Annotated in this window: 54 protein-coding genes and 2 tRNA genes (2 of these 56 running past the window's edge); 36 read left to right on the top strand and 20 right to left on the bottom strand. The window is 71.4% G+C overall.

The window, feature by feature from the left end:
* From ABD714_RS15990 to ABD714_RS15965, 6 genes are all read right to left on the bottom strand, one after another.
* Positions 1-482, bottom strand: the 5' portion of a protein-coding gene (locus ABD714_RS15990) for a helix-turn-helix domain-containing protein (protein ID WP_344813385.1). 40 nt of this gene lie to the left of the window's left edge; the window shows 482 of its 522 coding nt (coding positions 1-482); it begins with the start codon at positions 480-482; its stop codon lies beyond the left edge, outside the window.
* A gap of 113 nt (positions 483-595) precedes the next feature.
* Positions 596-2,266 (bottom strand): ABC transporter family substrate-binding protein, encoded by a 1,671-nt coding sequence (locus tag ABD714_RS15985; RefSeq protein WP_344813384.1) that lies wholly within the window; start codon positions 2,264-2,266, stop codon positions 596-598.
* Positions 2,267-2,416: 150 nt separating this feature from the next.
* Complete coding sequence (locus ABD714_RS15980; RefSeq protein ID WP_344813383.1) at positions 2,417-4,522, bottom strand: ABC transporter ATP-binding protein; 2,106 nt, start codon at positions 4,520-4,522, stop codon at positions 2,417-2,419.
* A gap of 22 nt (positions 4,523-4,544) precedes the next feature.
* Entirely contained in the window at positions 4,545-5,489 is a 945-nt protein-coding gene (locus ABD714_RS15975) for an ABC transporter permease (protein WP_344813382.1), read from the bottom strand.
* Between the two features lie 106 nt (positions 5,490-5,595).
* The gene (locus ABD714_RS15970; RefSeq protein ID WP_344813381.1) at positions 5,596-6,579 is read right to left on the bottom strand and encodes an ABC transporter permease; all 984 of its coding nucleotides are present in this window, start codon (positions 6,577-6,579) and stop codon (positions 5,596-5,598) included.
* A 133-nt stretch (positions 6,580-6,712) separates the two neighbouring features.
* Positions 6,713-8,227: a dolichyl-phosphate-mannose--protein mannosyltransferase gene (locus ABD714_RS15965; protein ID WP_344813597.1), complete on the bottom strand. Its 1,515-nt coding sequence runs from the start codon at positions 8,225-8,227 to the stop codon at positions 6,713-6,715.
* 142 nt (positions 8,228-8,369) lie between these two features.
* Between ABD714_RS15965 and rsmI the strand changes: the two genes are divergently transcribed.
* The 6 genes from rsmI to ABD714_RS15935 all read left to right on the top strand — a co-directional run bounded on the left by rsmI (position 8,370) and on the right by ABD714_RS15935 (position 13,847).
* Positions 8,370-9,206, top strand: a complete 837-nt coding sequence (rsmI, locus tag ABD714_RS15960) for a 16S rRNA (cytidine(1402)-2'-O)-methyltransferase (protein WP_344813380.1) — start codon at positions 8,370-8,372, stop codon at positions 9,204-9,206.
* Positions 9,207-9,298: 92 nt separating this feature from the next.
* Entirely contained in the window at positions 9,299-10,153 is an 855-nt protein-coding gene (locus tag ABD714_RS15955; protein ID WP_344813379.1) for a TatD family hydrolase, read from the top strand.
* Between the two features lie 3 nt (positions 10,154-10,156).
* Positions 10,157-10,771, top strand: coding sequence for a nitroreductase family protein (locus tag ABD714_RS15950; RefSeq protein WP_344813378.1), 615 nt, complete (start codon positions 10,157-10,159; stop codon positions 10,769-10,771).
* 120 nt (positions 10,772-10,891) lie between these two features.
* Entirely contained in the window at positions 10,892-11,986 is a 1,095-nt protein-coding gene (locus ABD714_RS15945; protein WP_344813377.1) for a resuscitation-promoting factor, read from the top strand.
* Positions 11,987-12,001: 15 nt separating this feature from the next.
* Positions 12,002-12,883 carry a 16S rRNA (adenine(1518)-N(6)/adenine(1519)-N(6))-dimethyltransferase RsmA gene (rsmA, locus tag ABD714_RS15940; protein WP_344813596.1) on the top strand — a complete coding sequence of 294 codons (882 nt, stop codon included), beginning with the start codon at positions 12,002-12,004 and terminating at the stop codon, positions 12,881-12,883.
* Positions 12,884-12,917: 34 nt separating this feature from the next.
* Positions 12,918-13,847: a 4-(cytidine 5'-diphospho)-2-C-methyl-D-erythritol kinase gene (locus ABD714_RS15935; RefSeq protein ID WP_344813376.1), complete on the top strand. Its 930-nt coding sequence runs from the start codon at positions 12,918-12,920 to the stop codon at positions 13,845-13,847.
* Positions 13,848-13,895: 48 nt separating this feature from the next.
* Here the strand turns inward: ABD714_RS15935 and ABD714_RS15930 are convergent, their stop codons facing one another.
* The 3 genes from ABD714_RS15930 to ABD714_RS15920 all read right to left on the bottom strand — a co-directional run bounded on the left by ABD714_RS15930 (position 13,896) and on the right by ABD714_RS15920 (position 16,551).
* A complete protein-coding gene (locus tag ABD714_RS15930; protein ID WP_344813595.1) occupies positions 13,896-14,429 on the bottom strand; it encodes a MarR family winged helix-turn-helix transcriptional regulator in 534 nt (177 codons plus the stop codon).
* A 190-nt stretch (positions 14,430-14,619) separates the two neighbouring features.
* The gene (locus tag ABD714_RS15925; protein ID WP_344813375.1) at positions 14,620-15,828 is read right to left on the bottom strand and encodes an MFS transporter; all 1,209 of its coding nucleotides are present in this window, start codon (positions 15,826-15,828) and stop codon (positions 14,620-14,622) included.
* A gap of 123 nt (positions 15,829-15,951) precedes the next feature.
* Positions 15,952-16,551 carry a TetR/AcrR family transcriptional regulator gene (locus ABD714_RS15920; protein ID WP_425562407.1) on the bottom strand — a complete coding sequence of 200 codons (600 nt, stop codon included), beginning with the start codon at positions 16,549-16,551 and terminating at the stop codon, positions 15,952-15,954.
* Between the two features lie 142 nt (positions 16,552-16,693).
* Between ABD714_RS15920 and ABD714_RS15915 the strand changes: the two genes are divergently transcribed.
* The 19 genes from ABD714_RS15915 to ABD714_RS15825 all read left to right on the top strand — a co-directional run bounded on the left by ABD714_RS15915 (position 16,694) and on the right by ABD714_RS15825 (position 34,679).
* Positions 16,694-16,772, top strand: a tRNA-Gln gene (locus tag ABD714_RS15915).
* Positions 16,773-16,863: 91 nt separating this feature from the next.
* Positions 16,864-18,216: a sensor histidine kinase gene (locus tag ABD714_RS15910; RefSeq protein ID WP_344813373.1), complete on the top strand. Its 1,353-nt coding sequence runs from the start codon at positions 16,864-16,866 to the stop codon at positions 18,214-18,216.
* A 72-nt stretch (positions 18,217-18,288) separates the two neighbouring features.
* Entirely contained in the window at positions 18,289-18,933 is a 645-nt protein-coding gene (locus tag ABD714_RS15905; protein ID WP_344813372.1) for a response regulator, read from the top strand.
* Between the two features lie 82 nt (positions 18,934-19,015).
* Positions 19,016-20,548, top strand: coding sequence for a bifunctional UDP-N-acetylglucosamine diphosphorylase/glucosamine-1-phosphate N-acetyltransferase GlmU (gene glmU / locus ABD714_RS15900; RefSeq protein WP_425562403.1), 1,533 nt, complete (start codon positions 19,016-19,018; stop codon positions 20,546-20,548).
* A gap of 67 nt (positions 20,549-20,615) precedes the next feature.
* Complete coding sequence (locus tag ABD714_RS15895) at positions 20,616-21,593, top strand: ribose-phosphate diphosphokinase (protein ID WP_344813371.1); 978 nt, start codon at positions 20,616-20,618, stop codon at positions 21,591-21,593.
* Between the two features lie 190 nt (positions 21,594-21,783).
* Positions 21,784-22,458, top strand: a complete 675-nt coding sequence (locus ABD714_RS15890; RefSeq protein ID WP_344813370.1) for a 50S ribosomal protein L25/general stress protein Ctc — start codon at positions 21,784-21,786, stop codon at positions 22,456-22,458.
* A 3-nt stretch (positions 22,459-22,461) separates the two neighbouring features.
* A complete protein-coding gene (pth, locus tag ABD714_RS15885) occupies positions 22,462-23,049 on the top strand; it encodes an aminoacyl-tRNA hydrolase (protein ID WP_344813369.1) in 588 nt (195 codons plus the stop codon).
* A gap of 441 nt (positions 23,050-23,490) precedes the next feature.
* On the top strand, positions 23,491-27,081 hold the full coding sequence (gene mfd / locus ABD714_RS15880) for a transcription-repair coupling factor (protein ID WP_344813368.1): 3,591 nt from the start codon (positions 23,491-23,493) through the stop codon (positions 27,079-27,081).
* Between the two features lie 41 nt (positions 27,082-27,122).
* Positions 27,123-27,527 (top strand): (deoxy)nucleoside triphosphate pyrophosphohydrolase, encoded by a 405-nt coding sequence (locus ABD714_RS15875; RefSeq protein WP_344813367.1) that lies wholly within the window; start codon positions 27,123-27,125, stop codon positions 27,525-27,527.
* A 559-nt stretch (positions 27,528-28,086) separates the two neighbouring features.
* Positions 28,087-28,662, top strand: coding sequence for a SurA N-terminal domain-containing protein (locus ABD714_RS15870; RefSeq protein ID WP_344813366.1), 576 nt, complete (start codon positions 28,087-28,089; stop codon positions 28,660-28,662).
* A gap of 49 nt (positions 28,663-28,711) precedes the next feature.
* The gene (locus ABD714_RS15865) at positions 28,712-29,329 is read left to right on the top strand and encodes a nucleoside triphosphate pyrophosphohydrolase (protein WP_344813593.1); all 618 of its coding nucleotides are present in this window, start codon (positions 28,712-28,714) and stop codon (positions 29,327-29,329) included.
* A gap of 10 nt (positions 29,330-29,339) precedes the next feature.
* On the top strand, positions 29,340-29,837 hold the full coding sequence (locus ABD714_RS15860; protein ID WP_344813364.1) for a hypothetical protein: 498 nt from the start codon (positions 29,340-29,342) through the stop codon (positions 29,835-29,837).
* 118 nt (positions 29,838-29,955) lie between these two features.
* Entirely contained in the window at positions 29,956-31,236 is a 1,281-nt protein-coding gene (gene eno, locus ABD714_RS15855) for a phosphopyruvate hydratase (protein ID WP_344813363.1), read from the top strand.
* A complete protein-coding gene (locus ABD714_RS15850) occupies positions 31,236-31,955 on the top strand; it encodes an FtsB family cell division protein (RefSeq protein ID WP_344813362.1) in 720 nt (239 codons plus the stop codon). The genes eno and ABD714_RS15850 overlap by 1 nt, the downstream gene beginning before the upstream one ends.
* A gap of 46 nt (positions 31,956-32,001) precedes the next feature.
* Positions 32,002-32,511: a DUF501 domain-containing protein gene (locus tag ABD714_RS15845; RefSeq protein ID WP_344813361.1), complete on the top strand. Its 510-nt coding sequence runs from the start codon at positions 32,002-32,004 to the stop codon at positions 32,509-32,511.
* Positions 32,512-32,520: 9 nt separating this feature from the next.
* Positions 32,521-33,453, top strand: a complete 933-nt coding sequence (locus ABD714_RS15840) for a Ppx/GppA phosphatase family protein (RefSeq protein ID WP_344813360.1) — start codon at positions 32,521-32,523, stop codon at positions 33,451-33,453.
* Positions 33,454-33,489: 36 nt separating this feature from the next.
* Positions 33,490-34,005 carry a glycine cleavage system transcriptional repressor gene (locus tag ABD714_RS15835; protein WP_344813359.1) on the top strand — a complete coding sequence of 172 codons (516 nt, stop codon included), beginning with the start codon at positions 33,490-33,492 and terminating at the stop codon, positions 34,003-34,005.
* Entirely contained in the window at positions 34,002-34,562 is a 561-nt protein-coding gene (def, locus tag ABD714_RS15830; RefSeq protein WP_344813358.1) for a peptide deformylase, read from the top strand. Before ABD714_RS15835 ends, def begins: the two co-directional genes overlap by 4 nt.
* A 43-nt stretch (positions 34,563-34,605) precedes the next feature.
* Positions 34,606-34,679: transfer RNA gene (locus tag ABD714_RS15825), tRNA-Leu, on the top strand.
* Positions 34,680-34,697: 18 nt separating this feature from the next.
* On the opposite strand, the gene ABD714_RS15820 is transcribed toward ABD714_RS15825, so the two are convergent.
* Positions 34,698-35,957 carry an MFS transporter gene (locus tag ABD714_RS15820; protein ID WP_344813357.1) on the bottom strand — a complete coding sequence of 420 codons (1,260 nt, stop codon included), beginning with the start codon at positions 35,955-35,957 and terminating at the stop codon, positions 34,698-34,700.
* Positions 35,958-36,073: 116 nt separating this feature from the next.
* Here ABD714_RS15820 and ABD714_RS15815 point away from each other — a divergent pair, with 116 nt between their 5' ends.
* The 3 genes from ABD714_RS15815 to ABD714_RS15805 all read left to right on the top strand — a co-directional run bounded on the left by ABD714_RS15815 (position 36,074) and on the right by ABD714_RS15805 (position 39,340).
* Positions 36,074-36,958: a hypothetical protein gene (locus tag ABD714_RS15815; RefSeq protein WP_344813356.1), complete on the top strand. Its 885-nt coding sequence runs from the start codon at positions 36,074-36,076 to the stop codon at positions 36,956-36,958.
* Positions 36,959-37,055: 97 nt separating this feature from the next.
* Complete coding sequence (locus ABD714_RS15810) at positions 37,056-37,874, top strand: Bax inhibitor-1/YccA family protein (protein ID WP_344813355.1); 819 nt, start codon at positions 37,056-37,058, stop codon at positions 37,872-37,874.
* Positions 37,875-37,969: 95 nt separating this feature from the next.
* On the top strand, positions 37,970-39,340 hold the full coding sequence (locus tag ABD714_RS15805) for a cystathionine beta-synthase (RefSeq protein ID WP_344813354.1): 1,371 nt from the start codon (positions 37,970-37,972) through the stop codon (positions 39,338-39,340).
* A gap of 150 nt (positions 39,341-39,490) precedes the next feature.
* Here ABD714_RS15805 and ABD714_RS15800 read toward each other — a convergent pair whose 3' ends face one another.
* Entirely contained in the window at positions 39,491-40,171 is a 681-nt protein-coding gene (locus ABD714_RS15800) for an NUDIX hydrolase (protein ID WP_344813353.1), read from the bottom strand.
* Between the two features lie 63 nt (positions 40,172-40,234).
* Here ABD714_RS15800 and ABD714_RS15795 point away from each other — a divergent pair, with 63 nt between their 5' ends.
* Positions 40,235-41,440 carry an Nramp family divalent metal transporter gene (locus ABD714_RS15795; protein ID WP_344813352.1) on the top strand — a complete coding sequence of 402 codons (1,206 nt, stop codon included), beginning with the start codon at positions 40,235-40,237 and terminating at the stop codon, positions 41,438-41,440.
* A gap of 9 nt (positions 41,441-41,449) precedes the next feature.
* On the opposite strand, the gene ABD714_RS15790 is transcribed toward ABD714_RS15795, so the two are convergent.
* Positions 41,450-42,301: a class I SAM-dependent methyltransferase gene (locus ABD714_RS15790; RefSeq protein ID WP_344813351.1), complete on the bottom strand. Its 852-nt coding sequence runs from the start codon at positions 42,299-42,301 to the stop codon at positions 41,450-41,452.
* A 135-nt stretch (positions 42,302-42,436) separates the two neighbouring features.
* Here ABD714_RS15790 and ABD714_RS15785 point away from each other — a divergent pair, with 135 nt between their 5' ends.
* A complete protein-coding gene (locus ABD714_RS15785; RefSeq protein WP_344813350.1) occupies positions 42,437-42,799 on the top strand; it encodes a hypothetical protein in 363 nt (120 codons plus the stop codon).
* Complete coding sequence (locus tag ABD714_RS15780) at positions 42,796-43,212, top strand: hypothetical protein (protein ID WP_344813348.1); 417 nt, start codon at positions 42,796-42,798, stop codon at positions 43,210-43,212. The genes ABD714_RS15785 and ABD714_RS15780 overlap by 4 nt, the downstream gene beginning before the upstream one ends.
* An 8-nt stretch (positions 43,213-43,220) precedes the next feature.
* Here the strand turns inward: ABD714_RS15780 and ABD714_RS15775 are convergent, their stop codons facing one another.
* From ABD714_RS15775 to ABD714_RS15765, 3 genes are all read right to left on the bottom strand, one after another.
* Entirely contained in the window at positions 43,221-43,511 is a 291-nt protein-coding gene (locus ABD714_RS15775; RefSeq protein ID WP_344813347.1) for a GNAT family N-acetyltransferase, read from the bottom strand.
* Positions 43,512-43,632: 121 nt separating this feature from the next.
* On the bottom strand, positions 43,633-44,265 hold the full coding sequence (locus ABD714_RS15770; RefSeq protein ID WP_344813346.1) for an FMN reductase: 633 nt from the start codon (positions 44,263-44,265) through the stop codon (positions 43,633-43,635).
* Positions 44,262-45,431 (bottom strand): LLM class flavin-dependent oxidoreductase, encoded by a 1,170-nt coding sequence (locus ABD714_RS15765; RefSeq protein ID WP_344813345.1) that lies wholly within the window; start codon positions 45,429-45,431, stop codon positions 44,262-44,264. The genes ABD714_RS15770 and ABD714_RS15765 overlap by 4 nt, the downstream gene beginning before the upstream one ends.
* 250 nt (positions 45,432-45,681) lie before the next feature.
* On the opposite strand from ABD714_RS15765, the gene ypfJ reads away from it, so the two are divergent.
* Complete coding sequence (gene ypfJ, locus ABD714_RS15760; protein WP_344813344.1) at positions 45,682-46,551, top strand: KPN_02809 family neutral zinc metallopeptidase; 870 nt, start codon at positions 45,682-45,684, stop codon at positions 46,549-46,551.
* Between the two features lie 28 nt (positions 46,552-46,579).
* Here the strand turns inward: ypfJ and ABD714_RS15755 are convergent, their stop codons facing one another.
* On the bottom strand, positions 46,580-47,788 hold the full coding sequence (locus tag ABD714_RS15755; RefSeq protein ID WP_344813343.1) for an MFS transporter: 1,209 nt from the start codon (positions 47,786-47,788) through the stop codon (positions 46,580-46,582).
* Positions 47,789-47,977: 189 nt separating this feature from the next.
* Here ABD714_RS15755 and ABD714_RS15750 point away from each other — a divergent pair, with 189 nt between their 5' ends.
* Positions 47,978-48,364, top strand: coding sequence for a DUF6394 family protein (locus tag ABD714_RS15750; RefSeq protein WP_344813342.1), 387 nt, complete (start codon positions 47,978-47,980; stop codon positions 48,362-48,364).
* A gap of 45 nt (positions 48,365-48,409) precedes the next feature.
* Complete coding sequence (locus ABD714_RS15745; protein ID WP_344813341.1) at positions 48,410-50,215, top strand: potassium channel family protein; 1,806 nt, start codon at positions 48,410-48,412, stop codon at positions 50,213-50,215.
* A gap of 32 nt (positions 50,216-50,247) precedes the next feature.
* Here the strand turns inward: ABD714_RS15745 and msrA are convergent, their stop codons facing one another.
* Positions 50,248-50,880 carry a peptide-methionine (S)-S-oxide reductase MsrA gene (gene msrA / locus ABD714_RS15740; RefSeq protein ID WP_344813340.1) on the bottom strand — a complete coding sequence of 211 codons (633 nt, stop codon included), beginning with the start codon at positions 50,878-50,880 and terminating at the stop codon, positions 50,248-50,250.
* A 182-nt stretch (positions 50,881-51,062) separates the two neighbouring features.
* On the opposite strand from msrA, the gene ABD714_RS15735 reads away from it, so the two are divergent.
* The gene (locus ABD714_RS15735) at positions 51,063-52,211 is read left to right on the top strand and encodes a cystathionine gamma-synthase (protein ID WP_344813339.1); all 1,149 of its coding nucleotides are present in this window, start codon (positions 51,063-51,065) and stop codon (positions 52,209-52,211) included.
* Between the two features lie 129 nt (positions 52,212-52,340).
* Here ABD714_RS15735 and ABD714_RS15730 read toward each other — a convergent pair whose 3' ends face one another.
* Positions 52,341-53,066, bottom strand: coding sequence for a uracil-DNA glycosylase (locus tag ABD714_RS15730; protein ID WP_344813338.1), 726 nt, complete (start codon positions 53,064-53,066; stop codon positions 52,341-52,343).
* The gene (locus ABD714_RS15725) at positions 53,063-54,367 is read right to left on the bottom strand and encodes an MFS transporter (protein WP_344813337.1); all 1,305 of its coding nucleotides are present in this window, start codon (positions 54,365-54,367) and stop codon (positions 53,063-53,065) included. The genes ABD714_RS15730 and ABD714_RS15725 overlap by 4 nt, the downstream gene beginning before the upstream one ends.
* 133 nt (positions 54,368-54,500) lie before the next feature.
* Between ABD714_RS15725 and ABD714_RS15720 the strand changes: the two genes are divergently transcribed.
* Positions 54,501-55,832 carry an AI-2E family transporter gene (locus tag ABD714_RS15720; protein WP_344813336.1) on the top strand — a complete coding sequence of 444 codons (1,332 nt, stop codon included), beginning with the start codon at positions 54,501-54,503 and terminating at the stop codon, positions 55,830-55,832.
* A 144-nt stretch (positions 55,833-55,976) separates the two neighbouring features.
* Here the strand turns inward: ABD714_RS15720 and ABD714_RS15715 are convergent, their stop codons facing one another.
* On the bottom strand, positions 55,977-56,630 hold the 3' portion of the coding sequence (locus tag ABD714_RS15715) for a L,D-transpeptidase (RefSeq protein ID WP_344813335.1). Its footprint extends 618 nt past the window's final position; 654 of the gene's 1,272 nt are visible here — the last part of the coding sequence; the start codon falls outside the window, past its right edge — the gene reads right to left on this strand; the stop codon is at positions 55,977-55,979.

Raw genomic sequence — 56,630 nt, 5'->3', positions numbered from 1 at the left:
AGGCGCTCGGCCGGCACCTCGTGGTGGCCCCTGGTGGTGGCGCGCAGCCAGCCGGCGCCGGTCAGCTGGCGCAGGTGGTGGTAGATCTGCCCGGTCGAGCCCAGCCCGGGGGTGTCGGCCAGGTCGGCGGCCGCGGTGGCCTCCCCGCGGGCGACCAGCTGCAGGATGCGCAACCGGGCCGGGTGCCCGAGAGCACTCAGGCCCGGCGCGAGAGCGGTCCAGTCCTGGTCGAGGACCTGGTCGGTGTCGTGGGTGACCTGCCAGCGGACCGGCCCGTGGTCCACCTCCAGCGACCCCGCGTACGCCACCGCCCGCGGACCGTGCCGCTCCTCCAAGCCGGCGAGGATCCAGAACGTCTCCGAGTCGGGCCCCGGGCCGGAACCGGATCCGGACGGCTGCCCGCCGAGTCGCTCCTCCAGCCGCCGTACCCGCTCGGCCAGATCCGCGTACGCGGCGGCGTCGGGCGACTCGGGCGAAGGCATTCTCCGATTTTACGTAATAGTGAGCGGCGGCGCCATGGCCGGGAGAACGACCGAGGGGCCGGTGGAGTGATCCACCGGCCCCTCGGGCTCAGCTCAGGTGCCGCAGGGGCGGACTACTTCTCGTAGCCGACGTTCTCCCACTGCACGTTGCTCAGACCGAACGCGCCGTAGTTGGCGAGCTTGGTCTTGACCGCGATGAGCTCCGGACGCTGGTAGAGCGGCAGCGTCATGACGTTCTCCCAGATCTTCTTCGCCGTCTCGTTGGCCAGGATGATCCGGGCCTGCAGATCCGTCGTCGAGTCCAGCTTCTTGGCGTTCTCGTCGATCGTCGGGTCCGACAGCTGGGAGTAGTTGCTCTCCGAGCCGGTGCCGTAGATCTGGCTGATGCCCTGGAACGGGTACGGGGTGCCGATCCAGCTGAACGCGATGATCTCGAACTCGTGGTTGGAGAGCACCGACCCGTCCTGGAACTTGGCGATCGGCACGTCGACGATGTCGACCTTGACGCCGATCTCCTTGAGCTGGTTCTGCGTCTGCAGCGCCTCGTTCTCCGACACCGAGACACCGCTCAGCTGCGAGAACTTGACCTCGAGCTTCTTGCCGTCCTTCTCGCGGATGCCGTCCGCCCCGACCGTCCAGCCCAGGGCGTCGAGGTCGGCCTTGGCGCCCTCGACGTCGTAGGTGATGCCGGTCTCGGCCGCGACGTCCTTGTAGCCCTCCTGGTTCTGCAACAGGATGTTGTTGTTCAGCGGCTGCACGGGCCAGTCGATGCCCGCCAGGTCGGAGGCGCCGATCGACTCACGATCCAGACCCTTGACGATCGCCTGCCGCACCTTCTGGTCGGTCAGCACGCCGGCCTTGGTGTTGAAGGTGAAGTGCCGGAAGTTCGGTCCGGCGGCGGCGCGGATGCTCGCGTCGGTGACACCCTGCACCCGCTTGTAGGCGTCGGGATCGGGACCGATGTCGAAGCTGTCCAGCTCGTTGTTGGCGAAGGCGGCTGCGGTGGCGTCGGGCGAGATGGCCCGGAAGGTGATCTTGTCCAGCAGCGGCTTGTCACCCCACCACTTGTCGTTGGGGACCTCGGTCAGCACCTTCTGGCTGTTGTCGAAGCTCTCGACCTTGAACGGACCGGCGAGCCAGTCGTTGTTCAGGGTCTTCCAGCCGTTGTTGAAGGTCTCGGGGTCCTTGACGCTCTCCGCCTTGACCGGGTTGACCAGGGGCTGGCTCCAGTCGGGGTAGGCCCCCTTGAAGGTGACGGTGACGTCGAACTTGTCCGCGCCGGCGGTCATGCTGGCGATCTGGTCGTAGCCCTGGGTCGCGGCGCACTCGAACTTCTTGTTCGTGCCGTCGCAGGCCTTCCAGGTGGCCGTCAGGTCGTCGATGTCGATCGGCGAGCCGTCGCCCCAGACGGCCTTCGGGTTCATCTTCAGCTTCACCGTGGTGGGGTCGGCGTTGGTCTGCTCCGCCGACTCCAGCCACACCGGGTTGGGGGTGGGGACGCCCTTGGTGTCGTAGTTGAACAGCGTCGGCATGATCGGGTTGCGGGCTTTGGTCAGGTCGCTGTTGTTGCCGTTCACGTTCATCGGGTTCCAGTTGTTGCCGAAGTCCGAGACGTCCAGCCGGATGGTGCCGCCCTGGGCGAGCTCACCGCGGTCCTTGATGTTGATGTCCTGCGAGGTGATGGGGGCGATCGACTCGGTCGAGCCGCCCTCCCCGCTGCCACCGGTGTCCCCGCCCCCGCCGCACGCGCTCAGGACGAGCAGCCCGGCGATGGCGGGCGCCACCAAGATCTTTCGTGCTTTCACATTGCCTCCAGAGAATCGATGGTGCCGGGCGAACCCGGACCACATGACCTTACGACGGTGCGTGGATCGATTACCACGACCGAGGGGGTTACAGCCTCCTAACGATGTCGTCCGCGGCCCCCGAGGTGCCTAGACGACAGCGCGCTCCTCGTTGTAATGACACGCCGACGTGTGATCCCCGTCGATCACCGGCAGCAGCTGGGGGACCTCGGTGATGCACCGCTGCTGCTGCGCCTCGGTCAGGGTGCCGATCTTGAAGCACCGGGTCCGGAACTTGCAGCCGGACGGGGGGTTGGCCGGACTCGGCAGATCGCCCTTCAGCAGGATCCGGGTCCGGGTGCGTTCCTTCACCGGGTCCGGGATCGGGATGGCCGACAGCAGGGCCTGGGTGTACGGGTGCGTCGGGTGGTCGTAGACGCTGGCCACGTCGCCGATCTCCACGATCTTGCCCAGGTACATCACGGCCACCCGGTCGGCGATGTGCCGGATCACGGCGAGGTCGTGCGCCACGAACAGGTACGACAGGTCGAGCTTGGCCTTGAGCTCGTCCAGCAGGTTGATCACCCCGGCCTGGATGGACACGTCGAGCGCCGACACCGGCTCGTCCAGCACGATCACCTTCGGCTCCAGGGCGAGGGCGCGCGCGATCCCGATCCGCTGCCGCTGGCCGCCGGAGAACTGCTGGGGGTAGCGACTGGCGAACGAGGGTTCCAGCCCCACCAGCCGGAGCAGCTCGTTGACCCTGTCCTCGATCGCCTTGGGGCTGTACTTGAACACCCCGAGTGGCTCGGCGATCAGGTCGAACACGGGCATCCGCGGATCCAGGGACGCCATCGGGTCCTGGAAGACCACCTGCAGGTCGCGGCGCATCTGCTGCCGGTCCCGGCGCTCCAGGCTGCCGACCTCACGCCCGAGCACGGCGATCCGGCCGTCGGTCGGGGGCTTGAGGTTCAAGATCTCCAGCAGGGTGGTGCTCTTGCCGCAGCCCGACTCGCCCACGAGGCCGAGCGTCTCGCCCCGCTTGACCTCCAGGTCGATGCCGTCGACGGCGTAGACGGTGCCGACCCGACGGCGGAACACCGCCCCCTTCATCAGCGGGTAGTGCCGTTTCATGTCCGACAGCTCGAGCACGGTGTCGCGCTGGTCGCGCGGGATCTGCTCCAGCGACGAGGTGGGGATCACCGGGACCGGGAAGATGTCGGCGTAGTCCAGGTGCTCCTGGGCGATCCGGGCCGAGTGGATGCAGGCGGCGCGGTGCCCGGGCTGGTCGGTGGGCGCGAGCGGCGGCTCGTCGGTCCGGCAGGCGTCGGTGACCATCGGGCAGCGGGGGGCGAACGGGCACCCCGGGGGCAGGTTCACCACCGAGGGTGGGTTGCCCTCCAGGGTGGCCAGCGCCTCCTTGTCCTTGGCGTCCAGCCGTGGAACCGCACCCAGCAGCCCGATCGTGTACGGCATCCGCGGCGTGGCGAAGATCTCGTCGACGGTGCCCTGCTCGACCGGCCGGCCGGCGTACATCACCGTCACCCGGTCGGCGATCCCGGCCACCACGCCGAGGTCGTGGGTGATCATGATCACCGCCGCTCCGGTCTCCTGCTGCGCCTTCTTGAGCACCTCCAGCACCTGGGCCTGGATGGTGACGTCGAGGGCCGTGGTCGGCTCGTCGGCGATGATCACATCGGGGTCGTTGGCGATGGCCATGGCGATCATGGCCCGCTGGCGCATGCCGCCGGAGAACTCGTGCGGGAACGACTTCACCCGTACGCCGGGGTTGGGGATGCCGACCAGCTCCAGCAGCTCGACGGCCCGGGTGGTCGCCGCCGCCCGGGAGATGGAGTGGTGGACCTGCATGGTCTCCACGATCTGGTCGCCGATCGTGTAGACCGGCGTCAGGGCCGACAGCGGGTCCTGGAAGATCATCGCCAGCTCTTCGCCGCGCAGCCGGGACATCGCCTCGTCGCTGCGACCCAGCAGCTCGTCCCCGTGCAGCTTGATCGAGCCGGTGATCCTGGCGGACTGGGGGTGCAGCCCCATGATCGCCAGCGAGGTGACCGACTTGCCGGACCCCGACTCGCCGACGATGGCCATCGTCTCGCCGGCCGCCAGTCTGAAGTCGAGACCGCGGACCGCCCGGACGGGGCCGGCTTCGGAGGGGAAGGTGACGTGCAGGTCGGTGACTTCGAGCACGGTGCCGGCGGTGGTGCGCCTGACCTTGCCGGCGGGGGCGGTGATGCTCATACGGATCCTCCGAGCGTGCTCGTCATGCAGAACCACCGGACTGGGAGCTCGGGTCGAGGGCGTCGCGCAGCCCGTCGCCCACGGCGTTGACGCTGAGCACGAGGAGCACCACCACGACGGCGGGTCCGGTGAACAGCCACGGGAAGCTGTTGACCTGGCGGGCGCCCTGGCCGAGCAGGGTGCCCAGCGAGGTGTCGGGTGCCTGCACGCCGAAGCCGAAGAAGGACAAGCCGGTCTCGGCCAGGATGGCGGCGCCCACGTTGAGCGTGGCGTCGATGATCAGCAGCGACGAGATGTTCGGCAGGATGTGGCGGACGATCGTCTTCGGTGCGGACAGACCCATGAAGCGGGCGGCCTGGACGTACTCCCGTTCCTTGATCGACATCGACAGGGATCTGACGACGCGAGCCGACAGCACCCAGGAGAACGCGGCCAGCAGCAGCACCAGCAGCAGCCACGAGTTCGGTCCCTTGGGCCCGCCGGTGCTGATCAGCGCGATGAGCAGGAAGGAGGGCACCACCAGCAGGAGGTCGATCACCCACAGCGCGATCCGCTCGAACCAGCCACCGAAGTAGGCGGCGAACGAGCCCACGACGGCCGCGACGGTGGTGGAGATGATGGCGACCAGGAAGCCGATCAGCAACGACTTCCGCAGCCCGCGCAGGGTCAGGGCCAGCATGTCCCGGCCGCCCTGGGTGGTGCCGAACCAGTGCCGTTCGCTCGGACCCTTCAGGTAGGCGCGCCGGTCGATCTCGTCGTAGGCGTACGGGCTGATCCACGGGCCGATCACGGCGACCACGATCAGCAGCACGATGATCACCGCGCCGACCACAGCCGTCTTGTTGCGCAGGAACCGACGCGCGATCAGGCGGCGGCGGGTGATCCGCTTCTCGCCCGGCCCGGGCTCGACCGGGGTCAGGGTGTCGCCGTCGACCTCGAGGGCCACCTCGGCACGGTTGTCGGTCACGGGCGTAGCCTCCCGGGAGTGCGCGCGAACGAGCGGGACTGCGCGCAGCTCGTGACCACGGAGCACGGAGCGCGACCAAAGGTGTTGTCTGTCACGATCCCGTCTCCTAGCTCAGCCGCACGCGCGGATCGAGGACGGCCACCATGATGTCGGCCAGGATGGCGCCGAACAGCACGCAGACCCCGCTGAAGGCGGCCACCGCGACCGCTCCGTTGACGTCCTGGCGCTGGATGGTGGTCACGGCGTACTCACCCATGCCGTGGAAGGAGAAGATGATCTCCATGAAGGTGGCCCCGGTGAACAGGGTGGCCACGCTGAAGGCGAAGTAGGTGCCGGTCGGGATGAGGGCGGTCCGCAGCGCGTGCTTCATGACCGCCCGGGACCGGCGCAGACCCTTCGCCCGGGCGGTGCGGACGAAGTCCGACCCCAGCGAGTCCAGCATCAGGTTCCGCTGGATCCGGGAGAAGAAGGCCGCGTTCAGCAGGATCAGGACGATGGTGGGCAGCAGCAGGTGCTGCAGTCGGTCGAACAACCAGGCACCCGGATAGGACCCGCTCTCCCCGGTCTCCCCGACGAACTCGAAGATCCGGAGCCCGGTGGCGTTGTTGACGTCGGTCGCCCACACCTGCAGCACGCTGGCCAGGACGAAGGAGGGGATCGATAGGAAGAACAGCGACGACAGGGTGAAGAAGCGGTCGGAGACCCTGTACTGCCGGGTGGCGGTCCAGGCCCCGATGAAGACGCCGGTGACGATGCCGATCAAGGAGCCGAGGGTGATCAACCGCAGGCTCACCCAGACGCGCCGGCTCACCTCGTCGTTGACGCTCGCGCCGACCGGGGACTCACCCCAGTTCCAGTGCAGCACGATGTCGGTCAGCCAGGTCCAGTAACGCTGCAGCAACGGCACCTGGTCGCTGAGGTTCTTGGCCCGCAGGGTCGCCTCCACCGCACCCGGATCCAACGGGGGGTTGCGGAGCAGGAAGAGCGACCGCGGATCGAGCTGGCTGGCCGAGAGGAAGTAGGTGAGGCTGATCGCCACGAACAGGAGGATGGCGTAGTTCAGCAGTCGCCGCGCCACATATGCGCCCATCGGAGAGATGGACCTCCTTCGTGCCGTCGAAGCGGGTGGATCACCACCGCCGGGGGGTCGTGCGGGATCGAGAGGGTGCCTACCTAGCGCAAGACTCTAGCCCCGCATCCCTCATCCACCGTTAATCGGCTCGTCAGATCCAGGACCGGAACCACATCCGCGCCCGCCACCGGGCGTACGTGATCGGCTCCCCGCTGAGGATGGGGTGGAGCCAGGCGAAGTTCGCCGCGACCAGGGCGACGAACGCCCCGGCCAGGACGCCACCGAGCATCCGCCGGTCGCCCGCCCGCGCGTCGCCGATGAGCCGGCCGAGACACAGCGCCACCGCCATCACCGTGAAGGGGATGAGCGCGACCGCGTAGAAGTAGAAGACGGGCCGGGTGTCGTAGGAGAACCAGGGCAGCCAGACGCTGAGGACCCCGACCACCGGGATGCCGAAGCGCCAGTCCCGGACCCCGACCCACAAGATCACGGCCGCCACCAGCGCGATCACCCCGCCCCACCACAGCGCCGGGGTTCCGATCGCCAGCACGGAGCTGACGCAGGTGTCGGCGCCCGAGCAGCTGCCGGCGCCGGCGGGGAGGTCGCCCTGGTAGTGCATGGACAGCGGTCGGACGATGAGCAGCCAGCCGATCGGCTTGGCGTCGTAGGAGTGCGTGGCGTGGTTGATGTAGTCGCCGGTGTGGAAGCCCCAGATGTCGCGGTGGTACTGGATCAGCGACGCCAGCGGCGCTCCCAGGAACCTCGTGGTCCACGCCTCCGGGTGCTGGGTGCCCCAGTTGCGGTCGTAGCCGCCGGTGGTGGACAGCCAGCTGATCCAGGTGCTGACGTAGACGACCGCCGACAGCAGCACCAGGGAGACGAAGGCGGGGAGGCCGTCCCGCAGGATCCCGGTGTACGCCGCGGTCCCGGCGCCGGCCAGCCGACGGGCGCCGACGTCCCAGGCCAGGCCCAGCAGGGCGAAGGCGGCCAGCACGTACAGCGCGTTCCACTTGCTGCCCAGGGCCAGCCCGAAGGACAGGCCGGCGGCGATCCGCCACGGCCGGACGACCAGGGCCGGTCCGAACCGGCCGCCCAGGTCGGTGAGGTCGTGACGCTCCAGGTGCGCGGCCAGCCGGTTGCGGAACCAGTCCCGGTCGGCGGCCAGGCAGGCCACGGCCGTGACCAGGAAGAAGGCCAGGAAGATGTCCAGCAGGGCCACCCGCGACATCACGTACGCCAGCCCGTCGAAGGCCAGGAGCAGACCGGCCAGGCCGCCGATCAGCGTGGAGCGGGAGACCCGGCGGACCAGCCGGGTCAGGACCAGCACGAGCAGGGTGCCGACGATCAGTGGACCGACGCGCCAGCCGACCGACGTCATGCCGAAGACGTGCTCGCCCGCCGCGATCAGCCACTTGCCGACCTGCGGGTGCACGATGAAGGACGCCGCGTTGTTCAGCACGTCGGGGTTCCCGGCGATGATCTTGGTGTTGGCGTCGTCGGGCCAGGACCGCTCGTAGCCGAACCGCAGCAGCGAGTAGGCGTCCTTCGCGTAGTAGGTCTCGTCGAAGATCAACGCGTTCGGCCGACCGAGGTGCACCACCCGCAGCGCGAAGGCGATGGCGGTCACGGCCAGGGTGACCAGCCAGCCGGTCAGGCGATCGGTCAGCGGAGGAACCCGCAGCCGCTCCAGGGTCGTCCGCTGGGGTGGCGGCGGCGCGTCGGCGCCCTCCGGGGACGCGACGTCCGGCGGGGCCAGCACACTCACGGGAGGAAGTGTAGGAGGGCGATCCTGTGCCAGGGTGACCTTCATGGCGACAGGCGGGCGACTCGTACTGGCAGGTACGCCGATCGGCGACTCGTCCGACGGCAGTCCCGGGTTGGTCGCGGCGTTGACCGCCGCCGACGTGATCGCGGCCGAGGACACCCGCCGGCTGCGCACCCTGCTGGCGCGGCTGGGGGTCACCACCACCGCCCGGGTGGTGTCCTACTTCGAGGGCAACGAGGCGGCGCGGACCCCGGAGCTGGTGGCGGCGATGCTGGACGGCGCCACCGTGGTGGTCGCCACCGACGCCGGGATGCCCTCGGTGTCCGACCCCGGCTACCGGATCGTGGTGGCGGCCATCGCGGCCGGGGTGACCGTCACCGCCGTCCCGGGCCCGTCGGCGGTGCTCACCGCCCTGGCCGTCTCCGGGCTGCCGGTCGACCGGTTCTGCTTCGAGGGGTTCCTGCCGCGCAAGGCCGGGGAGCGGGGGAGACGGCTGTCCGAGCTGGTCGCCGAACCGCGGACCATGGTCTTCTTCGAGGCCCCGCACCGGACCGCCGAGATGCTGGCCGCCGCCGCCGAGGTGCTCGGCCCGGCCCGGCCCGGGGCCGTCTGCCGGGAGCTCACCAAGACCTACGAGGAGATCGTCCGCGGACCGCTGGCCGACCTGGCGAGCTGGGCCGCCGACGGTGTCCGGGGCGAGGTGACAGTGGTGATCGGCGGTGCCGTGGTCGACGCGGGGGAGGAGCTGACCCACGCGGTCACCCAGGTGCAGCAGCTGGTGGCCGACGGCGTCCGGCTGAAGGAGGCGGTGGCCGACGTCGCCGCCGCCACCGGCGTACGGAAGAACGCGCTCTACGAGGCCGCTCTCGGGAGTCGGTGAGCCGAACCGGGCGCCGTGGTCGCGTCCGGGCACGGGTCCACGCGACCGGCGAGAGGGGCGGGCGACTCCGGCGGATCTGCCAGAGTGAGGTGGTGAGCCTGCCGCCCCTGCCCGACCCGCTGCCGCACCCGGTGGTGGATTCCCACTGCCACCTGGACACGGCGTCCGAGGTCAGCGGCCTCGATCCCGACGAGGCGATCGGCCGCGCCGCCGCCGTCGGTGTCACCAAGATCGTGCAGATCGGCTGCGACCTGGCCGGGGCCCACTTCGCGGTGGAGGCCGCGGAGCGCTGGGACGCCGTGGTGGCCGGGGTGGCCATCCACCCCAACGACGCCGCCCGGATGGCGGCCGACGAGCTGCCTCTGGCCCTGGCCGAGATCGAGCGGCTGGCCCGTCATCCGCGCGTGCGCGCCGTCGGCGAGACCGGCCTGGATCACTACCGCACCCGGGACGAGGCGGGTCACCGGATCCAGCGGGACGCGTTCGCCTGGCACATCGGGCTGGCCCGCGCCACCGGCAGGACCCTGGTCATCCACGACCGGGACGCCCACGCCGAGGTGCTCGACGTGCTGGACGCCGAGGGGGTGCCGGACCGGGTGGTGATGCACTGCTTCTCCGGCGACGCCGCCTTCGCCCGCGCCTGCCTGGACCGGGGGGCCTGGCTGTCGTACGCCGGCCCGGTGACGTTCAAGCCGAACGAGCACCTGCGTGACGCCCTGCGGCTGACGCCGCTGGACCGGATCCTGACCGAGACCGACGCCCCGTACCTGACGCCGGTGCCCTTCCGGGGCCGCTCGAACGCCTCCTACCTGATCCCGCACACGGCGAGGTTCCTGGCCGCGACGCTCGACCGGGACCTGAGCGAGGTCTGCCGGGCGCTGGAGCAGAACGCGTACGACGCCTTCGGCGGTCGGTGGGGCGCGGAGACCACGCAGACGGACGGCTGAGTCATGGAGCTCTCCGAGATCCGCCGGCGGCGCCGGATGGTCCGTCGCTACGACCCCGACGTGCCGGTCCCGGCCGCCGCGCTCGACCGCGTCCTCGACGCCGGGCTGCGGGTCCCGTCGGCCGGCTTCACCCAGGGGGTGAGCCTGTTGGTCCTGCAGGGCCGCGATGTCGGGCGCTACTGGGCCTCGACGACCGACCCGGACGTGCCGGCGGACCGCTGGCTGACCGGGATGCGCACCGCGCCGGTCCTGGTGCTGGTCTGGACCGACCCGGACGCCTACCTCGACCGCTACGCCGAGGCGGACAAGGGCTGGACCGACCGTGACCCGGGCCGCTGGACGGCTCCGTACTGGCACGTCGACGCCGGCATGGCGGTGCTGGCCATGCTGTACGCGGCCGTCGACGAGGAGCTGGGGTCCTGCTTCTTCGGCGCCCCGCCGGAGCGGATCGCCACGATCCGGTCCACGTACGCGGTCCCGACCGGCCAGCTCCTGGTGGGGGTGGTCAGTCTCGGCGTACCTGCCGGCCCACCCAGCAGGTCACGAAAAGAACGTCGACCGGCGGACGAATTGGTCCACCGCGGCCAGTGGAGACCCACGTCACACCCCGTTTTGTGATGATTTTGGCACGTGTCGGCCGGGCCGTTATGCTTCCGTGACCAGCGGTCGTGATATAGCGCCCGCCGACCACTGACATCGACCGTCCGGGCGTTATCTGTCCCGGACCAGGGAGCTCACGTGCGCAAGATCATCCCCGTCGTCGCGGCTGGGGCCACGGCCCTCGCCGTCGCCGGCTCGACCTTCGCCTATGCGGCCATGAACAACGACGTGCTGCTGGCCGTCGACGGCCAGACCCGCGAGGTCACCACCATGAGCAAGACCGTGGGCGACGTGCTGGCCGGGCAGGGGATCACCGTCGGTGCGCACGACGTGGTCGCGCCCTCCGTCGACGCCGCCGTCGTCGACGGCACCAAGATCGCAGTGCAGTACGGCCGCCAGGTGACCGCGACGGTCGACGGGCAGCCGAAGACCTTCTGGACGACCGCGACCAGCGTCGACCAGGCCCTGCAGAGCCTGCAGGTCGACACCGTCGGCGCCGACCTGTCCACCAGCCGCAGCGCCGGCATCGGCCGGGAGGGTCTTGATCTGACGGTCAACACGGCCAAGACCGTCACGGTGGAGACCGGGGGCAAGAAGCGCACGCTCGAGACCACCGCGCTGACCGTCGCCCAGGCGCTGACCGAGGCCGGGATCGCCGTCGACTCCGACGACAAGGTGAGCGCGAAGGAGTCCGCCAAGCTGAAGGACGGGCTGAGCGTCACCGTCACCGAGGTCGACGTCAAGACGGTGAAGAAGACCAAGAAGGTCGCCTACGACACCGTCTACAAGAACACCAACTCCCTCGACAAGGGCAAGCGGAAGGTCGACACCGAAGGCAGGAGCGGCAAGCGGACCGTCGTCTACACCGAGGTCCGGCACGACGGCAAGGTCGTCAAGCGCACGCAGAAGTCGTCGAAGGTCACGACCAGGGCCACCGACAAGGTCGTCCTGGTGGGCACGAAGCAGGACGAGGTCTCCGGCGGCAGCACGGCCGGCAACTCGGTCTGGGACCGGCTCGCCCAGTGCGAGTCCGGCGGCAACTGGTCGATCAACACCGGCAACGGCTTCTACGGTGGGCTGCAGTTCACCGCCTCGACCTGGCGGGCCATGGGCGGCTCCGGTCTGCCCCACCAGGCCAGCCGCGAGACCCAGATCGCCGTCGCCAAGAAGCTGCAGGCGCGGGCCGGCTGGGGCCAGTGGCCCGGCTGCACCTCCAAGCTCGGCCTGCGCTGAGCCCCGGCGCCGACCCTGAACGACTCCTCGTCCGGCCCGGGTGACTCCCGGGTCGGACTCCTCTCGGCGAGCGCCGTCCGGAAGCTCGCGACGGCCCTCGACCTGCGACCGACCAAGCAGCGCGGGCAGAACTTCGTCACCGACGGCAACACCGTGCGGCGGATCGTGGCCGCTGCCGGTGTCGGTCCGGACGACGTCGTGCTGGAGATCGGGCCCGGGCTCGGCTCGTTGACCCTGGGGCTGCTCGAGGCGGCCGACCACGTGGTGGCCGTCGAGATCGACTCGCTGCTGGCGGGCGCCCTGCCGGGCACCGTGGCCGCGCACGCGCCGGGCCGTGTGGCCGCCCTCACGGTGGTCGAGGCCGACGCCCTCAAGATCACCGCCCTGCCGAGGGTGCCCACCTGCGTGGTGGCCAACCTGCCCTACAACGTGTCGGTGCCGGTGCTGCTGCACCTGCTGGCCACCTTCGGCGAGTGGCAGCGCGGGCTGGTCATGGTCCAGGCCGAGGTGGCCGACCGGCTGGCCGCCGGTCCGGGCTCGAAGACGTACGGGATCCCGTCGGTGAAGATGTCCTGGTACGCCGCCACCGCTCGGGTGGGGACCGTCCCACCGAGCGTGTTCTGGCCGGTGCCCAACGTCGACTCCGGACTGGTGTCCATCGTGCGCCGGCCCGCCCCGCAGACCTCGGCGAGCCGGGCCGAGGTCTTCGCCGTGATCGACGCGGCGTTCGCCCAGCGTCGCAAGATGCTGCGGTCCGCCCTGGCCGGCCTGACCGGCTCGTCGGCCGCCGCGTCGGCAGCCCTGGAGGCGGCCGGGGTCGATCCGCAGGCCCGGGGCGAGGTGCTGGACGTGACCGCCTTCGCCCGCATCGCCGAGCAGCTGCCGTCGCGCGCCTGACGGTCCGCCGGGCGCGTCCACTAGCCTTCCAGCAATGTCCGCCCCCAGCTCACCCGCGCCCGACGGCGTCCGCGTACGGGTGCCGGCCAAGATCAACCTGGCCCTGTGCGTCGGACCGCCGCGCCCGGACGGCTTCCACCCGCTGGCCACCGTCTACCAGGCCGTGTCGCTGTTCGACGAGGTGCACGCCGCTTGGGGCGACCCCCGCCAGATGACGGTCACGATGACCGGGGAGGGCGCCGCCGAGGTGCCCACGGACGACCGCAACCTGGCGGTCCGCGCTGCGCGGCTGCTGGCCGAGCGCTACGGCGAGGGCCAGCCGCTGGGGGTGCACCTGTCGATCCACAAGGCCATCCCGGTGGCCGGTGGTCTGGCCGGGGGCTCCTCCAACGGGGCGGCCGCCCTGCTGGCCTGCGCTGACCTGTGGGCCTTGGACGTCTCCCTCGACCAGATGCTGTCGCTCGCCGCCGAGCTGGGCAGCGACGTCCCCTTCGCCCTGCTCGGAGGCACCGCGCTCGGCAGCGGGCGCGGCGAGCAGGTGGCTCCGGTGCTGGGCCGGGGCTCGTACCACTGGGTGCTCGGCTTCGGGCAGCGGGGCCTGTCCACCCCCGCGGTCTACCGGACCTACGACGAGCTGCGCCCGGACGCCCCGATGCCCGAGGTGCCGGACGAGCTGATGGCCGCGCTGCGTTCCGGTGACGCCGTGCGCCTGGGCCGGGCGCTGGTGAACGACCTGCAGGAGCCGGCTCTGCACCTGCAACCCCAGCTGCGGCGGACCATGGAGACCGGGCTGGAGTACGGCGCGCTCGGCGCCATCGTGTCCGGGTCGGGCCCGACCGTGGCCTTCCTGGCCAAGTCGGAGGCGTCGGCCATCGACCTCTGCGTGGCCCTGGCCGCGGACGGGGTGGTCCGTACGGCCCGACGCGTGACCGGCCCCGTCCCCGGTGCCCGCCTGATCGGCTGACCCGGCTCGGACCGCTGCGCGCCCGCCACCGCCGACGGGGTCCCGCTCCTACAGATCCCGGTACGGTGCCAGCAGCTCCCGCAGAGCGGTGGTGAGGGCGCTGCGGTGAGCAGGGTCCAGGTCGGCCAGGATCTGCTGCTCGGCGGCCATCAGCTCGGCGAACGCCTGGTCCACGGCACTCCGGCCCTGGTCGGTGAGACGGACCAGGACGGCGCGCCGGTCGTCGGGGTGCGGATCCCGGGCCACCAGACCGCGGGCGGCGAGCCGGTCGACCCGGTTGGTCATCGTGCCGGAGGTGACCATGGTCTCCTTGAGCAGCTGACCTGGGGACAGCCGGTGTCCCGGGCCGGCCCGGCGCAGGGCGGCCAGGACGTCGAACTCCCAGGACTCCAGTCCGGAGCCCGCGAACGCCGCACTCCGCTCGCGGTCCAGGTGGCGGGCCAGTCGGGTCACCCGCGACAGCACCTGCATGGGGGAGACGTCGAGGTCGGGCCGCTCCCGCTTCCACGCCTCGGCCAGCCGGTCGACCTCGTCCCGGAGGGACGGACTAGCGACGCCGTCCCGGAGGGACGGACTACCGATGCCGTCCCGGAGGGACGGACTACCGACGCCGTCCCGGAGGGCGGGTTGGTCGTCGCCGTCCCGGAGGGCGGGTTGGTCGTCGCCGTCCGGCAGCGGCGGGCCGTCGACCTGGCGCCGAGCGTCGGCGGAGTCGGGGGTGGGCACGCTCCGCAGTGTAGGAGCCGGCGACCGATGGGTGCCCGGGGCGGGATCAGTGCCCGGCGCGGGCGGCGGCGAGATCGTCGTCCGACGTCGGCATGGTCAGGGCCAGGAAGACGATGCCCACGCACAGCAGGGCGGGGACGGCCATCGCGTGCTGGATGCCGAGGTGGCTGACCAGGAAGCCGACCACCGCCGGACCGGCGAGGAAGGCCGCGTAGCCGAAGGTGACCACCACGGCGAGCACCCGTCCGCCGCCCAGGTGACCGGCCACGGCGTAGACCTGCGGGGCGATCATGCCGACGCCGAAGCCGACCAGGGCCCAGCCGGCGATCAGCAGGGGGAGCGAGCTGACCACGGTGACGGTGCCGTAGCCCAGGGCGGCGCAGATGCCACCGAAGCGGACGACGTTGCGCCGCCCGAAGCGGGCGACCAGGCCGTCGCCGAGCAGCCGGATGACCACCATGAACCCGCTGACCGCGATCAGGCCGAGCGCGCCGACGGTCGGGTCGACACCGGCCACGTCGGTGACGTGCAGCGAGGACCAGTCGACGGCGGTGCCCTCGGACAGCCCGAACGCGAGCGCCATGGCACCCAGCACCCAGGCCATGGTCGGGATCCGGGTCTTGACCCCGTCGGCGGAGTGGCTGACCACCGCCGCCTCAGGAGAGATGCGGAGCAGGACGACGTACACGGCGACCGCGATCACGGCCAGGGTGATCATCAGCGGAGCCACGATGCCGGCCCCGTCGATGCCCAGGGCCAGCGCCATCAGCAGCACGGCACCGGCGCCGACGAAGTTGCCGACGGAGAAGAAGGCGTGGAAGCGGCTCATGATCGGCTTGCCGCGGGCGGCCTCGACCTGGACCCCGAGGGCGTTCATGGCCACGTCCATCGCGCCGTTGCCGAGGCCGAAGAGAGCGGCGGCCACGATGGCGAAGGCGTAGGTCGGGGCGAAGGCGAGCACCAGGGCGGCGGCGATCAGGATCGGCAGCCCGGCGAAGACGATGCGGCGCGCACCGATCGAGTCGGCCAGCCGGCCACCGACCTGCATCGACACGATGCCGGCCACGCCGCCGCTGAACAGCATGATCGCGATCTGGGTGGCATCCAGGTCCAGACGCTCCCGCAGCGACGGCAGGCTGCCGCCGTAGCCGCCCAGGATCATCCCGTTGACCGCGAACATGACGATCACGGCTGCGGCGGCCTTGCCGCCGGCGAGCGGGATGGTGGGACGGACAGGGTTCAGGGTCTGGGTCATGACGCTCGTTCTGCTCTGTAGCTGGTTACTGAATCGTTCTAGAAGAGAGTAGGTCACCCGCCGGGGCGTAAGCAAGCGGTGTCGTCGGCGGCCGCCGGGCTGTCGTCCGCCGTCGGGCTCCGGTCAGGACTCGGTGACGAGCCGGGGCTTGGGATCCAGGTGGGACAGCCCGTTCCAGGCGAGGTTGACCAGGTGCGCGGCGACCTCGGACTTCTTGGGCTTGCGGGCGTCGAGCCACCACTGCCCGGTCAGGGCGATCATGCCGACCAGCATCTGGGAGTACATCGGTGCGGTCCTGACGTCCAGCCCGTGCCGTCTGAACTCCGTCACCAGCAGCCCCTCGACCTGCGAGGCGATGTCGCTCAGCAGACTCGCGAACGAGCCCGAGGAGCTGGCCACCGAGGAGTCGCGGACCAGGATCCGGAAGCCGTCGGTGTGGTTCTCCACGTAGTCGAGCAGCGCCAGGGCGGCCTGCTCGACCAGCTCCCGGGAGCGGACGGCGTCGGCCAGGGCGGACTCGATCCGGGTCAGCAAGTAGCCGACCTCCCGGTCCACCACCACGGCGTACAGACCCTCCTTGCCGCCGAAGTGCTCGTAGACGACCGGTTTGCTGACCTCGGCCCGGGCCGCGATCTCCTCCACGGACGTGCCCTCGAAACCCTTCTCGGCGAACAGCCGGCGGGAGACCTCGATCAGCTGCTCCCGCCGTTCGGTGCCCCTCATCCGCACCCGGCCCGGGCGGCGGGCGCGGGTCGGCTCCGGCTTGCCGGCGTGGCTGGGGTCACGAGAGCTGGCGGGCATCGCCCCAGTCTCGCCGATCGGTACGCTGGTCCCCGCCAGGACGCTGCCAGCCGGCGTCACACGATCCCCGGTTGGTCTGCCGGCAGGGCCCGCCTGACTTTGAATCAGGACCAGCGACGTAGGTTCGACTCCTACCCGGGGAGCGCACGACGGAGGACGGGTGGGGATAGCCCCACCCCCGATCCGCCGGTTAGCCTGATCGTCCGCCGACGCGGATCGGACGACCGTAGAGGCATGAGCAACCTCCTCTCCTCACCCGGTCCTCACGTCTACAGCGAGGACTCCGGCCCGGAGTTCCTGTACGCGTCCACGCCTGGAGCCGATCTCGATCATGGACCCGCGACCGCGTCCGACGGGGCGCCGGCGATGCTGAGGCATGCGGGCCGCAACCTCGCCACGCTGGTCGGGCTGTTCGTCGTCAACCTGGCCGCCTTCGTCGTCGCCACCACCCTGGTCAGCCTCGGCGCCGGGCTGCTCGTCGTCTTCGTCGGGCTGTTCGTGCTGGTCGGTGGTCTGGCCGCTTCGGGGGCCCTGGCCGGGGCCAACAAGAGCCTGCTGGCGTACGCCGGGTTCGAGCTCCCGGCGACGCGCTATCCCCGTACGACCGGCGGCTTCGGCCTGCTGCGGCGGCTGCGCGACCCTCAGTCGTGGCGGGACCTCCTCCACGTCCCGATCGCCTTCGTGCTGAGCACCTTCTCCTTCTCCGTGGCGGTGAGCTGGGTGGTCGGCGGGCTCGGCGGCGTCCTCTACCTGCTCTGGGGCCGGTACCTGCCGGACGACAGCCAGGGCCTGGCCCACCTGCTCGGCTTCCCCAACCGGTTCGCCGAGTCGGCCCTCACCATGGGACTGGGTGTGATCCTGCTGCTCACCGCGCCGGCTGTGCTGCACGGACTGGTCCGGCTGCACGTCGCCGTGGCCCGCGGGCTCCTGGTGGACGAGAGCTCCACGCTGCGGGCCCGGGTCAGCGAGCTGACCACCAGCCGCAGCGCGGCCGGCGACGAGGAGGCGCGGACGCTGCGGCGGCTCGAGCGGGACCTGCACGACGGTCCGCAGCAGCGACTGGTGCGGCTCGGGATGGACATCTCCAGCGCCCGACGGCGGATGGCGACCGACCCGGAGCAGGCGCAGCGGCTGCTGGACGAGGCCTACCAGCAGACCCAGGACGCCCTGGGCGAGATCCGTCAGCTCTCCCGCGGGATCGCCCCGCCGATCCTGACCGAGCTCGGTCTGCCCGCCGCCATCACCGCGCTGGCCGCCCGCAACGCGGTGCCCACCACCGTGGACGTGGGCGACGTACGCCTCAGCGACGCGGCCCAGAACGCCGCCTACTTCACCGTGGCCGAGGCCCTGACCAACATGGAGAAGCACAGCCGGGCGTCGCGCTGCAGCGTGGAGATCCACCCGGTCGGTGGGGTGGTCGTGGTCGCCGTCACCGACGACGGCCGGGGCGGGGCGTCGCTGTCCCGGGGCCACGGGCTGGCCGGCCTGGCCGACCGGCTGGCCGGTGTCGACGGCAGCCTGACCGTCACCTCACCGGTGGGCGGGCCGACCCAGATTACCGCCACCATCCCGGCCGACCTCGGCTAGCCGCCGAACTTTCGGAGCAAAACCCACGTCACACGTGGATGGCGGTGCAGAAGTCGGGGAGGATCGGGCCCCATGCGAGTGCTGGTGGCCGACGACTCGGTGCTGTTGCGCGAGGGGCTGCTGCGGCTGCTGGACGAGGCCGGGCACACGGTGGTGGCGGCGGTCGGTGATGCGCCGTCGCTGCTGACGGCAGTGGCCGAGCACCGCCCGGACGCCGCCCTGGTCGACATCCGAATGCCGCCGACCATGACCGACGACGGGCTGCGGGCCGCCGTGAAGGCCCGCCGGCTGCTGCCGGGGCTGGCCGTGCTGCTCCTCTCGGCGTACGTGGAGTCGAGCTACGCCGAGGCCCTGCTCGCCGACGGTCGGGGCGGAGTGGGCTACCTCCTCAAGGACCGGGTCTCCTCGCTGGAGGTGCTGACCGACGCGCTGACCACGATCCGGGGCGGCGGCACCGTGCTCGACCCCGACGTGGTCGCCCAGCTCCTCGTCCGCCGTCGGGCCGACCCGCTCGAGCGGCTGACCCCTCGCGAGCGCGACGTCCTCGGGCTGATGGCGGAGGGCCGCAGCAACACAGCGATCGCTGCCCGGCTGGTGGTGTCGCCGGGTGCGGTCGAGAAGCACATCGGCAACATCTTCGCCAAGATCGACCTGGCCGACGCCGGCACCGACAACCGCCGGGTGCTGGCGGTGCTGGCCTGGCTGGAACGCCGCTGACCTCGGCGGCGGCCGCGTGCCCGGGCGCCGTGCCCGGTAGCCTGACCCCGCCACAGGTCCGCCCCGCGGAGAAGGAGCGCAGTTGTCCGGTCTGACCAGCGAACCGTCCGAGTCCGTCGACCCCGGCTCCTCGGCTCCCGCCGGAGCCGCACCGCCGGCGGTCATCGTGCTCGCCGCGGGCGGCGGCACCCGGATGAAGTCGGCGAAGTCGAAGCTGCTGCACGAGGTGGCCGGGCACCCGCTGCTCAGCTACGCGCTGGCCGCCGCCACCCAGATCCAGCCGCAGGAGATCGTGGTCGTCGTCGGCCACCAGAGGGACCAGGTCCAGGCCCACCTGGCCGAGATCGCCCCGCACGTGCGGACCGCCGTCCAGGAGGAGCAGCTGGGCACCGGGCACGCCGTCCAGTGCGGGCTGGCTGCGCTGTCCGACCTCGACCGGCTGCCGAACGAGATCGTGGTCACGTACGGCGACGTGCCGATGCTGACCGGGGAGACGCTGCTGGACCTCGTGGAGGACCACCGGTCCCAGCGGGCCGGGGTGACCGTGCTGACCGCTGTGGTGGCCGATCCGACCGGCTACGGCCGGGTGGTCCGCGACGCCGACGGTGGGGTCACCGGGATCGTCGAGCACCGCGACGCCGACGACGAGGTCCGGTCCATCACCGAGATCAACTCCGGCATCTACGTCTTCGACTCCGCCGTCCTGGTGGCGGGTCTCGACGGGCTGACCGCCGACAACGACCAGGGCGAGCTCTACCTGACCGACGTGCTGACGCACGCGCGCTCGGCCGGTCGCACGGTCGCGGGTCACCTCATCGACGACGCGTGGCAGACCGAGGGCATCAACGACCGCGTCCAGCTGTCTGCCATGAGCGCGGAGATGAACCGCCGCATCCTCGTCGGCTGGATGCGGGCCGGCGTCACGGTCCAGGACCCGGCGACGACCTGGGTGCACGCCTCGGTCGACCTCGCTCCCGACGTCACCCTGCTGCCGGGGACCTCGTTGGAGGGCGCCACCTCGGTCGGCGCCGGGGCGACCATCGGTCCGGAGGTCAGCCTCAAGGACGTCGAGGTGGGGGAGGGCGCCACCGTGGTCCGTACCCACGGGGAGCTGAGCGTGATCGGACCGGGCGCCGAGGTCGGCCCGTACGCCCGGCTGCGCCCCGGCACGAGGCTCGGGGTCAAGGGCAAGATCGGCACCTTCGTGGAGACCAAGAACGCCCGGATCGGTGACCGGTCCAAGGTGCCGCACCAGTCCTACGTCGGCGATGCCGAGATCGGGGTGGGCGTCAACGTCGGCGCCGGGGTGATCTTCGCCAACTACGACGGGGTCACCAAGTCCACCACCGTGGTCGGTGACTACAGTTTCGTCGGCAGCAACGCCGTCCTCGCTGCACCCCTCACGGTCGGCGCCGGGGCGTTCGTCGCCGCGGGGTCGACCATCACCGGTGACGTCGACCCCGGTGACCTCGGGGTGGCCCGCGGTCAACAGCGCAACATCCGCGGGTGGGTGCTGCGCAAGCGAGCCGGCACGAAGATCGCGACGGCGGCGCAGGACGCGCTCGACGCCGCGGCGGAGGACCGGTCGGCCCAATCCGGACCGGACGATCGATGACGGCAGCGGGACGTCGACATCGAGTGAACCATCGACACCAGGGCGAACAGCCCCGACGGGAGCACCGGTGAGCGGCGTCAAGAAACCCAATGACAAGCACCTGATGCTCTTCTCGGGTCGCGCCTACCCCGAGCTGGCGGCGGAGATCTCCTCGCTGATGGGGGTGGGACTGGTCCCGACCCGGGCGCTCAACTACGCCAACTCCGAGATCTACGTGCGCTTCGAGGAGTCCGTACGGGGCTCGGACGCGTTCGTCATCCAGAGTCACGCCGCTCCGGTGAACGAGTGGGTGATGGAGCAGCTGATCATGGTCGACGCCCTGAAGCGGGCCTCGGCCAAGCGGATCACCGTCGTCGCGCCGTTCTACCCGTACGCACGCCAGGACAAGAAGCACCGGGGCCGGGAGCCGATCTCGGCGCGGCTGATCGCGGACCTGTTCAAGACCGCCGGCGCCAACCGGCTGATGTCGGTCGACCTGCACGCCGCCCAGATCCAGGGCTTCTTCGACGGTCCCGTCGACCACCTGTGGGCGCTGCCGGTGCTGGCCGACTACGTCACCGCGAAGTACGACACGGCCCAGATGACCGTCGTCTCGCCGGACGCCGGCCGGGTGCGGCTCGCCGACATGTGGACCGACCGGCTGAACAGCTCGCTCGCCATCATCCACAAGCGGCGCGATCCCGACGTGGCCAACCAGGTCGCCGTGCACGAGGTGGTGGGTGACGTCGAGGGCAAGGTCTGCCTGCTGGTCGACGACATGATCGACACCGCGGGCACCATCTGCCAGGCCGGCGAGGCGCTGATGGCCCGCGGGGCGGCCAAGGTGATCGCCGCGGCGACCCACCCGGTGCTGTCGGGACCCGCGATCGAACGGCTGCAGTCCTCGGCCTTCGAGGAGGTCATCGTGACCAACACGCTGCCCCTGCCGCCGGAGCGGCGGTTCCCGAAGCTGACGGTGCTGTCGATCGCGCCGCTGATCTCCCGCGCCATCCACGAGGTGTTCGAGGACGGCTCGGTGACCAGCCTCTTCGGGGGGCAGAGCTAGGGCCGGTGGACAGTTCGGGTCCGCTCCCGTCGCGGCCTCCCGGTCGCGATCTGACAGGCCTCGCCCCCATGGGCTAAGGTTGCGAGGTTGCCTGGGCGAGGGTCGATGTCGACCGTGATCGACGAGGTGGATCTGAGCTCCTGGTCCGGGCCGCGCTGTTCTGCCAGACATCCCATCAAGGAGTTCGTTCGTGCCCGAGGTCAAGCTCACAGCCGAATTGCGCACCGAGTTCGGTAAGGGCGCTGCCCGCCGGATCCGCCGCGCCCACAAGGTCCCCGCCGTTCTCTACGGTCACGGCACCGACCCCATCCACATCACCCTGCCGGGCCACGAGACGCTGCTCGCTCTGCGTCAGGCCAACGCCCTGCTGTCGATCGAGGTCGACGGTGGTTCCCAGCTCGCCCTCCCCAAGCAGGTGCAGCGCGACCCGATCAAGCACACGATCGAGCACGTCGACCTGGTCCTGGTGCGTCGCGGCGAGAAGGTCACCGTCGACATCCCCGTGCTGATCGAGGGCGAGGCCGCTCCGGACACCCTGATCGACGTGATCGCCAACACCGTGTCCGTCGAGGCCGAGGCCACGCACATCCCGCAGCAGATCGTCGTGTCCGTGGAGGGTCTGGAGGCCGGCACGCAGATCACTGCGGCCGACCTCAAGCTGCCCGAGGGCTCGACCGTCCAGCTGGACGCCGAGGCTCTGGTCGTCAACATCACCAACGCCCCGACGGCGGCCGACATCGAGGCCGAGCTGGCCGAGGCCGAGGCCGAGGTCGGCATCGAGCCGACGCTGGCTGAGGGCACCGAGGACGCCGAGGGTTCCGAGGACGAGGCTGCCGAGGGCGCTGAGGCGTCCGACGAGTCCTGATCCGTGTCCGGATGGCTGGTGGTCGGGCTCGGTAACCCGGGCCCGACCTACGCCGGTCACCGCCACAACGTCGGCTACCTGGTGGCCGACCTGCTGGCGGACCGGCTCGGGGCGCGCTTCGGCGCGCCCAAGGGCCTGCGGACCGAGCTGGCGGAGGGGCGGGTCGGTCCGATCGGCCCCGACTCGGTCAAGCTCGCGGTGATGAAGCCGCGGACCTACATGAACGAGCTCGGCGGACCGGTCAGCGGGGTGCTGTCCTACTTCGGGTGGTCTCCCGACCACCTGATCGCGATCCACGACGAGTTGGACATCGACCCCGGTCAGATCCGGGTCAAGTTCGGCGGCGGCGACAACGGCCACAACGGGCTGAAGTCCATCCGCCGCTCCCTCGGCGGCTCGGGGGACTACTTCCGGGTCCGGGTCGGCGTGGGCCGCCCGCCGGGGCGGCAGGACCCGGCGGACTTCCTGCTGTCGAACTTCTCCGCGGTGGAGAAGAAGGACCTGGGCGTCGAGATCGAGCGGGCCGCCGACGCGGTCGAGTCCCTGGTGACGGTCGGGCTGGAACGGACGCAGTCCGCGTTCAACTCCTGAGAGGCTCGGCGTGCGCGCGGGCACGCCGCGTGCTCCGACCGTGGTCAGGGAACGTACAGCGCACGGCCCGTCCCGACGAGCGGGAGCCGCCTGCGGTCGAAAAGAGCACGGCCTTTCCTGGCGGGCGGAAGCCGTTCGTGGTCGGACAACGCACGCGCGGGCGGACGGGGTTCGAGCCGCCTCAGCTGTCGGCGGAGCCGAGTACGGTGGCCGGTGACTCGGACAGGCCCGTCGTGACCCGTTCCCCTTGTCCTCCCGATCCCTCCTGCACTCCCGAGAGGTTCCACCCGTGACTGAGTCTGATTGTCGCGCTCCGCGCTCCGGGGTCACTGGCTGCACAGGATCGCGCTCGTTCGTCCGGATCGGGAACGACGCGGCGTCTTTCTCCACTGGTGGGCGTGTCGCCCCCGATCCCTCCTGCACTCCCGAGAGGCTCCACCCGTGACCCTGGCCGGTCTCGTCGAACTGTTCGCCACCGATCCCACCGTCACCGAGGCGATCGGTGACGCGCGCTCGCGTACGCTTCCGGCCCTCGACCTGACCTCGCCGCCGGCCATGCGCTCCCTGCTGGCCGCCGCGCTGGCGGCCTCCCCCGACGACGGCGGCAGCGGGCGCCCGGTGCTGCTGGTCGCCTCCACCTACCGCGAGGCCGAGTCCCTGGCCGCGGCCTGCCGCTCGTTGGTGGGGGAGGAGGAGGTCGCCTACTACCCGGCCTGGGAGACGCTCCCGCACGAGCGGCTCAGCCCGCGCTCCGACACCGTCGGCCGCCGGCTCGCGGTGCTCCGTCGCCTGGTCGGCAACGACGAGCTCCCGGCTCCCAGGATCGTCGTGGCGCCGGTCCGCAGCGTGCTGCAACCCCAGGTGAAGGGTCTGGGGCACATGGCCCCCGTCCGGCTGGTCGTCGGCCATGACATCGATCTCGACGACCTGGCCCAGGCGCTGGTGGGGGCGGCGTACGGGCGGGTCGACATGGTCGAGCGGCGGGGCGAGTTCGCCGTCCGCGGCGGCATCGTCGACATCTTCCCGCCGACCGAGGAGCACCCGGTCCGGATCGACTTCTTCGGCGACACCATCGAGGAGATCCGCTACTTCACCGTCGCCGACCAGCGGTCCTCCGATCTCACCCTGACCGAGGTGATCGCCTCCCCCTGCCGCGAGCTGCTGCTCACCGACGACGTGCGCCAGCGGGCGTTCACCCTGTCCCAGCAGCACCCCGAGCTGATCGACATGCTTGACCGGATCGCCCAGGGTCACGCCGTCGACGGCATGGAGGCGCTGTCCCCGGTGCTGGTCGACGGGATGGAGCTGCTCATCGACGTGCTCCCGGCCGACACCCACGTGCTCGTCTGCGACCCCGAGCTGGTTCGCGGGCGGGCGATCGACCTGGTCAAGACGTCGGAGGAGTTCCTGCACGCCTCCTGGGCCGCGGCCGCCGGCGGCGGTCAGGCCCCGATCGACCTGGGCGCCTCGTCGTACCAGCCGCTCGCCGACGTCCGGGCCGCCGCCCTGGCCCGGGGTCTGGCCTGGTGGACGCTGTCGCCGTTCAGCGCCGGTCCGGCCGAGGACGAGAACACCGTCATCCGTACCGACGACGGCGAGGTCGTCGACTTCCGAACCGTCGTGTCCAGCCGCGGCGTGGAGTCGCGGACCATCGCCGGGCACGCCCAGGACACCTACCGGGGCGAGGTCGAGGCGGCGATCGCCGAGATCGGGCGTCGGCTGGCCGACGACTGGCGGGTCGTGCTCACCGCCGAGGGCAAGGGCATGACCGACCGGATGGCCGAGGTGCTCACCGAGCACGAGCACCCGGTGCGGGTCGTGGACCGGCTCGACGAGCCCCCGACCGCCGGGGTGGCCACCGTCGTGCTCGGCGATCTGCCGCACGGCTTCGTCGCCGACCGGATCAAGCTGGCCCTGTTCACCGCCGGTGACCTCTCCGGGCAGCGCACTGCCGACAAGGCCACCCGGAAGATGCCGGTCCGGCGCAAGAACACGATCGACCCGCTGGAGCTCACCGCCGGCGACGCCGTGGTCCACAACCAGCACGGCGTCGGCCGCTACGTGGAGATGGTGCAGCGCAGCGTGGCCGGTTCGGTCCGGGAGTACCTGGTGATCGAGTACGCCGCCTCCAAGCGCGGTCAGCCGGGTGACCGGCTCTACGTCCCGATGGACTCGCTGGACCAGGTCACCCGCTACGTCGGAGGCGAGAACCCGACCCTGGACAAGATGGGTGGCGCCGACTGGTCCAAGCGCAAGGGCCGGGCCCGCAAGGCCGTCCGCGAGATCGCCGGCGAGCTGATCAAGCTGTACGCCGCCCGACAGGCGTCCCGTGGCCACGCCTTCGGCCCCGACACCACCTGGCAGCGGGAGCTGGAGGACGCGTTCAGCTTCGTCGAGACCCCCGACCAGCTGGCGGCGATCGACGAGGTCAAGCACGACATGGAGCAGATCGTGCCGATGGACCGGCTGATCTGCGGCGACGTCGGCTACGGCAAGACCGAGATCGCCGTCCGCGCCGCGTTCAAGGCGGTGCAGGACGGCAAGCAGGTCGCGGTGCTGGTGCCCACGACGTTGCTCGTCCAGCAGCACTACAACACCTTCGCCGACCGCTACTCCGGGTTTCCCGTCAACGTCGCGCCGCTCAGCCGGTTCCAGACCGCTGCAGAGTCCAAGGCGACCAAGGAGGGGGTCGCCGACGGCAAGGTCGACGTGATCGTGGGCACCCACCGGCTGCTCAGCGGCGAGATCCAGTTCAAGGACCTCGGTCTGGTGATCATCGACGAGGAGCAGCGCTTCGGCGTCGAGCACAAGGAGCAGCTCAAGCGGCTGCGGATGGACGTCGACGTGCTGGCCATGTCGGCCACACCCATCCCGCGGACCCTGGAGATGGCCATCACCGGCATCCGGGAGATGAGCACCATCACCACCCCGCCGGAGGAGCGCCACCCGGTGCTCACCTTCGCCGGTCCGTACGACGAGGCGCAGCTGACCGCCGCCATCCGCCGCGAGCTGCTGCGCGAGGGTCAGGTGTTCTACATCCACAACCGGGTGCAGAGCATCGACAAGGTGGCCAAGAAGCTGGCCGAGCTGGTGCCCGAGGCCAGGGTGGTCACCGCCCACGGCCAGATGGGGGAGCAGCGCCTGGAGCAGGTGATGGTCGACTTCTGGGAGCGGCGGGCCGACGTGCTGGTCTGCACGACCATCGTGGAGGCGGGGTTGGACATCAACACGGCCAACACGCTGCTGATCGAGCGGGCCGACCTGCTCGGTCTGTCCCAGCTGCACCAGCTCCGCGGCCGGGTCGGGCGCGGTCGGGAGCGCGGTTACGCCTACTTCTTCTATCCCCCGGACAAGCCGCTGACCGAGACCGCGCACGACCGGCTGGCGACCATCGCCGCCCACACCGATCTCGGTTCGGGCATGGCGGTGGCCATGAAGGACCTGGAGATCCGTGGCGCGGGCAACATGCTCGGCGGCGAGCAGTCCGGTCACATCGCCGACGTCGGCTTCGACCTCTACATCCGGCTGGTCGGTGAGGCTGTGGCGGAGTTCCGGGGTCAGGACACCGAGCCCGAGGCCGACGTGCGGATCGAGCTGCCGATCACCGCGCACCTGCCCGAGGACTACGTCGAGTCGGAGCGGCTGCGGCTGGAGATGTACAAGCGGCTGGCCGAGGTGCGGTCCGCGACCGACATCGAGGCCGTACGGGAGGAGCTGGCGGACCGCTACGGGCCGCTGCCGACCGCTGTGGAGACGCTGCTCGATGTGGCCCGCTTCCGGTTGCACGCCCGGGCGGCCGGACTGACCGACATCGTCAGCAGCGGCAACTACATCCGGTTCGCCCCCGCCGACCTGCTCGAGTCGCGCCAGCTGCGGCTCAAGCGCCTCTACCCGGGCTCGGTGATCAAGGACACGGCGAAGCTGATCCTGGTGCCACGACCGCGCTCGAAGACGATCGGGGGCGAGCCGCCCAAGGACGGCGAGCTGCTGGCCTGGTGCACCGCGGTGATCACCTCGGTCTTCGGGAGCTGAGCGCGACGGTCGGGCCGACGGAAGGGCCTCGGCGGCTGGTGGTGGCCGCGGCGATCGTGGACGATCTCGTCCGGCCGACGCGGGTGCTGGCCGCGCGGCGGACCGGACCGCCCGCGCTGGCCGGCCGGTGGGAGTTCCCCGGTGGCAAGGTCGAGTCCGGCGAGGACCCGGTGGCCGCCCTGCATCGGGAGCTCGCCGAGGAGCTGGGCGTCACGGTGAGCCTCGGGACCGAGCTAGGCCCCGACGCCGCCGAGGGACGCTGCTGGCCGCTCACCGAGACCCTGGAGATGCGCCTCTGGCTGGCTGTCGTGGCCGGGGGAGAGATCGCCGACTCGACCGACCACGACCAGCTGCGATGGGTGGGCTCGGCCGACCTCGGGCAGCTGGACTGGCTGACCGGCGACCGTGCCGCGGTCGCTGCGCTGACACTCCTGATGACCGCCTGATCTGTCCGGTCGGCGTGCTCTGCCCGACGGAGCGCGGGTGGGCTGGCGGCCTCGCCGGATCCGAAGATTCCGTCAGTCGACGGAGTGTTCGGGACCTGGGGCCGGCGTCGGCCGGAGAAGTCGTCGGGTGACGGAGTGTTCGGGACCTGGGACCTGGGACCTGGGGCCGGCGTCGGCCGGAGAAGTCGTCGGGTGACGGAATGTACGGCACAGGGGTCCGCTGTCGGCCGGAGAAGTCGTCGGGTGACGGAATGTTCGGGACCTGGGGCCGGCGTCGGCCGGAGAAGTCGTCGGGTGACGGAGTGTTCGGCGCCTGGGGCCGGCGTCGGCCGGAGAAGTCGTCGGGTGACGGAATGTTCGGGCCCTGGGGTCGCCGTCGGCCGGAAAAAGCCGTCGGGTGACGGAATGTTCGGCACCCCGGGGACCGCCCCTCTGTCGCCTACCCGACGCATCACGCCGTCATGCGCGAGGTCGGAGGGTGGTGGGCGGGGTCCCGTATGATCGCCGACGAGATCATCCGGCAGGACCGTGCGCTCGCGCGGTGGTGAGGAGTTCGACGGTGGACGAGGCTGCGCAGCCTGCGACGAGGACGGGCGGACGTCGCCGGACGACGCTCCGCAGTCGAGCACCCCGCGCGGCGGTCGCGGGTGCCCTGGCGGGTCTGGCTCTGCTCACCTCGGCCTGCGGTCTCAGCGGCTCGCCGAGCACCGTGGCGTACGTCGGCGACTCCCGGGTCACCCAGAGCCAGCTCGACAGCGCGCTGTCCGGGGTGCAGCAGACGCTGCAGGCAGGGCAGCAGGTGTCGTCGGCGGCGGTGGTCAACGTGATGATCCACGGCGCCCTGGCCGACGAGATCGCCCAGACCAACGGCATCGCCATCACCGACGCCCAGCGGGACACGGTGATCAAGGGCAGCAACCTCGCCGCCCTGCTCGACGTGCCGGACGCGAAGCCGATCGCGTACGACCTCGCCGACCAGCAGCTGGTGGCCGAGGCCGTCGGCTCGGAGGCCTACCTGAAGGCCGTCCAGGGCATCGAGGTCGAGCTGAACCCTCGCTTCGGGGTCCTCGACCCCACGCAGAAGATCATCGCCGACGGGCAGTCGTCGTCGCTCTCGCTGCCCGCCGGCAGCTGACCCGCCGCCGGTGACCGCTCCGTCGGAGCTCGAGCGGCTCGTCGCCGTGATGAGCACCCTGCGGGCGCAGTGCCCGTGGGACTCCCAGCAGACCCACCGGAGCCTTGTTCCCTACCTGGTGGAGGAGACCTGCGAGGTGGTGGAGGCCGTCGAGGGGCTGCCGGGGGAGACCGTGGGCGGGGCCGGGCCGGCCGCCGCGCACCTGCAGGAGGAGCTCGGCGACCTGCTCCTCCAGGTGGTGTTCCACGCCGAGCTGGCGAGCGAGGCGGCTGACGGGTTCGACCTCGACGACGTGGCGGCGGGAATCAGCGACAAGCTGGTCCGTCGGCACCCGCACGTGTTCGCCGCCGAGACCGCGCCCGCCGACCTGCACGGCGTGTGGGAGCAGCGCAAGGCGGCCGAGAAGGGCAGGACGTCCGCCCTGGAAGGGATTCCCGAGCGGTTGTCGGCCCTGAGCCGAGCGAGCAAGATCATCGGCCGGTCCCGTTCGCACCGGGTTCCGCTGTCGCTGCCCACCGAGCCGATCCAGGCGGCCGCGCTCGGCCACCAGATCCTGGACCTCGTGGCGCGGGCGCAGGCCAGTGGCCTCGACGCCGAGCAGGCCGTCCGGGAAGCCGTCCGCGATCTCGAGGCCGAAGTCCGTACGACTGAGACCGCCGCGACATAGTCTGGCGAGCATGAGCGAGCCTCCGTACGGGCCGCCGTACCGTCCGAACCAGCCGCCCTACCCGCCGCAGCAGGGACCAGGGCCGCAGCGGCCGGTCACGCGCCAGCCCTACCCGCCCCAGCCCTATCCGCCGCAGCGGCCGCACCGGCACGCGGACGTCGAGACGAGCTCCCAGGTCCGGGCCGCGATGGCCGCCCGGGCCGAGCTGGGTCCCGACTACGACGACGCGATCGCGGCCGGACTGGCCGACCGGGTGGAGGAGCTGGTCGCCTACCGGACCGCCGAGCTGCGGCACACCGACGACGCGGCCAAGGAGGACCGCGCCGACGTCCGCCGCGGCAACTCCCACCGGTTCGTGCTCGGCATCGTCTCCCTCGGTGCCGGCATCCCGGTCAGCGCGATCTCGGCCAGCTACGCCGAGCTCCCCGGCTTGATGGTGGCCTGGGCGGGCATCGTCGGGGTGAACGCGGTCTTCGCCTGGGGTAACCGCTCCCGACGCCGAACGTGAACTCCCGCCCCGCCCCGCCCGGCCTCGTCGGTGCCGCGGACTCGCGCCGATAGGGTGGGACCGACAATCTCCAGGTCCGGCGCTCCGTGCGCCCGGCCGGTACGGAAGGCAGTTCGACGTGGCAAGTATTGAGTTCATCGGTGCCCGCGAGATCCTCGACTCCCGCGGCAACCCCACGGTTGAGGTCGAGGTCATCCTGGACGACGGTTCGGAAGGTCGCGCGGCGGTGCCGTCGGGCGCCTCCACCGGCGCCTTCGAGGCCGTCGAGCTGCGGGACGGCGACAAGGGCCGTTACGGCGGCAAGGGCGTGACCAAGGCCGTCCTCGGCGTGCTCGACCAGCTCGGTCCGGAGCTGCTGGGCTACGACGCCAGCGAGCAGCGGCTGATCGACCAGGCCATGCTGGACCTGGACGGCACCGACAACAAGGCCAAGATCGGCGCCAACGCGATCCTGGGGGTCTCGCTCGCGGTCGCGCACGCGGCGGCCAGCTCGGCCGACCTGCCGCTCTACCGCTACGTCGGTGGCCCCAACGCCCACGTGCTGCCGGTGCCGATGATGAACATCATCAACGGCGGCTCGCACGCCGACTCCGACGTGGACGTGCAGGAATTCATGATCGCCCCGATCGGCGCGGCCACCTTCCGCGAGGCCCTCGAGATGGGCGCGAACGTCTACCACTCGCTGAAGAGCGTGCTGAAGAAGCAGGGCCTGTCCACCGGCCTGGGCGACGAGGGCGGCTTCGCCCCCAACCTGCCGGCCAACGTCGCCGCGCTGGAGCTGATCTCCACCGCCGTCGAGGGCACCGGACTGAAGCTGGGCAGCGACATCGCCCTGGCGCTCGACGTGGCCAGCACCGAGTTCTTCGGCAACGACACCTACCGGTTCGAGGGCCGCGAGCTCTCGGCCGACGAGATGACCGACATCTACACCCAGTGGATCGACGCCTTCCCGATCGTCTCCATCGAGGACCCGCTGGCCGAGGACGACTGGGCCGGTTGGAGCGCCCTGGTGAACAAGATCGGCGACAAGGTGCAGGTGGTCGGCGACGACCTGTTCGTCACCAACGTGACCCGGCTGCAGCGTGGCATCGACGAGCGCGCCGCCTCGGCCCTGCTGGTCAAGGTCAACCAGATCGGTTCGCTGACCGAGACGCTGGACGCGGTGACGATGGCCCAGCGGGCCGGCTTCGCCTGCATGATGAGCCACCGTTCCGGCGAGACCGAGGACACCACGATCGCCGACCTGGCCGTCGCCACCAACTGCGGGCAGATCAAGTCCGGCGCTCCGGCCCGGACCGACCGGGTGGCCAAGTACAACCAGCTGCTGCGGATCGAGGAGGACCTCGACGACGCAGCCCGCTACGCCGGAGCTGCCGCCTTCCCGAGGTTCACGGCCTGATGCCCGCGGGCCCACGGCCGACCGCGCGTCCGGGTGCAGGTCCCGGGCGCGGTCGGCCGCGCGCCCGGGCCGGTTCTCGCCCGGCCAAGGACACCGGTGCGGCGAACGGGAAGCCCCGCGACGAGGCGACGACCGGGACGACCGGCGCGGCGTCTCCGCGCTCGGCTGCCGCCGCCCCGGGGGGAACCAGGACCGGCGTCTCACCGCCCAAGCCCGCCGCGGGTTCCGGCAAGCGGAAGCTGTCCCGCAGCTCCAGCCTGACCACCCGGGCGCTGGCGCTCGCCGTGGTGATCTTGATGCTGACCATCTCGTACGCCAACAGCCTCCGGATCTACTTCGCTCAGTCCCACGAGGTGGCCGCGACCAGGGCCGAGATCGCCGATCGTGAGGCCCGGATCGGGGATCTGCAGACCGAGCTGAACCGCTGGAACGACCCGGCCTTCGTGAAGCTGCAGGCCCGGACCCGGCTCGGCTGGGTGGTCCCGGGCGAGATCGGGTTCACGGTGGTCGACGCCGACGGCAGACCTCTCGGCGGTGGGCAGCAGCTCGCCGCCGGTGAGAAGACCGGGGACGACCGCCCACCGGAGTCTTGGTACACGCGCCTGTGGGGTTCCGTGGAGACCGCCGACAAGCCCGCCGCCCCGCCCGAGCCGGATCCGGGCGACGCGAAGCCGATCACCGAGAAGAACGTCGACGACGCCTCGTCGACCCCTCGCTGAGCGCCCTCCTCACCCCCGCAACCCGACTGACGACTGACGACCTGACGTGACGATCGAGCTCCTGAGTGCGGCCGACGAGGTCGTCGTGACCGAGCAGCTCCAGCGACGTCCCCGCGGCGTGGTCGGGGTCGCCTACCGGTGTCCGAGCGGGCACCCGGGTGTCGTGGCCACCCTGCCGCGGCTGCCCGACGGCACGCCGTTCCCGACCACCTTCTACCTGACCTGTCCGCGCGCCGTCTCGGCCTGCTCCACGCTGGAGGCCTCCGGGGTGATGACCGACCTGACCGACCGGCTCGGGACCGACCCGGTGCTGGCCGCGCACTACGCGCAGGCCCACCGGGCGTACCTGTCGGCGCGCGCCGAGATCGCCGCCGGCACGACCGGTGAGGTGACCGAGGTCGCGGCCGTCTCCGCCGGTGGGATGCCGAACCGGGTGAAGTGCCTGCACGCCCTGCTCGGGCACGCGCTGGCCGCCGGACCGGGGGTCAACCCGATCGGTGACCTCACGCTCCAGCTGATCCGGGAGCGCTGGCCGTTCCCCTGCACGGATGCCTGACGGGGGCCGATGAGCCACCGCGTCGCCGCGATCGACTGCGGCACCAACTCGTTCCGGCTGCTGGTCGCCGAGCCCGGAGCCGACGGCGGGCTGGTCGAGCTGACCCGAGAGCTGAGGATCGTCCGGCTGGGCCAGGGGGTGGACGCCACCGGTGAGCTGCACCCCGAGGCCCTGGCCCGTACCTTCACCGCCGCCGAGGACTACGCCGACCAGCTGCGGGCGTACGGCGTTCCCCCGGAGCGCCGGAGGCTGGTGGCGACGTCGGCGGCCCGGGACGCGCGCAACACCGCCGCCTTCGTCGCGGGCATGGAGGCTCGGCTCGGCGTGCGCCCCGAGGTGATCACCGGCGCCGAGGAGGCCCGGCTGTCGTTCGTCGGCGCGCTCAGCGGCGTGCGGGTGGCCGACGCGGGACCGGTGCTGGTGATGGACATCGGCGGCGGATCGACCGAGCTCGTCCGGGGGGAGGCGTCGGGCGCCATCGCGCAGGCGGTGTCGCTCGACATCGGCTCGGTCCGGCTGACCGAGCGGTTCGGACTGGTCGGCCCCTGGGCGGCCGAGTCCCGGGCGGCCGCCACGGCGTACGTGGACGGGCTGCTGGCTCCCGTCGGTGACCTGCTCGAAGGCGTGGTCACCTGGATCGGCGTGGCCGGGACCGTGACCACGGTGTCGGCCCTGGTCCAGGGACTGGCCGCGTACGACCGGGCCCGGGTGCACGGGTCGACAGTGGGGGCCGCCGAGCTCGCCCGCCTGCTGGACCGGCTGGCCGGGCTGACGGCCGCGCAGATCCGCGGACTCGGGGCGATGGAGCCCGGTCGGGCCGATGTGATCACGGCGGGCACCCTGATCGCCGACCGGATCGCCCGCCGGGTCACCCGATCGATGCTGGTCAGCGAGAGCGACATCCTCGACGGCGTCGCTCTGGACCTGCTCGCCGGTGGTTGAGGGGTCAGCAGTCGCAGCACCTGGCACAATGCCCGGGTGACGTACCTGGCCATCACCGTCGTCGGGCACGATCGGCCGGGCATCATCGCGCAGGCGGCCGACGCGCTCGCCGACAGCGGCATGAACCTCGAGGACTCCTCGATGACGCTCCTGCGGGGTCACTTCGCCATGACGTTGATCTGCGCCGGTGGCGCTTCCGTGGCCGACGTCGAGAGGGCCCTGGCACCGTTGGCCGACGGGTCGCTGACCGTCGACGTGCGCGAGCTGTCTGCCGGCGGGGAACCTCGCTCGTCCGGCGGCGGCACCCACCTGGTCACCGTTCACGGAGCCGACCGGCTCGGCATCGTCGCGCGCCTCGCCAGCGTCGTGGCCGCCGCCGGGGGCAACATCACCGACCTGACCACGCGGTTGGCCGGCGATCTCTACGTGCTGCTGGCGGAGGTCGATCTCGACCCCGCGGCGAGCGAGCGTCTCGAAGCCGAGCTGGCTGCGGTGGCGGCCGAGCTCGGTGTCGGTGTCACCCTGCGGGCCGTGGAGCGCGACGAGCTGTGATCGAGCTTCCCACCCTGCCCGAGGGCCGGGTGCGGGACGTCGTCCGCGCCCCTGCTGCCGTGCTGGCCGCCCCCGGGTCGCCGGTCGATCCCGCCGACGAGGCCGTCGTGCAGCTGTGCGCCGACCTGGTGGCGACCATGCGCGTCTCGCCCGGCTGCGTCGGACTGGCCGCCCAGCAGGTGGGCGTCGCCGCCCGGGCCTTCTGCGTCGACGTGTCCCAGCACCCCAAGACCCGGACCTGTCACGGTCTGATCGTGCTGGTCAACGCCGAGCTGGTGGCGTCGTCGAAGAACGAGAAGGGCCGCGAGGGCTGCATGTCGGTGCCTGACCTGACCGGTGACGTGAAGCGGGCGACCCGCGCGACCGTTCGCGGTCAGCTGCCGGTGACGGGCGAGACGGTGGAGATCGTGACCGACGCCTTCGAGGCCCGAGCCCTCCAGCACGAGCTCGACCACTGCCAGGGACTGCTGTTCCTCGATCGGGTGGCCGGCGCGCACGCGCTCTACGCCCGCAAGGTCTACCTGGACGCGCCGGTCGAGGACGACGGCGCCGGCTGACCCCCGCCGGGTCCGTCGGACGCACTAGCATCGCCCGGACCGGGCCCCCGTAGCCCAACCGGCAGAGGCAGGCGGCTTAAACCCGCCCGAGTGTGGGTTCGAGTCCCACCGGGGGCACCTGTCCTGCCGCGCCGGTCAGCGACGCGACCCCCGGGTCAGTCCCCCCACCGACGCCGCCACCACGACCACGATCGGCAGCAGCAGGCCCCAGGCGAGTCCGGTGTAGCCGACGAAGGCCAGCACCGGCCCCGACAGCGCTCCTCCGAGGGCACCGGCCAGGTTCATGGCCAGGTCGCCGCGGCCCTGCAGCCGGACCCGGTGGGCGGCGGGCGCGGCGTCGTTGAGCAGGGCGGAGCCGGCCACCGTGGAGGCGCTCCAGCCCAGGCCCAGCAGGATCAACCCGGTGACCACCAGCCGCTGGTCGTGGGAGCCGAGGGCGGTGACCAGTGCGGCGAAGACGAGCATCGCCTGACCGAGCAGGATCGTCGGGACCCGGCCGAGCCGGTCGGACATGATGCCGAACACCGGCGACAGGGCGAACATCCCGGCGATGTGCAGACTGAGGGTCAGTCCGACGACCGACAGCGACGCCCCGCCGTGCATCAGGTGGACCGGGGTCATGGCCATCAGCGCCACCATCGTCGCGTGGCTCAGCGCGGTGGCCAGGATGGCCAACCGGACCAGGCCGAGATCGCCCGGGGGCGACGGCGGACCGATCCGGCCCGCCGGTCCATCGGACCCGACGACCGGTGCCGCGTCCAGCGCGAGCTGCTTGGCCACGGTCAGCGGATCGGGGCGCAGGAAGGACGCGTACGCCGCCGCCGCCACCAGCTGGGCCGCCACGGCGAAGACGAAGACCCCGGAGAAGGGTGGCAGGCCGAGTGCGCGGCCGACGATCTCGCCCGGCTCGGCCAGGTTCGGTCCGATCACCGCACCGACAGTGGTCGACCACACGACCAGCGACAGGTCGCGGCCGCGGGTCCGTGGCTCGGCGAGGTCGGTGGCGGCGAACCGGGACTGCAGCGCCGCGGCGGTGGCCGCCCCCGCTCCGGCCAACCCGAGGAACAGGATCAGCACCGTCCCGAGCGCCATGCCCAGCACGCACAGCGCCACCCCGGCGGCGGCGATCAGGGCCGCGGTGCTCAGCGAGATCCGGCGGCCACGGCGATCGGCCAGCCGGGCCAGCGGGATGGCCAGCAACGCCGCCCCGAGCGTGCTCATGGTGGCAGCCATCCCCGACCAGCTCTCGCCGGCCAGGGCGTTGGCCGCCAGCGCGCCGACGCTCAGCGCGGCCCCCGTCCCCAACCCACCGAGGATCTGGCCGGCGGCGAGCAGCCCGAGGGTCCGCCGGCGCAGCGCGGCCAGGTCGACGCCGGGCACGGTCTGCGTGGTCACGAGTCGGGAGCGTAGGGCAGTGGACCGACAGCCGGCAGCCGGACCGTTGCCGCAGGGCGACGGGATCCCGCCAATCACCCCTCGCGCGCGAGGGGTGCCGGTGCGACGATGCGGGAGTGCGGGTGCATCCCAGGCTGTCGGCGACCTGTCTGGGGCTCGCCCTGACCCTGGGCTCGCTGTGGTGGAGCGCGGCGTCGACGTACGTGGTCCTGCACGACGACGCCCGGTTCGTCGGTGCGCTGACCCAGGCTCTCGACCACCCGTCCGTACGGGCGCAGCTGGGGGAGTGGACCGGGACCGCTTTCGACCAGGCCGCCCGCCTGGCCGGGGACCCGAAGCAGACCAGGTCCGCGCAGCGGGCCGTCCGGCAGCTGCAGGCGGCGATCACCTCCACCGCTCCGCTCGAGCCGCTCGTCAGCGCGGTGACCGGGGTCGTCGTCGCCACCCGCGACACCGCTGTCGGTCAGCTGGATGCGCAGGCCACCCCCAAGTCCGAGGTCCGGGCCGACGTCGCGCCGCTGCTCGCGCTCGCCGGGGTCACCGTGGACAAGGCGACGGCCAGGGCGATGGGTCTCTCGGTGACGAAGGGGCACCTCACCCTGCCCCTGCTGACCGGGGAGCAGCTCGACCTGCTGCAGCACCGGTACGACTGGCTGCTGCTGATCCGTCGGTGGGCCGGCTGGGTGGGTCTCGTCCTGCTCGCGGTGTCGGTCGCCACCTCCCGGCTCCCGCTGCGGACGCTCGCCGTGGCCAGTGGCCTCGTCGCGGTGATCGCCCTCGTCCTGCCGCGGCTGCTCGCGTACGGGCAGGGGCGGGCCGCCGCGACCGAGCTGGGTGGGCTGGTCGCCCCGTTGCTGGCTGCCGCTGCCGGTCGGGTGGCCACCGTGGGGGTGCCGGTGGCCGTGGTCGGCGGGCTGCTCGCACTCGGTCTCGGTGCGCTCCAGATCCTGCTGCTGCGCCGGCGGGGTGGTGGCCGCCGGCCGTTCGAGTCCGAGTCTTAACCGATTCGTACCTGTGGAACACGGGGCGCGTCGACGTCGTTGCGTAGACTGATGGGAGGCACCACCGCGGTGCCCCACAGCAGGAGGACCTTTACCTATGTTGCGCAGTTCGAACCCGATCCTCTCCAAGCAGGACGCGTTCACACCCGCAGCTCCCCAGCAGTACGGTCAGAACCCGTACGGTCAGCAGTCGCCGTACGCCCCGCAGCAGCCGGGCTACGGACAGCCGCCGGTGGGCACCGACGCACGGATGACGTTCGACGACGTCATCACCAAGACCGCGCTGGTGATGGGTGTGCTGGTCGTCTCCGCCGCCCTGGCGTGGATGTTCGTGCCGCCGGCGCTGTACATGCCCGCCCTGATCCTGTCGGGTCTGGTCGGCTTCGGCGTGGTGCTGCTCGTCTCGTTCCGCCGCGTGATCTCGCCGCCGATGGTGTTCCTGTACGCCGCGATCGAGGGCGTCTTCATCGGCATGTTCAGCAACATCTTCAACTCGATCTACCCGGGCATCGTGGTCCAGGCCGTGATCGGCACCTTCGCGGCGGCCGGCGTGACCCTGGCGGCGTACCGGTTCTTCAACATCAAGGTGACGCCGAAGTTCCAGAAGGTCGTCATCATCGCCACCATCGCGTTCGCGGTGGCCATGCTGATCAACTTCGTGGCAGCCCTGCTCGGCTTCAACCTGGGTCTCCGCGACGGGGGCACGGGCCCGGTCAGCCTGCTGGCCGTCGCCTTCTCGGTCCTCGGCTGCGTGCTCGCTGTCCTCAACCTGGTCCTCGACTTCGACTACATCGAGCGCGGTGTCGAGATGGGGGCCCCGGCCAGCGAGTCGTGGCGCGGCGCCTTCGGTCTGACCGTGACGATGGTCTGGCTGTACGTCGAGATCCTGCGGCTGCTGTCCTACATCCGCCGCTGACGCGCTCCTGAACGACAACGAGACCGCTCGCCCCCGAACGGGGGCGAGCGGTCTCGTCGTTTCTCGCGGGGGGAGCCGCGGCTAGGCTCAGCGCCGTGGAGTACGTGACGTCGCTCATCGACCTGGTCGGTAACACCCCGCTCGTGCAGCTGACCCGGGTCACCGGGGACCTCAAGCCGCTGGTGCTGGCCAAGGTGGAGTACCTGAACCCCGGTGGCTCGGTGAAGGACCGGATCGCGGTCAGGATGGTCGAGGCGGCCGAGCAGGAAGGGCTGCTGAGGCCCGGCGGCACCATCGTCGAGCCGACCAGCGGCAACACCGGGGTCGGGTTGGCCATCGTCGCCCAGGCGCGGGGCTATCACTGCGTCTTCGTCTGCCCCGACAAGGTCAGCGAGGACAAGCGCAACGTGCTGGCCGCGTACGGGGCCCGGGTGGTGGTGTGCCCGACCGCCGTGGAGCCTGATCACCCGGACTCCTACTACTCGGTCTCCGACCGGCTGGTCCGCGAGATCGACGGGGCCTGGAAGCCCGACCAGTACTCCAACCCGAACAACCCCGCCAGCCACTACGAGTCGACCGGTCCGGAGATCTGGCGCCAGACCGAGGGCCGGATCACCCACTTCGTGGCCGGCATCGGCACCGGCGGCACCATCAGCGGCACCGGCCGCTACCTCAAGGACGTGTCCGACGGACGCGTCCAGGTGATCGGGGCCGACCCGTCCGGCTCGGTCTATTCCGGCGGCAGCGGCCGGCCCTACCTGGTCGAGGGGGTCGGCGAGGACTTCTGGCCGGCCAACTACGACCCGGAGGTCTGCGACCAGATCATCGAGGTCTCCGACGGCGACTCGTTCGCGATGACCCGGCGGCTGGCCCGTGAGGAGGGGCTGCTGGTCGGCGGTTCCTGCGGCATGGCCACCGTGGCCGCGCTGCGGGCGGCCGCGCAGATCGACGACCCGGACGCCGTCGTCGTCGTGCTGCTGCCCGACTCCGGCCGGGGCTACCTGACCAAGGTGTTCAGCGACGAGTGGCTCACCCGCTACGGCTTCGGCCCGCCGCACGAGGACGGTGGCCGTACGGTCGGCGACGTGCTGCGGGAGAAGTCCGGGGACCTGCCCTCCCTGGTGCACACCCACCCCGGCGAGACGATCGCGGAGGCGGTGGAGATCCTCCGCGAGTACGGCGTCTCCCAGATGCCCGTGGTCCGGGCCGAGCCTCCGGTGATGGCCGCCGAGGTGGTGGGCTCGGTCAGCGAGCGGGGTCTGCTGGGTGCGCTGTTCGGACGCCGGTCGCGGCCCGCCGACGCCGTCGAGTCGGTGATGGAGTCCAGCCTGCCGGTGCTCGGCGCGAGCGAGCCGGTGAGCAAGGCGATCGAGCTGCTGGTCGACACCGACGCGCTCCTGGTCCTGGACGACGGCAAGCCCACCGGTGTGCTGACCCGCCAGGACCTGCTCGCCGACGTCGGCTGACCGGCCGCGGCACGGACGCGCCGAGCTGACGCAGCGCGGCGTGCGTGCGGCCGCCCTGGTCGCGCCCGAGTGCGTCGAAGTCAGCTCGACCTGGCTCCCCGGCAGCCCGATCACGGCGTGTCGCGCGCGCTCGCCCTGCGTTCGACGCCGTCAGCGCGGAAGCAGCTGGGCCAGCGCCTCGCGCCAGTTGGCCGTCCAGCTGACCGACCGCCAGCGGTCCAGCTCGACCCAGCGCGCGTCGGCGGTGGTGCCGCCCACGTCGAGCACCCGCGGGTCCTCCGGCTCGGCGCAGGTCGCGCGGTAGACCAGCCGGACGGCGTGGAAGTCCTCGGCCCGCCCGCTCGGGCTGCGCCCGACCCAGTGCGACGACTGCACGGCCACCAGCGCGCCCAGCTCGACGTCCTGGGCGGTCTCCTCGTGCACCTCTCGCACCACGGCGGCGCCGGGTTCCTCGCCGGGGTCGATGCCGCCCCCCGGCATCCCCCAGCGGCCGTCCACCGCCGTTCGCGACGAGTACTGGGTGGCCAGCAGCCCGCGGGTCGACACCACGACCGCGTACGCGGCCACGCGCTGCCGGGCCACCGGCTGCTCGCCCTCGCCCAGGGCCAGGCCGGCGTCGCGGCCCGCCCGCCGCTGACCGGGTCGTGCCTCGTCGGCGACCGGCCGGACCGCGAACCGCAGCACCAGCTCCCCGCCGGCGTCGCGTTCGGCGTCCAGGGGTCTCTCGATCACGAACCCGAGGTCGTACGCCACCAGCGTGGGGTCGCTGCCGTGAGGGAGGGGAACCGCGAACCGCTCGTCGCCCGACGCCTCGACCCCGCGCAGCTCCATCCCCCTATCTTCGCGCCTCACCGCACCGGTGCCGTACGGTGGCGCACCGACCCAGGAGGCCCGATGCACCGACGGCACGTCCCGCGGGCCGGCCTGCGTACCCTCGCGCTGGCCGTGATGGCCGCGATCGCCTACGTCGACCCCGGGAACTTCGCGGTCAACGTGGCCGCCGGGGCCGAGCACGGCTACACGCTGGTCTGGGTGGTCGTGGGGGCGAGCCTGACGGCATCGGTGGTGCAGTACCTGGCCGCCAAGCTCGGCATCGCCACCGGGCGGAGCCTGGCCGAGAACTGCCGCGAGCGCTACGGCAGGGGGTGGCGGCGACTGCTCTGGTTGCAGGCCGAGCTCGTCGTCATCATGACCGACCTGGCCGAGCTGGTCGGTGGGGCGTTCGCGCTCTACCTGCTGTTCGGCATCCCGCTGGTCTGGGGTGCGTTGATCGTGGCCGTCTTCGGGTTCGTGCTGCTGGCGCTGCGGGTCCGGGGTCACGAGGGCTTCCGGCCCGTGCTGCTGGCGCTGTTCGCGTTGATCGTGGCCCTGCTGGTGGGCGAGCTGGTCATCGCCGGAGTGGACGGACCGGCCTTCGCGCGCGGTCTCGTCCCGCGCCCGCTGGACGGCTCGGCCGCGCTGCTGGCGGTCGGCATCATCGGAGCCACCGTGATGCCGCACGCCCTGCACTTCCACTCGGCGGTGGCCCGCGAGGACAGCCACCCGGAGGACGCCGTCAAGCTCGCGGCGGCCGGGCGGGCCCGCCGGGCCATCGCCCTGGCCATGTCGCTCGCCGCCCTGGCGAACGTCTCGCTCGTGCTGATCGCCGCCCGGCTGCCCACCGAGGCCGCCGGTGGCCTCGGCGAGGCGTACGCCGCCATCGGTGCGGTGCTGGGGCAGGTCGCGGCCGTCGGCTTCGGCCTGGCGCTGCTCGCCTCGGGCCTGTCCTCGACGATCGTCGGCATCTACACCGGTCAGGTGGTGATGCAGGGCTTCTGGACCCGTCCCCTCTCGCTCTGGCTGCGTCGGCTGCTGGCCGTGGTGCCGCCCCTGGGCATCCTGCTGGCCGGCGTCGACCCGACCACCGCCCTGGTGCTCAGTCAGGTGGTGCTGTCGTTCGGTCTGCCGCTCAACCTGCTGCCGCTGGTGCTGCTCACCTCGCGGCGGTCGGTGATGGGCCGGCTGGTCAACCGCCCCCTGACCACCGTCGTGGCGGCGTCGGCCACGGCGGTCATCGTGGTGCTGGACGCCTACCTGCTGGTCGACCTCTTCGGCGGCTGACGCGGGCGGTCAGCGTCGCGCGGTGACGATCTGGTAGCCACCCGGCAGGACCACCCGGCCGCCATCGGCGTACTCCTCGAAGACGGTGGTCAACGCCACCTGCACCCGGTCGCGGACGTCGGCGGGCCGACCGTCCAGCAACCCTCGGATGGGGCCCACGTCCAGGGCCCCGGCGGCGGCGTCGGCCGGGGAGGCGGCTCCGCCGACCTCCAGGGATCGCTCCGTCGGGTGGGTCTCGATGTCCTGCCAGCCGGCCGGCTCCAGCACCGCGACCACGCGGTCGTGACTGCCCAGGCTGCACTGGTTGTCGTCGATCGCCACCGGCTCGTACGCCAGCCCGAGGCGGTCCAGGACGGTCGCCGCGGTCTCGTACGGGAGGTCGAAGAGCGGCACCCGGTCGCGGGTCTGCCAGACGGCGGCGGCCAGCCGACCCCCCGGGCGCGTGGCCCGGGCCAGGTTCGCGAAGGCGGCCACCGGGTCGGGGAAGAACATCACCCCGAACCGGGAGAGCACGACGTCGAAGCGGCCAGCGCCGAAGTCGTGGCTCTGGGCGTCGGCCACCAGCCAGGTCGGGCCACCGACCGAGCTGCCCGCCCGCGCCGCCGCGACCATGGCCGGGGCGATGTCGGTGCCGGTCACCTGTCCCGTCGGTCCGACGGCCCGCGCTGCCTGCTCGGTGGTCGGACCGGTGCCGCAGCCGACGTCGAGCACCACCTCACCGGGCTGCAGGTCCGCGGTCGCGAAGAGCTCGGCACTGACCGGGGACATCTGCGCCTCGCGCTGTCGGGCCCCCGCGATCCAGCGCTCGACCCGCTCGGCGTCGTGCCAGCCCGTCGGTTGCGGTGTCTCGTCGTCGGCCATGGTCCGATTGTTCACCCGTACGCGCCGTTCCCGCTCGGGTTCCTGCCTCTCGCGCCGGCTGTAGCCCGTGCAGGAAGCACGATCCCGAGCGAGAAGGGGTCAGGGGTGCCGGGGCGGCAGGTACAGTCCTGCCCTGTGATCCCGGTGCTCGCCTACGTCGTGATGGCGCTGTCCGGCGTCATGGTGGTGTGGGGTCTGGTCACCGCCCTGGTCGACAAGCCACCGGGCAGGGCCCAGCTGCTGTACGCCGCCGGGGTCGAGGTCGTCACCGTCGCCCAGACGGTCATCGGCTTCGTCGGTCTGGGCCAGGGGTTCCGCCCCGTCGAGCTCGCCACCACCATCGGCTACCTGATCGGTGTCGTCGTGCTCATCCCGGTCGCTTGGTTCTGGGCCAACGTCGAGCGGACCAGGTTCTCCGGCGTGGTCCTGGCCGTGGCCGGACTGGCGGTCGCGGTGATGACCCTCCGGCTGCTGCAGCTGTGGATCCCGGCCGGATGAGCGACCCCGCGCCGGGGACGCGGAGCACCCGCGCGGGACCGGGCAAGGTGCTGGTCGCCGTCTACGGCGTGTTCGCCCTGGCTGCCTGTGCGCGGGCCGGGGTGCAGATCGCGACCCGCTACGACGAGGCGCCGCTGGCCTACCTGCTGTCCGCCCTGGCGGGGGCGATCTACGTGGTCGCGACCATCACCCTGGCCCGCGGCACGCGCACGTCGCGGCGGGTGGCCACGGTCGCGATCCTGGTCGAGCTGGTCGGGGTGCTGACCGTCGGTCTGCTGAGCATCCTCGACCGGGCGGCGTTCCCGCGGGCGACCGTCTGGTCCGACTTCGGCAGCGGCTACGGGTTCGTCCCGCTGGTGCTGCCGATCCTCGGGCTCTGGTGGCTGTGGGCCACCCGGCCCCGGCCCGCCTGACCGGGTCTTCAAGCGGTCGGAACGACCAGGTCCTGGTAGTCCTCGTGCCGCTTGATCCAGCCTCGGATGAACGGGCACAGGGGCTTGACCCTCAACCCACGGCCCCTCGCGTCGTCGAGCGCGGCGCGGGCCAGCCGGCTGCCCAGCCCCTGGCCCTCGTACGCGTCGTCGATCTCGGTGTGGGTGAACGTGATCACGTCGCCCTCGAGCTCGTACGCGGCCAGACCGGCTCGCCGACCGTCCACCCGGACCTCGTACCGCTCGACCTCGGGGTGGTCGCTCACCTGCACGTCAGTCATCAGTCACCCTCTGTCGTCCCTCGCTGCTCACGACGCGCTGACTGGCTCTGGCTTCCCTCGTCGTTCACAGACGAAAAGCGTGTCTGCTCACTCCTCGTTCCAGCCAGAGCCGGCGCTCTGTTCACGGTCCCTCGCGACGGTAGCCGGCCAGCAGCCGTTCGAAGGGCACCAGCTCGTCGTCGATCTCCTCCGCGGCCGGCTCGACGGAGCTCGAGCGGGACGTCCGTGGACGGATCAGGTCGGCCAGCTCGCCGGCGGCCCGGGCGACCCGGTCGGACAGCTGGGCGTCCGATCCCCAGTCCTCCGGGGCCGCGTACACGGCGGTGGGCACGACCACGGTGCGAAGGTAGCTGAAGAGCGGCCGCAGAGCATATTCCAGGGCCAGCGAGTGGCGGGCGGTACCGCCGGTCGCGCCGATCAGGACGGGCTTGCCGACCAGCAGACCAGGCTCCAGGACGTCGAAGAACGTCTTGAACAGCCCGGAGTAGGAGCCGGAGAAGATCGGCGAGACGACGATCAGCGCGTCGGCCTCCGCCACCCGCTCGATCAGCTCGGCCAGCCGCCCCGCGGCGAAGCCGGTGAGCAGGTGGTTGGTCAGCTCGCGCGCGTACTCCCGCAGCTCGACGGTCTCGACCTCGACCGCCTGACCCCGCTGCGCCAGGGCAGCGGTGGTGGCGGTAGAGAGCCGGTCGGCCAGCAGCCGGGTCGACGAGGGCTGCCGGAGTCCGGCGGCCAGCACCACGATCCGGGTCATCGCCGACTCCCCTCCAGCTCCGGCGCGCGGCCGGTGACGGTGTCGACGACCGGGGTGGTCGCCTCGGTGTCGAGAGCGGTGTCGGTCTCGGCGGCCCGCTTGGCCGCGAGCAGGCTCGCGTGGACCGGGGCGTCCGGCACGTCGGCCGGGCGAAGGGCGTCCAGCTCACGACGGAGCACCGGGACGACCTCGGAGCCGAGCAGGTCGAGCTGCTCGAGCACGGTCTTCAGCGGCAGACCGGCGTGGTCGATCAGGAACAGCTGGCGCTGGTAGTCACCGAAGTGCTCCCGGAAGGTGAGCGTCTTCTCGATGACCTCCTGCGGGCTGCCGACGGTCAGCGGGGTCTGCTCGGTGAACTCCTCCAGCGACGGCCCGTGACCGTAGACCGGGGCGTTGTCGAAGTACGGCCGGAACTCCCGCACCGCGTCCTGGCTCTTCGGGCGGATGAACGCCTGGCCGCCGAGCCCGACGATGGCCTGGTCGGCGCGACCGTGGCCGTAGTGCTCGTAGCGGCGGCGGTAGAGGTTGATCAGCCGCTGGAAGTGGTAGGTCGGCCAGAAGATGTGGTTGGCGAAGAACCCGTCGCCGTAGTAGGCGGCCTGCTCGGCGATCTCGGGGCTGCGGATCGAGCCGTGCCAGACGAACGGGGGCACGTCGTCCAACGGGCGCGGGGTCGCGGTGAACGACTCCAGCGGGGTCCGGAACGTCCCCTTCCAGTCCACCACGTCCTCCCGCCACAGGCGGTGCAGCAGGTGGTAGTTCTCGATGGCCAGGTCGATGCCCGTACGGATGTCCTTGCCGAACCACGGGTAGACCGGGCCGGTGTTGCCGCGACCCATCATCAGGTCGACCCGTCCGTCGGACAGGTGCTGCAGCATCGCGTAGTCCTCGGCGATCTTCACCGGGTCGTTGGTGGTGATCAGCGTGGTCGCGGTGGAGAGCACGATCCGCTCGGTCTGCGCGGCGATGTAGCCGAGCATCGTGGTGGGGGAGGAGGGCACGAAGGGCGGGTTGTGGTGCTCGCCGGTCGCGAACACGTCCAGGCCCACCTCCTCGACCTTCTGGGCGATGGTCACCATCGCCTTGATCCGCTCGGCCTCGCTCGGCGTACGGCCGGTGGTGGGGTCCGTCGTGACGTCGCCGACGGTGAAGACTCCGAACTGCATGTCACCCTCCTGGGGTGGAAGATTTACAATTCAACTAACTGCCGGGTACAACGCGGGGAGGCGTTGGATATTCCCGACCCGGACCTGACCGAGGATCCCGGTATACGCTCTCCCCACCCCTCCCGAGCGCCCGCGAGCGGAGTGCCCCGGATCTGTCTGGACAGACGAGCGAGCAGACACGCTCTCCGTCTGCGAGTGAGGAAGGAAGACAGATCCCGGCACGTAGGGAGCCAGCGAGGAGAGGACGAACATGGTCAAGTACCGGGACAACGCACAGCTGGATCCCTCGCAGATGGGCGGTTCCCGCGGCGGGGGCGGCAAGATCGCGATCGGCGGTGGCGCGGGTCTGATCGTGCTGATCCTCGCGCTGGTCCTCGGCATCAACCCGGGAGACCTCACGGGCGGGACCACCAGTCCCCAGGCCGAGCCCTCCGGCACGGCCCCTGCTCCCTATCAGCAGTGCACGAAGGGCGCCGACATCTCCCGCGACCGCGAGTGCCGGTTCGTGGCGTACACGAACTCCATCCAGTCCTACTGGGCCGGCGCCTACGACGGCTACCAGAAGATCCAGGTGGTGCCGTTCACCGGCCAGGTGTCGACCGCCTGCGGCACGGCAAGCTCCGCGGTCGGCCCGTTCTACTGCCCCGGTGACACCACGGTCTACCTGGACACGGGCTTCTTCGACGAGCTGACCAGCAAGCTCGGGGCCAAGGGCGGCGACGCCGCCGAGGCGTACGTGTTCGCGCACGAGTTCGGTCACCACATCCAGAACCTGACCGGGGTGATGGGCAAGGTCCAGAGCCAGGGCCAGCAGACCGGCCCGAAGTCCGGTGGCGTGCGGCTCGAGCTGCAGGCCGACTGCTACGCGGGCGTGTGGATGAACCACACGACCAAGGACCCGAACTCGCCGATCGAGTCGCTGACCCAGGACGATCTGAACCGGGCCGTCGACGCGGCGGCCGCGGTGGGCGACGACCGGATCCAGGAGCGGATGCAGGGTCAGGTCAACCCGGAGAGCTGGACCCACGGCTCGGCTGCCAACCGGCAGAAGTGGCTGCAGAAAGGCTTCGAGACCGGCGACCCGAACAGCTGCGACACCTTCGCCTCCGGCGCTCTCTGAGGGCGCGCCGCCGGCGCCCGCTGACTGCTCAGTCCGCCGACCGGCGCTCGAACCAGCGGCCGACCACCAGCACCACCAGACCGAGCAGGGGCAGCACGATGGCCACCCGGCTCGGCCAGGCGTACGACAGGCCGGCGGCCAGCACCGACCCGCCGAGCCACGCGCCGAAGGCGTTGCCGATGTTCAGCACCGCGTGGTTCAGGGCGGCGGCCAGCGACTGGCCGTCCCGGGCGACGTCCATCAGCCGGGTCTGCAGGGCCGGCATCAGCACCGATCCGGCGGCTCCGAGACCGAAGACCCCGACGAAGGCCCCGGCCGGAGTGGTCACCAGGAACCCGAAGACCGCCAGCACGACGGCCAGCCCGACCAGACCGAGAGAGAGGGTGGGCACCAGTGCGCGGTCGGCCAGCCGGCCACCGGCCACCATCCCGACCGTCATCCCGACGCCGTACGTGGCGAGGATCGCGACCACTCCCAGCTCGCCGAGACCGGCGAGGGTGGTGACCGTGGGGGCGATGTAGGAGTAGGTGGCGAACATGCCCCCGAAACCGACCATGCCGACCGCGAGCGTGAACCACACCTGCGGTCGGGCCAGCGCGCTGAGCTCGGAGCGGATGGTGGCGGGCTCGTCCCCGATCCGGACGGGCGGCACCCACACCAGGGTCGCCACCAGGCAGAGCAGCGCGATCACGGTGACCGCGACGTAGAGCGCCTGCCAGCCGAGGACCTGACCGAGCCAGGTAGCGCCCGGCACCCCGGCGATGTTGGACACCGTCAGTCCGACCATCACCAGCGAGACCGCCCGGGCGCGACGGTCGGCGGGCACGAGCGCCGCGGCGACGACCGAGGCCACCCCGAAGTACGCACCGTGCGGCAGGCCGGCGATGAAACGGGCCAGCAGCAGGCTGCCGAAGCCCGCGGCCAGCGACGAGGCCAGGTTGGCGAGGGCGAAGACGCCCATCAGGATCATCAACAGCTGCCGACGGGGGACGCGAGCGGCGACGGCGGCGATCACCGGCGCGCCGATCACCACCCCGAGCGCGTACGCGGAGATGAGGTGGCCGGCGCCCGGGATGTCGACGTCGACGCCGGCGGCGATCTGCGGCAGCAGGCCCATGGTGGCGAACTCGGTGGTGCCGATGGCGAAGCCGCCGATGGCCAGCGCGAACAGCGCGGCGCCGGGGCGGGTCCGGGACCCGAGGTCGGGTCGTTCGGCGGTGAGGACGGTCGAGGTCACAGGGCGGGCTCTTCCCGGGAGAACGGTCAGGATGTCCGCGGTGACTGCTGCGACAACCGGGCACCCGGCGCAGTTGTTCCGATGCTGTGGGCGTGGTCGCTGCGACCTGAGTCACAACCGAGTGAGACAGTGGGCCCAGACCATGCGGCCGGTCGTCGCAGTGGTCCGCTGCGACGGGTGAGGAGTGCTGTGAATCTCGAGAAGGTCATCTTCGGCTTCTTCGTGCTGCTGGCCGCCACCTTGAACTTCGGCTTCTTCATCGGTGACATCGGCAACCCGGAGCTGCACAACATCTTCGAGCTGTTCGCGGCTCTGGTCGTGAGTCTCATCGCCACGGTGCTGAAGTTCGGGGACCGGACCCAGATCGGGGCGGTCCACCTGGCCACCAGTCTGGTCGCCGATCTGCAGCTGGTGGCGGCCTTCGTGGTCTGGGTCTGGGCGACCCAGATCTCCGCCGAGGGGCTGACCACGGTCCACATGGCCAGCGTCGTCTCGCTCTCGGGGGGAGCGCTGCTGGCCAACCTGGTGTCGGTGGTGCTGCTGGTCACCGAGACCGTCACCTTCCACCGCGGCTGACCGTGTCGTGAGGGACGAGGGCGGCGTGCGGGACGAGGGCCGGTCGTGAGCAACCCGCTGCTGATCTTCTGGCAGCAGCTGTTCGGGCCCCGCCGGTCCGCGGCGGACGAGGCCGTCTCCCGTGCCCACCTGGAGTTCGCCGACCAGGCCTCGGCGACGATCTTCTTGATCATGCGGCGGATGCGGACCCCGCTCATCGTGCTGATCCTGGTGTTCTCGATCAGCGTGGTCGGGCTGGCGCTGATCCCGGGCGTCGACCCGGACGGTGAGACGGCCCGGATGACCCTGTTCGACGCCTTCTACTTCATGAGCTACACGGCGACCACGATCGGCTTCGGCGAGCTGCCGTGGCCGTTCACCACCGCCCAGCGGCTCTGGGTGACGTTCTCGATCTACCTGTCGGTGATCGGCTGGGCGTACGCGATCGGTTCGCTGCTGACCCTGCTGCAGGACCACGCCTTCCGGCACGCGGTGGCGCTGCAGCGCTTCACCACCAAGGTCTCCCGGATCCGGGAACCGTTCCTGCTGCTGGCCGGCTACGGCAGGGCGGGGGAGCTGCTGGTGAAGGCGTTCGACGCCCTCGGGCAGCAGGTCGTGGTCATCGACGAGTCCAGCTCCCGGATCGACGCGCTCGAGCTGCAGTCGTACCACGCCGACATCCCCGGGCTGGCCGCCGACGCCGCCAACCCCCACCACCTCAGGATCGCCGGACTCGGTCACCCGCACTGCGCGGGCGTGCTGGCGCTCACCAACGACGACCGCACCAACCTGTCGATCACCATGGCGGCCGCGTTGCTCAGGCCGGAGCTGCCCGTCGTGGCCCGGACGATCTCCCCGTCGATCGGCGAGCGGATGCAGGCGTTCGGCACGCCGGCGGTGGTGAACCCGTTCGACCGGTTCGGCGACCACCTGCGCCTCGCCCTGAACGCGCCCGCCTCCTACCAGCTGCTGACCTGGCTCGAGGCCGGGCCGGGTGCGGTGCTGCCGGAGCGGGGCAAGCTGCCGTCGCACGGGCGCTGGGTGATGTGCGGTTACGGGCGCTTCGGTCACGAGCTGACCGCGGACCTGCGGGCGGCGGGTCTCGACGTCACCATCATCGACAGCGCGGCTCCGGAAGGTGCCGACCAGGGCGTCATCGTCGGCGACGCGTCGGAGGAGGGCGTGCTGGCCCGGGCCGATCTGGCGGGTGCCGTCGGGTTGGTGGCCGGCACCGACGACGACACCACGAACCTGTCCATGCTCGCCAACGCCCGCCGGATGAACCCGAACCTCTTCCTGGCGGCCCGGCAGAACCGCCCGACGAGTGCTGCCCTGTTCGAGGCGATGCGCGTCGACGCGCTGCTGGTGCCGACGGAGGTCGTCGCCCACGAGGTCTATGCCCAGATCAGCACGCCGCTGCTGTGGCGGTTCATCCGGGGGATCGCAGCGGAAGGTGACCCGTGGGCGGATGCGCTGGTGATGAGGCTGCGGCACAACTGCGGTGTCGAGCTGCCCGCCCTGTGGAAGGTGAAGCTGGACCGCACCCAGGCGCCCGCGCTGGGTCGCCACCTCGCCGACGGGTCGGTGCTGCTCGGCGACCTGCTGCGCAGCCCGGAGGACCGGGAGCGCCGGCTGGAGGTCGTGCCGCTGCTGCTGCTGCGACGGGGCGAGGCCGTCCTGACCCCGGGTCACGACGCGGTGCTGGAGGCCGATGACGAGCTGCTGTTCGCCGGCGCGAGCGCGCAGCGACGGGAGCTGGAGAGCTCGATGGTGGTCGACGCGACGGCCGCGTACGTGCTCTTCGACCAGCGGGTGCCCGCCAGCTGGGTGTGGCGGAAGCTGTCCAGGAAGGTCACCGTCGAACGACAGTGACCCTCCCGGGACGAGCTCAGCTGCTCAGCTGCTCAGTTGCAGGTGACTCCGGTGGCGTGCACCGGGCAGTAGCCGAACGGGTTCTTGTCCAGGTACTGCTGGTGGTAGTCCTCGGCGTAGAAGAAGTCGCCGACCGGCGCGATCTCGGTGGTGATCTGTCGGTAGCCGGCCCGGCTGAACTCCGTCTGGTACTTGTCCCGCACCGCTGTCACCGTGGCCAGCTGCTCCGGGGTGGTGGTGTAGATCGCCGAGCGGTACTGGGTCCCGACGTCGTGGCCCTGCCGCATCCCCTGGGTCGGGTCGTGGTTCTCGAAGAACACCTTGAGCAGGGCCTCGAGGTCGGTCTTGGTCGGGTCGTAGCTGACCTTGACGATCTCGGTGTGGCCGGTCTTGGCGCTGCACACCTCCTCGTAGCTCGGGTTGGGGGTGAACCCGCCCGCGTAGCCGACGGCGGTGTTGGTGACGCCCGGGGCCTGCCAGTAGAGCTTCTCGGCCCCCCAGAAACAGCCCAGCGCCAGGTAGATGACCTCGGAGCCGACCGGAACCTGCTGGACCGGGATGCCGAAGATCTCGTGGAAGGTGGGCTCGGCCAGGACGGAGTGATCACGTCCCCGCAGCGCCCGGGTGGGCTCGACCATGGTGACCTTCTGCTGGGAGAACAACATCGCTAGCTCCTTCTGTCGTGATGGCACCCGGTTCAACAGCGTCCGGACGGTACCTGTTCCCGCCTCCCGAGCGCGCTGGATGCCGGTGTGCACGCGGGAGCGCCCCGCCTGTGAGCCGTGACCGACAGCGGTGACCCGGTCACGTCCAGCGTGCCCCGGGCACCCCGCGTACGCTCACGAGCATGACGGATCGACCAGGTTTCTCCACCCGCGCCATCCACGCCGGCTCGACCCCGGACCCCACCACGGGGGCGGTGATCCCGCCCATCGTCGCGTCCTCGACGTTCGCCCAGGACGGGGTCGGCGGGCTGCGGAACGGGTACGAGTACTCCCGGTCGGCCAACCCGACCCGGACCGCGTTGGAGGAGTGCCTGACCGCCCTGGAGGGGGGCAGCCGCGGGTTCGCGTTCGCCAGCGGGCTGGCCGCCGAGGACACGCTGATCCGCTCCATCGCCAAGCCCGGCGCGCACCTGGTCCTGCCGCACGACGCCTACGGCGGCTCCTTCCGCCTGTTCTCGCGGGCGTACGCGCCCTGGGGTCTGCTCACCGACCCGGTGGACCTGACCGACCTGGCCGCGGTCGAGGCGGCCATCCGCCCGGGGGAGACCGTCGCGGTCTGGGTCGAGACCCCGACCAACCCGCTGATGTCGGTGGCCGACATCAGCGCCATCGCCGAGATCGCGCACGCGCTGGGCGCGCTCGTCATCGTGGACAACACGTTCGCCTCGCCCTACCTGCAGCAGCCGCTGGCGCTGGGGGCGGACGTGGTCATGCACTCCACCACGAAGTACTGCGGCGGGCACTCCGACGTCGTCGGCGGAGCCCTGGTGACGGCCGACGAGACGCTGGCCGAGAAGGTGCAGTTCCACCAGAACGCCCTCGGCGCGGTGGCGGGGCCGTTCGACGCCTGGCTGGTGCTCCGCGGTCTGAAGACCCTGGCCGTCCGGATGGAGCGCCACAGCGACAACGCCGAGAAGGTCGCGGCCTACCTGACCGAGCACCCGGGTGTGAGCGAGGTCTACTACCCCGGGTTGGAGTCCCACGCCCAGCACGACGTCGCCAAGCGGCAGATGCGCCGCTTCGGCGGGATGGTCTCGTTCCGGGTCCGGGCCGGTGAGCAGGCCGCCGTGGACGCCTGCGGCCGGACGACGGTGTTCACGCTGGCCGAGTCCCTGGGTGGGGTCGAGTCGCTGATCGAGCACCCGGGCCGGATGACGCACGCCTCGGTGGCGGGCACCGCGCTGGAGGTGCCCTCGGACCTGATCCGGCTCAGCGTCGGCCTGGAGGACGCCGAGGACCTGATCGCCGACCTCGACCAGGCTCTCTGCTAGTCCCAGCTCGCTGTTCACTGCGCGCCAGAGGACTCCGTTTTCCCTCGTTGCTCGCAGACGAAAAGCGTGTCTGCTCCCGCCTCAGTCCAGACGGAGTCGGGCGCTTCGTTCTCGGCCGCTCGCCGGGGGTTATCGGGTGGCACCGGGAGATTCAGCAGGCAGCCGCCAGTCGATCGGCTCGGCGCCCTGGCCGACCAGCAGGTCGTTGACGCGACTGAACGGGCGCGAGCCGAAGAAGCCGGACCGCGCCGACAGCGGTGAGGGGTGCGCGGAGGCCACGTACGGGACGTCGCCGAGCATCGGCACCAGACTCCGGGCGTCGCGACCCCACAAGACGGCGACCAACGGGCCGCCGCGGTCGACCAGCGCCTCGATGGCGCGCTGGGTGACCTGCTCCCAGCCCTTGCCGCGGTGCGACCCGGACTTGCCGGGTGCCACGGTGAGCACCCGGTTGAGGAGCAGCACGCCCTGCTCGAACCACGCGCTCAGATCGCCGTGCGGGGCGGGTGCGACCCCGAGATCCTCCTCCAGCTCGCGGTAGATGTTGACCAGGCTGCGGGGGATCGGTCGCACCGACGGCTCCACCGAGAAGGAGAGACCGACGGGGTGTCCCGGCGTCGGGTACGGGTCCTGCCCCACGATCAGCACCCGGACGTCGCCGAGCGGGCGGCTGAACGCCCGCAGCACCCGGTCCCCGCTCGGGAGGTAGCCGCGTCCGGCCGCGATCTCGGCGCGCAGGAAGTCACCGACCGCGGCCACCGTCGGGGCGACCGGTTCGAGGGCGACCGCCCAGTCGGGAGCGACCAGGTCGGTCAACGGGCGGGGCCCGTGGGCGCTGCCGCCCGAGGGGGTCATCGCAGGTCCTTCGACGTCGGGTCCTCGGCTTCGGGGCCACCGACCTGCTGCTCTCCGACCGGTGTCGTGCCGTCGTCGGGATCCGTGGGCCCACCGGTCCGGGCGGTCGGCAGCCCGCCGGGCATCCGCAGCGAGTAGCCGGCCGCCAGCACCAGCAGCACCGCCCCCAGCCCGAACGCCCACGGGTAGGAGAACCGGTCGGCCAGCAGCCCCGCCACGATCGGTCCCACGATCGCCCCCGCGTCCGAGCACATGGAGAAGACCGCCACGGGGGTGCCACGCGCCCCGCCGGTCGCGTCCCCCACGGAGGCGGCGGGTGCGGTTCCCAAAAAGGCGGCGGCGACCCCGTACGCGCAAAGGGCGCCGATCAGCACCCCCATGTTCGCGGCGAACGGCACCACCATGATCGACAACCCGGCCAGCAGACCACCGCCGATCATCGCGGGCCGGCGGCCCACGGTGTCCACGAACTTCCCGGCCGGGGCCAGCGCGATGGTCTGCGCGACAGCCGCGCACGCGAAGGCGATGCCCGTCCAGGTCGTGTTGCGGTGCAGCACCTCCACGACCAGCACCGGGATCAGGGCCGACCGGACCCCGAAGGAGGTCCAGCCCTGGGCGAGGTTGGTCAGGCAGGCGGCCTGGAACCGTGGGTCGGCCAGCACGGTCCGGAGAGGCACGGCCTGGCCGGCGCTGTCGGCGCTCCGGTCGACCCGGGTCCGGGACAGCAGGGCCAGCCCGACCGCGCCGGCGACGGCCAGGGTGGCCGCGTAGAAGAAGAAGGGCGCTCGGATCGAGATCACGGCGAGCAGCCCGCCAATCGCCGGCCCGGCCATGCCGCCGAGCAGGAAGCCACCCTGGAAGAACCCTGCGGCCCGGCCGCGCATCTGCGGCGCGACGCTGCCCAGCAGCAGACTCATCGCGGACACGGTGAACATGGCCGAGCCCACCCCGCCGATCCCGCGCAGGGCCAGCAGCTGTGGATAGCTCTGAGCTGCGCCGGCCACCCCGCTGGAGGCGGCGACGATGAAGATGCCGGTGGCCAGCACCGCACGCTCGCCCAGCCAGGCGATCAGACGTCCGCAGAGCGGGCTGATGGCCAGCCGCATCAGGGCGAACACCGAGATGACCGCCCCGACCTCGGCGTTGCCGACGCCGAACCCGCGGGCGAAGACCGGCAGCACCGGCACCAGGACACCGAACCCGACCGCCACGCAGAAGGCGATCAGTCCGAGGACGAGCACGTCCCGCGGTAGGGAGGTGCGTTCACGCAGCCGGCGGCGGAGGGCTGCGGTGAGGGGCACCGCCCCAGTGTGCCGGACAGGCCCAGCCTTCCGGACGGACCCAGCGTGCCAGTCGGACCGGGGACCCGTCGGGTGCGTCCGGGCAGATACGGTTGACCGTCGCCGGCCGTTGGCCGGGAAGAAGGAGGACCCGGTGGAGCTGGGGAAGAAGATCCGTGAGCTGTTCGGCTCCCGCTCGAGCAAGGACGCCACCGAGCGGGCGCTCGCGGAGGCCAGCGACCTGGCCGACCAGGCCGCCGTACGTCAGGCCACCCCGCGGCGCGGGCTGTTCGAGGGCGTGGCGCCCGAGATCCCGACCGAGGTCCGGGTGACCTCGACGGCCGCGGAGTCGGACCAGGCCGTGCCCGCCGCCCTCAAGGTCGCCGCCGCGTGGGCCTGGCGGATCTTCCTGGTCGCCGGCCTGGTCTACTTCGTCGGCTGGATCCTGGGGTTCCTCTCCGAGGTGGCGATCCCGCTCGCTGTCGCCTCGTTGCTCGCCGCGGCCCTGAAGCCGTTGGCCAACCGCCTGCACGCCTGGGGTCTGCCCAAGGGTCCGGCGGCTGCCGTCACCCTGCTCGGGGGGATCCTGCTCATCGCCGGTTCCCTGACGCTGATCATCAACTCCATCGCCGGGCAGGCCGGCGAGCTGAGCCAGCAGGTGGTCAGGGGGTTCGGTCAGCTGGAGCAGTGGCTGATGAACAGCCCCCTCCCCATCGACCAGAGCTGGTTCCGGCTGGACGAGTGGGGGACCCGGATCCAGCAGTTCCTGGTCGACAGCCAGAGCACCATCGCGGCCGCAGCGGGCGACATCGGCACCAGCATCGGGCACTTCCTGGCGGGCGTCGCGATCTGCCTGTTCAGCCTCTTCTACTTCCTGTACGACGGACGCGGCATCTTCAGCTTCCTGCTCAACCTGATGCCCCGGTCCGCTCAGGCCCGGGCCGATGCCGCGGCGCTGCGGGGCTGGCAGTCGCTGTCGGCGTACGTGCGGGCGACGGTCCTGGTCGCCCTGGTCGACGCCATCGGCGTGCTGATCGTGGCGCTCGCCCTGCGCGTGCCCCTGGCGCCCGCCCTGGCCGCCTTGGTCTTCCTCGGTGCGTTCATCCCGCTCGTCGGCGCCTTCGTGTCCGGGTTCGTGGCCGTGCTCGTGGCCCTGGTCGCCGTCGGCTGGGTGCAGTCGCTGATCATGCTCGCGGGCATCATCGTCGTGATGCAGGTCGAGGGCCACATCCTGCAGCCGTTCCTGCTCGGTCGTGCCGTGCACCTGCATCCGCTGGCCGTGCTGCTGGCCATCGCCATGGGCATCGTCATCGCCGGCATCGTCGGCGCACTCCTGGCGGTGCCGATCCTGGCCTTCGTGAAGACGTTCGTGCAGGAGCTCTACCGCCAGTCCCACGAGGTGGTGGCGCACGAGGTCCCGCCACCGTCCACGACACCGCCGACACCGCCGGGGCCGCTGACACCAGCGGAGGCCGCCACCGCCTGAGTTCCCCCTGGAACCGCTGACGCCACCTTTCGCTCTCTCGCGCTACCCCTGCACAGGGGGCGTGAGTGAGTGAAAGGGGGCGTCAGCGCGTCAGGGACTGCGTGTGACCCCGGACCGATCTGGTGGGCGACCGAGATCGCGGACCTAGAGCGCCGAGCCCTTCTGGTACTGCGCCCAGGAGACGTCCCAGTCGGTGTAGCCGTTGCCCTTCTCGAGCCCCCGGTTCGATCCTGTGGTGACCACGGGGTCGCCGATCTGGACCCGGTTGAACAACCACGCGGCGTCGCCGGTGCTCATGCCCACGCACCCGTGGCTGGCGTTGACCCGACCCAGGTTGGCGGAGTTCCACGGAGCGGCGTGCAGGAACTCACCCGACCAGGTGATCCGCAGCGCGTACTTCACCTGGAGGTCGTACGCCTCGTCGGCCCCGATCATCTGGTTGGTCATCCGGGTCACCGGCAGCTTCTCCATGATCAGCTTCGTGCCGCTGCGGGTGGTCCAGCCGGACTTGCCGGCGCTGATCGGGATGGTCCGCTCCAGGTCGCCGTTGATGTAGACCTTGGCCCGCTTGCTGTCCAGGTTGATCTTGGTGATGAGCGAGCGGCCCACCGAGAACGAGGTGCTGGTGGAGTTCTGACCGTAGATCCCGTTGCCCGCGTCGAGGCCGTTCAGGTCGGCCGTGGCGGTCACGGTGGTGCCCGACTTCCAGTAGCTCTTGGGACGGAAGTGGACCTCGGTGTCGGAGAACCAGCTCCAGCTGCCCTCCTGCTTCGGTGAGCTGGTCACCGACAGGTGCTT

Origin of the sequence: Microlunatus aurantiacus, assembly GCF_039536605.1 — a bacterium.
Lineage (GTDB): Bacteria > Actinomycetota > Actinomycetes > Propionibacteriales > Propionibacteriaceae > Microlunatus > Microlunatus aurantiacus.
Note: the sequence above shows the minus strand (reverse complement) of the source record. Positions and strands in the feature narration are given on the sequence as shown.

What these genes read in the sequence shown, in the direction of transcription:
- ABD714_RS15980 (WP_344813383.1), bottom strand. Translation starts at nt 4,522, where the DNA reads ATGAGCATCACCGCCCCCGCCGGCAAGGTCAGGCGCACCACCGCCGGC.
- ABD714_RS15970 (WP_344813381.1), bottom strand. Translation starts at nt 6,579, where the DNA reads ATGGGCGCATATGTGGCGCGGCGACTGCTGAACTACGCCATCCTCCTG.
- rsmI (WP_344813380.1), top strand. Translation starts at nt 8,370, where the DNA reads ATGGCGACAGGCGGGCGACTCGTACTGGCAGGTACGCCGATCGGCGAC.
- ABD714_RS15950 (WP_344813378.1), top strand. Translation starts at nt 10,157, where the DNA reads ATGGAGCTCTCCGAGATCCGCCGGCGGCGCCGGATGGTCCGTCGCTAC.
- ABD714_RS15935 (WP_344813376.1), top strand. Translation starts at nt 12,918, where the DNA reads ATGTCCGCCCCCAGCTCACCCGCGCCCGACGGCGTCCGCGTACGGGTG.
- ABD714_RS15925 (WP_344813375.1), bottom strand. Translation starts at nt 15,828, where the DNA reads ATGACCCAGACCCTGAACCCTGTCCGTCCCACCATCCCGCTCGCCGGC.
- ABD714_RS15920 (WP_425562407.1), bottom strand. Translation starts at nt 16,551, where the DNA reads ATGAGGGGCACCGAACGGCGGGAGCAGCTGATCGAGGTCTCCCGCCGG.
- ABD714_RS15910 (WP_344813373.1), top strand. Translation starts at nt 16,864, where the DNA reads ATGAGCAACCTCCTCTCCTCACCCGGTCCTCACGTCTACAGCGAGGAC.
- ABD714_RS15905 (WP_344813372.1), top strand. Translation starts at nt 18,289, where the DNA reads ATGCGAGTGCTGGTGGCCGACGACTCGGTGCTGTTGCGCGAGGGGCTG.
- ABD714_RS15865 (WP_344813593.1), top strand. Translation starts at nt 28,712, where the DNA reads ATGAGCACCCTGCGGGCGCAGTGCCCGTGGGACTCCCAGCAGACCCAC.
- ABD714_RS15860 (WP_344813364.1), top strand. Translation starts at nt 29,340, where the DNA reads ATGAGCGAGCCTCCGTACGGGCCGCCGTACCGTCCGAACCAGCCGCCC.
- ABD714_RS15850 (WP_344813362.1), top strand. Translation starts at nt 31,236, where the DNA reads ATGCCCGCGGGCCCACGGCCGACCGCGCGTCCGGGTGCAGGTCCCGGG.
- ABD714_RS15840 (WP_344813360.1), top strand. Translation starts at nt 32,521, where the DNA reads ATGAGCCACCGCGTCGCCGCGATCGACTGCGGCACCAACTCGTTCCGG.
- ABD714_RS15810 (WP_344813355.1), top strand. Translation starts at nt 37,056, where the DNA reads ATGTTGCGCAGTTCGAACCCGATCCTCTCCAAGCAGGACGCGTTCACA.
- ABD714_RS15800 (WP_344813353.1), bottom strand. Translation starts at nt 40,171, where the DNA reads ATGGAGCTGCGCGGGGTCGAGGCGTCGGGCGACGAGCGGTTCGCGGTT.
- ABD714_RS15795 (WP_344813352.1), top strand. Translation starts at nt 40,235, where the DNA reads ATGCACCGACGGCACGTCCCGCGGGCCGGCCTGCGTACCCTCGCGCTG.
- ABD714_RS15790 (WP_344813351.1), bottom strand. Translation starts at nt 42,301, where the DNA reads ATGGCCGACGACGAGACACCGCAACCGACGGGCTGGCACGACGCCGAG.
- ABD714_RS15780 (WP_344813348.1), top strand. Translation starts at nt 42,796, where the DNA reads ATGAGCGACCCCGCGCCGGGGACGCGGAGCACCCGCGCGGGACCGGGC.
- ABD714_RS15775 (WP_344813347.1), bottom strand. Translation starts at nt 43,511, where the DNA reads ATGACTGACGTGCAGGTGAGCGACCACCCCGAGGTCGAGCGGTACGAG.
- ABD714_RS15770 (WP_344813346.1), bottom strand. Translation starts at nt 44,265, where the DNA reads ATGACCCGGATCGTGGTGCTGGCCGCCGGACTCCGGCAGCCCTCGTCG.
- ABD714_RS15765 (WP_344813345.1), bottom strand. Translation starts at nt 45,431, where the DNA reads ATGCAGTTCGGAGTCTTCACCGTCGGCGACGTCACGACGGACCCCACC.
- ypfJ (WP_344813344.1), top strand. Translation starts at nt 45,682, where the DNA reads ATGGTCAAGTACCGGGACAACGCACAGCTGGATCCCTCGCAGATGGGC.
- msrA (WP_344813340.1), bottom strand. Translation starts at nt 50,880, where the DNA reads ATGTTGTTCTCCCAGCAGAAGGTCACCATGGTCGAGCCCACCCGGGCG.
- ABD714_RS15735 (WP_344813339.1), top strand. Translation starts at nt 51,063, where the DNA reads ATGACGGATCGACCAGGTTTCTCCACCCGCGCCATCCACGCCGGCTCG.
- ABD714_RS15730 (WP_344813338.1), bottom strand. Translation starts at nt 53,066, where the DNA reads ATGACCCCCTCGGGCGGCAGCGCCCACGGGCCCCGCCCGTTGACCGAC.